The organism is Arthrobacter sp. TJ-263, from assembly GCF_058269155.1.
Map to the genome: position 1 here is coordinate 55,830 of NZ_JBZCNE010000002.1, position 55,571 is coordinate 111,400.

Consider the following 55,571-nt stretch of genomic DNA (forward strand, 5'->3'; position numbering starts at 1 on the left):
CGCATGCACTGTCCTTCGCTCTCGTCGTGGGCCGATCATCCGTCATACCTCTCCTACCATTCTGGGTCCTCGACACGGAGGCCGGCACCGAGGGCCGCAGTGGAATCACCCGGGAGGACGACCCGCGAGCGGAATTCGCGGCCGGGCGGAGGAAACAGGCTGTGGGGCATGGTGATTCCGCCGGTGCGCCCTAGAATGGCCCCATGAACGCGAAGCCGAGCATCACCGACCCCGGCGCGGGCCGTACCGGCTACCCCGGGGAGGATGCCGACACCGATGCGGCCATCGAGGCCCTGGAACAGCAGCTGAGCATGCTGTGGCGGCGCGCCCGTTCGAACTCCTACAAGGTGGCGCGTCGGGTGCATCCCGACATGGAACCCGCGGCGTACGGGCTGCTGGTGATCCTGCAGCGTGAGGGCTCCATGCGTCTCACCGACATCGCTGCAAGCGTGGGAGTGGGCAAGCCCTCCGTCAGCCGGCAGATCGCGATGCTGGAGCAGCTGGGCTTGGTCCGGAAGGAAGCCGACCCGCTCGACGGCCGGGCGCAGTCGATCTCGCTGACGGACGCCGGCACCCGGCAGCTCGTGGCTGCGCAGACGGCCCGCAAGCAGGCCTTCCACCAGCTCATGGAGGACTGGGACGTGGAGGACCTCACGCGCCTGGGCACGCTCATCGCCCAGCTCAACAACACCTACACCCGGGACAACTGGTAGCGGACAACAGGAAGGCCCGCCCCTCGGTCGTGTCGGGGACGGGCCTTCCTTGACGTGGGGTGACTAGCGGTTCGTGGCCGCGAGCCCCCGACGGAAGTCGTCGTTCAGTTCGTCCGTGAGGTCGTCCCCGAATTCGCGGGAGAACTCCTGGGGGATGGTGTCCGGGATGGATACGCCTTCTGCTTCTGCCAGGCGGTCACTGACTTCCCGCAGCATCGAGGAGAGCGGCACCTCGAGTGCACTGCAGATTGATGAGAGGAGTTCGGACGATGCTTCCTTCTGTCCACGCTCGACCTCGCTGAGGTATCCGAGGGAAACCCTCGCACTGTGCGACACCTCGCGCAGGGTACGGCCTTGGCGCTGGCGGACGTCGCGCAGGACGTCGCCGATCTCGTGGCGGAGAACCACCAGCTTGCGCTCCTTGGGCCTGCGTTGTGCATCATCCGCCAACCCCACATCACGCCAACGGACCACGCCGTTTACGGATACGGGCTGCTTTACCATCTGTATCGCCTTGCTCCCTCATAATGCGGCGGCGCCCGATGGACGTCCGCCCCGTGATGATGACCTGCCCGTTCTGCTAGAGCTTGAGTCGCCAACCCTATCAATGGCCGGCAGTGTTTATAACTACCCCCGGCGATTGTTTGTTCCCCCGAGGAGCGCCTCGCGGAGCTCGACGAGCACCGCGTCACGGGAAGCGGTCCTGATCGCGTCGCGGTCCCCGACGAAGTGGTGCTCGAACGTCTCCGTGCCCGAGGAGGTGGAAATCGCCGTGAATACGGTCCCCACCGGCTTCCCCTCGTGCGGGGAGGGCCCCGCGACGCCGGTCGTTGCGACGCCGATGTCCGAGGAGAACGCCGCCCTGGCGCCGTCGGCCATCGCCGCGGCGACGCGCGGATCCACGGCGCCGGCGCTCGAAAGAAGTTCGGCGTCGACGTTCAACAGGTTCTGCTTGACAGAGATCTGGTAGGCAATTACTCCGCCCTGCAGGACCGCGGAGGCGCCCGGGACGTCGGCCAGCGTGGCGGCGACCAGGCCAGCCGTCAGGGATTCGGCCGTGGCCACCGTGAGACCCCGCCGCGTGGCGAGGTCGACGACGTCGGCGGCCGGTCCCGCGCCGGTCACGAGCGGGCTGCGGCCCGGAGCCGGATCGCCTGGACCACGTAGTCGACGCCGGTCACCACCGTGATCACGACGGCGGCCGCCATGACCGCGGCAGCGGGCCACCAGGCCCAGTCGCCGGCGATGGACTGCAGCGGGATGAGGAACAGCAGGATGGCGACGGTCTGGACGACCGTCTTCAGCTTTCCCCCGCGCGAGGCCGGCATGACCCCGTACCGGATCACGGCGAACCGCAGGAGCGTGATCCCGATCTCGCGGACCAGGATCACGATCGTGACCCACCACCAGAGCTCGCCCAGGACGGACAGCATCACGAGGGCGGAGCCGATGAGCAGCTTGTCCGCGATCGGGTCCGCGATCTTGCCGAAATCCGTGATGAGGCCCCGGCTGCGGGCCAGGTCGCCGTCGAGCTTGTCGGTGTAGATCGCGACCGCGAAGACGAGGACGGCGAGCCAGCGGAACAGCCCGTCGCGGCCGTCGTCGAGCAGGAGGAACCAGACGAAGAACGGCACCATCAGGATGCGCACGACGGTGAGGACGTTCGCGATGTTCAGGACCGGCACGGCCGGGCTCGGGGAGCTAGTCACTCTCTCAGGCTACCTGCCGGTGAGGCTCCAGGCGTCGGTGTTCTCGCCGTCGTCGCCGTCGTCGGAGCCCCCCGACGCGTCGGCGCCGTCGTAGTAGTCGACCGCCTGCGCCCGCGAGGCGAGATCGTCCGCGACGAGGTCGATCGGCGCCTGGGGCTGCGGCTGGGACGACGCCGGCGCGGACGGCTCGTCACCGCGCATGGCGGCGAGCACGGGGGCGAGATCGTCGGGCTTGACCAGCACGTCACGGGCCTTCGACCCCTCGGACGGTCCGACCACCCCGCGCGATTCGAGCAGGTCCATGAGTCGTCCGGCCTTCGCGAACCCGACGCGGAGCTTGCGCTGCAGCATCGAGGTGGACCCGAACTGGGTCGTGACCACGAGTTCTGTCGCCTGGAGCAGGACCTCGAGGTCGTCCCCGATGTCGTCGTCGATCTGCTTCTTCGGCGCGTCGACCGCGACGTCCTCGCGATAGACGGCCTGCAGCTGCCCCTTCACGTGCTCCACGACGCGGTGGATCTCCGACTCGGTGACCCAGGCACCCTGCACGCGCATGGGCTTGGACGCACCCATGGGCAGGAACAGCGCGTCGCCCTGCCCGATGAGCTTCTCGGCGCCCGGCTGGTCCAGCACCACGCGGGAATCGGTGACCGAGGATGTCGCGAAGGCCATGCGGGACGGCACGTTGGCCTTGATCAGGCCGGTGACGACGTCGACCGACGGCCGCTGCGTGGCGAGGACGAGGTGGATACCGGCGGCGCGCGCCAGCTGGGTGATGCGGACGATCGAGTCCTCGACGTCGCGCGGGGCGACCATCATCAGGTCGGCGAGCTCGTCCACGATGACCAGCAGGTACGGGTAGGGGCGGACGACGCGCTTGGAGCCCTCGGGCGGGACGACCTTCCCGTTCCGGACGGCCTTGTTGAAGTCGTCGATGTGCTTGTAGCCGTAGTTCGCCAGGTCGTCGTAGCGGGTGTCCATCTCGCGCACCACCCACTGCAGCGCCTCGGCGGCCTTCTTGGGGCTCGTGATGATGGGTGTGATGAGGTGGGGTACGCCCTCGTACGCGGTGAGCTCCACGCGCTTGGGGTCCACCATGACCATGCGCACCTCGTCCGGCGTGGAGCGCATGAGGATCGAGGTGATCATGGAGTTCACGAACGAGGACTTGCCCGCACCCGTGGCACCGGCCACCAGCAGGTGGGGCATCTTCGCGAGGTTGGCGACGACGAACCCGCCCTCGACGTCCTTGCCCACACCCATCACCATGGGGTGGTCCGTCTTGCGGGCGTTGCCGGAGCGCAGCACGTCGCCGAGGGAGACCGTCTCGCGGTCCGTGTTCGGGATCTCGATACCGATGGCCGACTTGCCGGGGATGGGCGAGAGGATGCGCACGTCCGAGCTGGCGACGGCGTAGGAGATGTTCTTCGAGAGCGCGGTCACCCGCTCCACCTTGGTGCCCGGGGCCAGTTCGATCTCGTAGCGCGTGACGGTCGGGCCGCGCGAGAACCCGGTCACCTTCGCGTCCACGTTGAACTGGTCCATGGTGTGGGTCAGGGCGGCGACGACGGCGTCGTTGGCTTCCGAGCGCTCCTTGGGCGGGGTACCGGCAGGCAGGTAGTCCGACGGCGGCAGGGTGTACGCGACGTCGCCGGCGAGCTGCAGCTGCTCGGTGCGCTGCGGGATGGGGGTGGGCGGGACCTGCGGCTGCACCGGCGTCGACGGGACGATCAGCGCCTTCGCGGCGGGGACGACGTCGATGGCCTCCGTCGCACCCTCCGGCTCACGCCCGGGCGCAGGCTCCGGCGTGCCGATCCCCTGCGACCGCTTGAGTTCCTCGGCGGCCAGTTCCTGCCGTGTGGGTCGCCGGACGCCGGGCGGGACGGCGGCCTCGGCCTCGCGGGCGCGGCGCTCCTCGTCCTCGATGACGGCGCGCTCGAACGCCTCGTCGCCGACGTAGCCGTCACCGTCGTCGTGCTGGTCGTGGTCGTTGCCGGACGCCTCGGGCTTGTCCTTGCCGAACAGGCGCTTGCGGCGCTTCGGCTCGGGCTTCGCCGTGGCGCCGTGGGTCTCGTAGAGGTAGCTCTGGTCGTGGCCGTCGTCGCGCCGCGCCTCGGCGCCGTTCGGGTCCTGGCCCATCAGGTGCTCGTACAGGGTGCGCAGGCGGTCGGGGATGTGGCGGAAGGGCGTGGCCGTGACGATCAGCAGGCCGAGGAAGATCGCCGCCGCGAGCAGGATGCCCACGGGCCAGGCCGTGAGGACGCTGCTGAGCGGGCCCGCGACGAGGAACCCGGCGACGCCGCCCGCGCGCCAGAGGGCGTCGAGCCCGTCGGAGAGGCCGGGCCTGCCGCCGACGAGGTGGGCGATGCCGGAGCCGGCGAAGAGGAGGACGAGCTGGCCGATGGCGATGCGGTTGTTGGCCCGGTGCCGCTCCGGGTAGCGGAACAGACGGATGGCGCCGATGCCGAGCATAAAGGGGACGAGCAGGGCCATCCAGCCGAAGGTGCCGCCGGCGGCCGCGTGCACGATGTCGGCGGCGATGCCGTGGAGGGCCCACCACTCGACGGCGGCGACGGCCAGGGCCAGCAGGAGGAGGAAGAAGCCGGAACCGTCCCGGCGGAGCTCACGGTCCGGGTTGACGTCGTGGCCGAAGGTGCGGACACCGGAACCGACGACGCGCGCGGTACCCATCCACACCGCCCGGACGGCCCTCAGCGGCAGGGCGAGGTGGTCCTCGTCCCGCGGCTCGGGTGTCACCGGGACCTGGCGGGTCCTGGCCGGAGCGCGGCCTGCCCCCTTGGCCGGCGGCTTCGCGGGCCCCTTGGTCCGGGAGGGTGCCGTGACGGCGGACGCTCCCTTGCTGCGGGTCTGGTGCTGGCCCCGCGGGGCAGGGGACGTTCGAGTGGCCATGGTCCTCACGGTACCGGACCACTGCCCCCATCCGTCGAATTCCCGCGCGCCGACGAGGCCTTCGGGGACCGCCGCGCTCAGGCTTCCAGGACCACCGGGATGATCATCGGGCGCCGTCGGTACCCCCGGTTGACCCAGGTTCCGACGATGCGCCGGACGACCTGCTGCAACTGGTAGGTGGTGTGGTCCGGCGTGTTCGTCACGGCCTCTTCGAGGGCCCGTGCGATCTTCGGCTTGATCTCGTCGAACACGGCGTCGTCCTCGGCGAACCCGCGGGCATGGATGTCCGGGCCGGACACGATCGTCCCGGTGGTGCGGTTGACCACGGTGATGATCGAGATGAAGCCCTCCTCGCCGAGGGTCCGCCGGTCCTTGAGGTCGGCGTCGGTGATCTCCCCGACGCTGGAGCCGTCCACATAGACGTAGCCGCACTCGACGGCTCCCACCACGCGTGCCCTGCCGTCCACGAGGTCGACGACCGAGCCGTCCTCGGTGAGCAGGACGTTCGACGCGGGGACGCCCGTCTGCTGCGCGAGCTTCCCGTTGGCGATGAGGTGCCGGATCTCGCCGTGCACCGGCATGACGTTCCTGGGTCTCAGGATGTTGTAGCAGTAGAGGAGCTCCCCGGCCGCGGCGTGACCGGACACGTGCACCTTGGCGTTGCCCTTGTGGATCACGTCGGCGCCGAGCTTCAGGAGCCCGTTGATCACGCGGTATACGGCGTTCTCGTTGCCGGGGATGAGCGAGGACGCCAGGATCACGGTGTCGCCCTTGCCCACGGTGATGCGGTGGTCGCCGCTGGCCATGCGGGACAGCGCCGCCATGGGTTCGCCCTGGGAGCCGGTGGACATGAGGACCACGCGGTCGTCCGGGAGGTCGTCGACGTTCTTGGTGTCCACGAGAATGCCGTCCGGCACCTTCAGGTACCCGAGTCTCGCGGCGATCGCCATGTTGCGCACCATCGAGCGGCCCGCGAAGCACACGAAGCGGCCATGGGCGTGGGCGGCGTCGAGCACCTGCTGGACGCGGTGCACGTGGGAGGAGAAGGAGGCGACGATGATGCGCTTCCGGACCTGTCCGAAGAGGCTCTCGAGGACCGGACCGATCTCCCGTTCGGCCGTCGTGAAGCCCGGGACGTCGGCGTTCGTGGAGTCGACCATGAGGAGGTCCACGCCCTCCTCGCCGAGGCGCGCGAAAGCCCGCAGGTCGGTGATACGCCCGTCGAGCGGCAACTGGTCCATCTTGAAGTCGCCCGTGTGCAGGACGTTGCCGGCCTCGGTCCGGATGAACACCGCGAGGGCATCCGGGATCGAGTGGTTGACGGCGACGAACTCGCACTCGAACGGCCCGAGCTGCTCGATCTGCCCCTCGGACACGGTGAGGGTGTAGGGGCGGATCCGGTGTTCCTGCAGCTTCGCCTCGACGAGAGCGAGGGTCAGCTGCGAGCCGACGAGGGGGATGTCGGCCTTGAGGCGCAGGAGGTAGGGCACCGCCCCGATGTGGTCCTCGTGGCCGTGCGTGAGCACCAGGCCGACGACGTCGTCGAGCCGGTCCTCGATGGAGGAGAAGTCGGGGAGGATCAGGTCCACGCCGGGCTGGGTCTCCTCGGGGAAGAGCACGCCGCAGTCGACGATCAGCAGCTTGCCGCTGATCTCGAACACCGCCATGTTGCGCCCGATCTCGCCCAGCCCGCCGAGCGGCACGATCCTCAGCGTGCCCGGCTCCAGCGCCGGGGGCAGGCTTCGCTGGGCAGGGACGACGCCGGCCGCGTCGCTCATGCCCGGGCGACCCGGCGCGTCCCCGGGGACCCGATGTCCCATCCGGCCTCGGCCAGGTCGGCGAGGACCGGCTCCAGCTCGGCACCGTCCGGTTCGACGAGGGGCAGGCGGACGACGGCGTTCGTGAGCACCCCCTGCAGGCGCAGGATCTGCTTCGCGGAGACCGCGCCCGGGATGTGGGTCATCACGGCGCGCACCACGGGGTCGAGGCCGAAGTGGATGCGGCGGGCCTCGTCGAGATCGCCCGCCGCCGCGGCGTCGACCAGCGCACGGAAGGCGACGGTGGCGACCTGCGCGCTGACGCTGACGACCCCGACGGCGCCCGCGGCCATCCACGGCAGGGTGAGGCCGTCGTCGCCCGCGTACACGTCCAGGTCGGTGGCGGCGAGCACCCGCGTCACGGCGGCGAAGTCCGCCTTCGCGTCCTTCAGGGCGCCGATCTTCGGGTTCTCCGCCAGCCGGAGCATCGTCTCGGTGGTGATGGGGATGGCGGACCGGCCCGGGATGTCGTAGATCATGATCGGCAGGTCGCTCGCCTCGGACACCGCCGTGAAGTGGGCGAGCACGCCGGACTGGGTGGGCTTGTTGTAGTAGGGCGTCACCACGAGCTGCGCGTGGGCCCCGGCGCGCTCGGCACGGCGTGCCATCTCCACCGAGTGCGAGGTGTGGTTGGTGCCCGTGCCGGCGATGACCCGGGCGCGGTCCCCCACGGTCTCGACGACGACGCGGTAGAGGTCCTCCTTCTCGGAGTCCTCGAGCGTCGAGGTCTCCCCCGTCGTGCCCGAGACGACGAGGCCGTCACAGCCGTCGTCGACGAGCTTCGCGGCGAGGGCGGCGGTGGCATCGAAGTCGACGCCGCCGTCGTCGGTGAACGGCGTGACCATCGCGGCCACGAGCGAACCGAACGGGAGGATGCGGGAGGGGGTTTCAGCCATGGGTAAAACGTTACCCGGTCGGGCGGGACCCGGTGGGACCGGGCACGCAGTCCGGGCCGCCGCGCCGGGGACGCGGGAGGTGCCTGTGGGACCATGGCTGGATGCACACGACGTCCGCGCCCCGCCGCCTGACCGGGATCGACGCGGCGCGCGGCGTGGCCCTCTTCGGCATGATGAGCACGCACATCCTGCCCCTCTACGCCCCGGGCACCACGGACGCCACGTGGACGGCCCTGGTGTTCTCCGGCCGTGCGTCCGGCCTGTTCGCAGTCGTCGCCGGCATCGGCCTGGCCCTCCTGACGGGGGGGCGCTCCCCCCACCGCGACCGGACGCTCTCCGCCGACCGCACGGGCATCGCGGTCCGCGCCCTCGTGATCGCCCTGATCGGGCTCGTCCTCGGCGGCGTCGAGACGAACATCGCCATCATCCTCGTCCACTACGGGCTGCTGTTCCTCCTCGCCCTGCCGTTCGTGGGGCTGCGGCTGAGGGCCCTGGCGGCGTGGACGGCCGGCTGGCTGCTGCTCGCCCCCGTGGCCGCCTACCTGCTGCGACCCCTGGTCACCGCGGCCGTGGACCCGCCCTCCGTCGGGGGCAACCCCGTCTTCGAGCACTTCCTCGCACCGGCGACGCTCGCCGCGGACCTCTTCCTGACCGGCTACTACCCGGTGCTGCAATGGCTCGGCTTCATCCTCGTGGGCCTCGTGATCGGACGACTGGACCTGTCGCGGTTCGGCGTGCAGCTGGGACTCCTCGGCGCGGGCGTGCTCGCCGCGGTCGGGGCCCGGCTGCTGAGCACCCAGCTCCTCGGGCCCGGCGGCGGTCTCGCCGCCCTCCTGGCGACCCCGGACGGCAGCCGCTACCCGCTGGAGGCGATGCTCGACGTCGGGCTCGCGAGCATCGACCAGTCGGGCTCGTGGTGGTGGCTCGCGGTCAGCGCACCCCACTCGGGGACCACGCTCGACCTCGTGCACGTGGCGGGATCCGCTGCCGCGGTCGTCGCGGCCTGCCTCCTGCTCACGCGCCGGTTCCCGCAGGCGCTCCTGCCGCTCTCGGCGCCGGGGGCGATGACCCTGACCCTGTACGCCCTCCACATCTGCGTCATGAGCTGGGCGGACAAGCTGACCCCGCTGCCGGAACCCCTGCTGCTCTTCTGGCTGCAGGTCGCCGCCGCGGTCGCGATCGGCATCCTGTTCCAGCGCCTGCGCTCCCGCGGACCCCTGGAACTGCTCGCCTCCGGTGCGGCCAACGCGGCGCGGGACGGACGTGCCGACGCCCGGCACTGACGCCCTCGGCGCGCGCGCCGGTCCCCTGCTAGAGCGCGGCGCCGGCCCCGTGCTGCCGGTACAGCTTCGCGGCGTCGCGCATCGCGCGGCGGGCGCGCCTGCGGTCGCCCGCGGCGTCATAGGCGCAGGAGAGCCTGAACCAGCTCCGCCAGTTCCCGGGATCCGCTTCCACCTCGGCCTGGAAGGCGGGGAAGGCGGCGTCGGCTGCGGACCGCACGATCCGCCCGGCGGGTGTCCTCGGGAGGTCGTCGACGGGCAGACCACCCTCGGCATCGAGCCGGCGCGCCATCTGCTCCGTCCGGGCGCCGAAGAGCAGTTCCCGGATCAGGGCCCACGCGCCGATGCACGGCAGCAGGAGGTACCCGACGCCCAGGGCCTTGGCCACGGGCTCGGGGTCGCCGAGGAGCAGGAAGCTGCGCTGGAAGGCGACCACGAGCCAGAACACGAGGAGCGCCGTGACGAGCAGCACGCCGACCTTGACCTTGTGCTGCCGGTAGAACCCGAGCACCGGGTTCGGGGGCGGGGTCATGACCCCGCCCCCCCGGTCTGCAGGTCCAGATAGCCGTCCAGTCCCACGGTCAACCCGGGGTACCGGGCCACCGAGCGGATCCCGAGGAGGACGCCGGGCATGAACGAGGCGCGGTCGAAGGAGTCATGGCGGATGGTCAGCTGCTCTCCCGCGCTCCCGAACAGGACCTCCTGGTGGGCCGTCAGTCCGCGGAGCCGCACGGAGTGCACGGGGACGCCGTCCACACTCGCGCCGCGCGCGCCGTCGAGCTGGTCCCGCGTGGCGTCCGGGGCGGCGGGCACGCCCGCGCCGGCCCGCGCCGCGGCCACGAGCTGGGCGGTGCGCACGGCCGTGCCGGAGGGGGCGTCGACCTTGTCCGGGTGGTGGAGCTCCACGATCTCGACGGAGTCGAAGTAGCGGGCCGCGGCGGCGGCGAACGCCGTGGCGAGCACTGACCCGAGCGCGAAGTTCGGTGCGATCAGGACGCCCGTGGACGGGGTGGCGGCCAGGAGGGCCTTCAGGCCGTCCAGGCGGTCCGCGGTCCAGCCCGTGGTCCCGACGACGGCGTGCATGCCGTGTTCGACGGCGAAGCCGACATTCCTGGCGGTCGCGTCGGGGACGGTGAGGTCGACGACGACGCGGGCACCGGCGGAGACGAGCGAGTCGAGCGGGTCGCTGCTGCCGAGGGCGGCGACGAGCTCGAGGTCGTCCGCCGCCTCGACCGCGCGGACTGCCTCGGACCCCATGCGTCCCCTGGCACCCAGTACGGCCACCGGCAGTAGTTCAGTCATGCCCTCAAGCCTACTGTTCCGCGCCTGCCCCGACCCATTCCACGCTGCCGTCCGCGAAGAACTGTTCCTTCCAGATGGGAACGCGCTCCTTCACGAGGTCCACGAGGTCCGAGCAGGCCCGGAACGCCTCGCCGCGGTGCGCGGCCCCGACCGCGGCGACGAGCGCCTGATCCCCGATCGCGAGGGGTCCCACGCGGTGCGCCACCCAGATCCGGATGCCGTCGTGCCGTGCGGCGATCTCCTCGGCGACCTCCCGGATGACGCGGTCGGCGCTCGGGTGCGCCGAGTAGCTCAGCGAGCTCACCTCGCGGCCGCCGTCGTGGTCCCTCACCACGCCGCTGAAGCCGACCACGGCCCCGCAGTACGGGGAGTCGACGCCGGCGTGCGCCTCCTCGGGAGTGATGGGGGTGTCGGCGACGGCGGCGTGCACGACTTCACCGGTGGTCATTGTGGCCCTCCTGCTGGGAGCAGATGTGGTCGATGAGCGGGGAGAGGACGGCGAGGCCGTCGTGGACTCCCCCGGGCGATCCGGGCAGGTTGATGACGAAGGTGGAGCCCGCGGTGCCCGCCAGCCCGCGGCTGAGGACCGCCGTGGGGACGGCGTCCGCGCCGGCGCGGCGGATGGCCTCCATGATGCCGGGCAGGCTGCGCGTCAGGTACGGCGCGGTCTGTTCGGGCGTGACGTCGTCGGGACTGAGCCCCGTCCCCCCGCTCGTGATGAGCACCGACGGGCGGGCCTCGAGGGCGGCACCGATCGCGGCGCCGACGGCGTCACCGTCGGGAACCACGACGGCGTCGGCGACGGCGTAGCCGTGGTCGTAGAGCCAGTGGGCGATGGCAGGGCCGCACTCGTCCTCGTAGGTGCCGGCGGCGGCGCGGGTGGAGGCGATGACGACGGCGGCGGTGCGCAGGGGTGTCATACGGCCCAGTCACCGCTCTTGCCGCCGGACTTCGAGAGCACGCGCGTGCCGGTGATCACCGCGTGCTTGTCCACGGCCTTGATCATGTCGTAGAGGGTCAGTGCGGCGACGGACGCGCCCGTCAGGGCCTCCATCTCCACGCCGGTGAGCGAGGTGGTCTTCGCGAGCACCACGACCCGCACGCGGCCGCCGTCGGGCTCGAAGTCGACGGTCACCTTCGACAGCGGCAGCGGGTGGCACAGGGGGATCAGCGTGGAGGTCTGCTTGGTCGCCATGATGCCGGCGACGCGGGCGACGGCGAGGGCGTCACCCTTCGGCAGGCCGCCGTCGGTGATGAGTGCGACGACGTCGGGCGTCGTCTCGAGGGTCGCCTCGGCGACCGCCTGGCGGACGGTCGCCTGTTTGCCGGAGACGTCGACCATGTGGGCGGTGCCGTCGGAGCGGACGTGGGAGAGCCCCTCGGTGGGGGGTGGAGTGCTCATGATGGGGTCCTTTCTGCGGAGTCCATTCCACCAGATCCGGCCCGATCCTCCGCGCCCGGGTCCCCGGTTGCCAGGGGGGCCGCCGGTATGGGACCGATGAGCGTGACGTCGACGCGGTCGCCCCGGGCGAGCGAGGCGACGCCCTCGGGCAGGTGGACGAGGCAGTTGGCGGCGGCCAGGGCGTGCAGCAGATGGGACTCGGGGCCGCCCACGAGCGTCACCCTCCCGTCCCGGTACACGCCACGGCGTACCTGGTGCTTGGCGGGAGGACTGTCGACGCCCTCGGCGAGGACCGCCCCCAGCACGGGGCGGGGCGCCGGGACCCCGGTCAGCCGGTGGAGGGCCGGCCGCAGGAACATCTCGAAGGAGACGATCGCGCTCACCGGGTTGCCGGGGAAGCCGAGGAACGGGACGCCGGAGAGGGTGCCGTGCGCCTGGGGTCCGCCCGGCTGCAGGGCCACCGAGGAGAACTCGACGCTGCTGTCCGCCAGCGCCTGCTTCACCACCTCGTAGGCGCCCTGGCTGATGCCTCCGCTGCTGAGGACGAGGTCGGTGCTGTCCGCCGTGATGCCCGCGAGGGCCTCGCGGAGCACGGCCGGATCGTCCCCGAGCAGGCGGTGGCGGGTGACCTCGGCGCCCGCCTCCCGCAGCGCCGCCTCGAGGAGGGTCGTGTTGGCGTCGTAGATCCGTCCCGGAGCGAGGTCCGAGCCGGGCTCGGCCACCTCGTCGCCGGTGGACAGGAGCAGCACGCGGAAGCGCGGGGCCACACGGACCTCGCCGACCCCGCAGGCGGCGAGGAGCCCGAGCTGGGCGGCGCCGAGCAGCGTGCCCGCCGGCAGTGCGAGCCCGCCCTCCGCGATGTCGCTGCCGGCCCGCCGCACGAACAGTCCGGCGTCGATCCCGCCGGGGAGTCGCACGGTCGCGGTCCCGTCCGCCCGCTCCGCGGCCGAGTGGAACCGGGCGGGCTCTGCCCGTTCGATGGGCACGACGGCGGCGGCGCCCGCCGGCAGCATGGCGCCGGTCATGATCGGGGCCGCCGTTCCCGGCTCGAGCGGCGGCGGCGCGATGCCCGCCGGGATGGGCTCCGCCACCGTCAGCGTGGCCGTGCCCGCGAGGTCGGCGGCGTGGACGGCGTACCCGTCCATCTGCGAGTTGTCGAACGGCGGCAGGCTCACCGGCGCGGGCACGTCCTCCACCAGTGCCCGGCCGAGGGCGTCGCGGAGCGCGAGCACCTCCGCGGCCGCTCGGGAGTACCCGCTGCCTGCGTTCAGGAGTCCGGCCACGGCGGCCTGGTGTTCGGCGACGGTTCGTCTCATGGCTGCCTTCCGCGCGCTGGTGCCGGGACCGCCCGGCGGGCGTGGCCTAGGTCACGGAGAACGTTACCGTGTGCAGCCCTTCGGCGCCGTCGGGGGCCGGGGGCACCGTGTCCACGGACTGCGCCGCGCCCTCCCGGTCCACCGCCCGCGCCTGGAGGGTGTGCGATCCGGCCTGCAGCCGGAGGGTGGCGCGGTACTGGCACCAGGTGTCGTCGGAGATCGGCGTCGCGAGCGTGGCACGCTGCCAGGGCCCGCCGTCGACCCTCACCTCGACGGCCCCGACTCCCCTGTGCTGCGCCCAGGCCACCCCGCCGACGACGACGTCCCCGGCGGGGACGCTCGCGTTCGGGCGCGGGACGTCGATCCGGGAGGACGTCTTGACGGGGCCGCGCTCGGACCAGCCTCGGGTGGACCAGTACGCGGTGTCGTCGGCGAAGCGGGTCACCTTGAGCTCGGTCACCCACTTCGTGGCGGACACGAAGCCGTACAGACCCGGGACCACGAGCCGGACCGGGAAGCCGTGTTCCACGGGCAGCGGCTCCCCGTTCATGCCGACGGCGAGCAGCGAGTCCCGGGCGTCGGTCAGCGCTTCGAGGGGCGTGCCGGCCGTGAAGCCGTCCACGCTCCGCGACAGCACCATGTCGGCCTCGGGCCGCACGCCGGCTCGGGCGAGGAGCTCGCGCACGGGCCAGCCGAGCCAGCGGGCGTTGCCCGTCAGGTCCCCGCCGACGGTGTTGGACACGCAGGCCAGGGTCACGTGGCGTTCGATCAGGGGCAGGGCGAGCAGTTCGTCGAACGTGATCTCGAGCTCGCGGTCCACGAGTCCCGTGACCTTCAGGGACCATCCGGCGGCGTCGACGACGGGCACCACGAGTGCGGTGTCGATCCGGTAGAAGTCAGCGGTCGGCGTCACGAGCTCGCTGATGCCCTCGATGCCGAGGTCCGCACCCTCGGGGACGAAGGAGCCCTCCGGCGGCGGCGCCCCGGTGGGCGCGGGCAGCGTGATGGACGAGCGCTGCTGCGTCACGGCGGTCTGGGAGGAGCGCACCCCGGTGGCTGCCGCGCCGGTGGCGGCGGCGACGACGGCGGTGCCGCCGGCCCCCTGGAGGAACCGGCGGCGCGCCGGGAGCGAGACCTCCCCGCCGTCGTCGGCCGTCCTGGACCACGTGCCCAACGCCCGGATGAGCGCGGCCAGGACGAGGATCGCGACGAGTGCCGCCACCGCGGGAGCCACGAGGGAGACGGTGGAGGACTGCGGCCGTGAGGCCACGGCGAGCGCGCCCGCTATCCCGAAGCCGACGACGACGGCCCGGCCCGCGAAGGCCCGCCGGTACTCGAGCGTGCCGGCGGCGAGGGCGATCCCGACGATGACCGCGGCGATCGTCGCCAGGAGGACGGCCTTGTCCGCCGTGCCGAACCAGGCGATCGCCCAGTCCTTGACGGCCGGGGGGACGACGTCGATGACGGCGGACCCCACGGCGCTGACCGGGGTGACGGAGGGGCTCAGTGCGGCTGCCGCCAGCTCACCGGCGATCACCCCCAGCCCCACCGCCAGCGCGCCCGAGACGGCGGCCCACGCCGGGCGTCGTATGCTCACGGGGGAATTCCTGCCTTTCCGTCATGTCCCGACCGCTCCGCCGTCCGGCCGGTCGGGTCCGTTCCTTACACGACCACGGGGGGAGGGAGGTTCCCCGCGTTCTACAGGGTCGTGACGCCGGGTGGAAGCCTCGCCCGTCCGGGCGCCCCCGGGTAGGGTCCGGGCCGATGGAGGGCGTAACCTCGAGTGCATGGGAATCCAACTAGGAATGCCCCGCGTCGCCCGCGGGGGCACGATCGAAGGCCTCCTGGACACCCACGGGAGGCAGGCGACGGACATGCGCCTGTCGCTGACGGACAAGTGCAACCTGCGGTGTACCTACTGCATGCCCGCCGAGGGACTGAACTGGCTGCAGAAGGACCAGGTGCTGTCCCGGCAGGAGATCGTCCGGCTGGTGCGCATCGGCGTGGACCTGCTCGGCATCCGTGAGCTGCGACTGACGGGCGGGGAACCGCTGGTCCGGGCCGACCTGCTCGACATCATCCGGGACATCCGCGCGCATCACGCCGACCTGCCGATCTCGATGACGACCAACGCCCTGGGCCTGGAGCGCCGTGCCGTGCAGCTGAAGGACGCCGGGCTCACGCGGATCAACGTGTCCATGGACTCCCTGCACCCGGAGACCTTCGCCCAGCTGACCCGCCGGCCCTTCCTGGACCGCGTGCTCCGGGGCATCGAAGCGGCCGCCGACGCCGGACTCGGCCTCGTGAAGATCAACGCCGTGCTGATGCGCGGCATCAACGACCACGAGGCGCCCGATCTCGTGGAGTGGGCGGTGTCCCGCGGGTTCGAACTGCGCTTCATCGAGCAGATGCCCCTCGACGCCGACCACGGCTGGACGAAGGAGGGCATGGTGACCGCCGCGGAGATGCGCGCGCTGGTCGAGACCCGCTTCGTCCTCACCCCGGACCCCCGGAGACGCGACGGCGCGCCCGCCGAGCGGTGGGAGGTCCGGGCGAGGACCGCCCCCGACGTCGTCCTCGGGACCGTCGGCATCATCGCGTCGGTCACCGAACCGTTCTGCGCCGATTGCCGACGGACGCGCGTGACGGCCGAGGGCAAGATCATGAGTTGCCTCTTCTCCCGCGAGGAGACGGACCTGCGCGGCCTCCTGCGCTCGGACGCTGACGACGAGGCCGTGGCCCAGCGCTGGCGCGACGCCATGTGGCTCAAGCCGCGGGCGCACGGCATGAGCCACACGGGGCTCGGTGCCGAGGACTTCGTCCAGCCCGACCGGTCGATGAGCGCCATCGGTGGCTGAGGTGCTGGTGAGGTATTTCGGGGCGGCGAAGGCCGCCACCGGTGTCGGTGAGGAACGGCTGCCCGGCGGACGCACGTTGGCAGCCGTGCTCGACGAGTTGCGCGCACGCCCGGCCTCCCCGGGCGCCCCGTCCCTGGTGACGGTCCTCGGGCGCAGCAGCTTCCTGCTGAACGAGGTCGCGCTGCGGGACACCTCGACCGTCCTCGCGGACGACGACGTGCTGGACGTCCTGCCGCCCTTCGCCGGCGGCTAGGAGGCAGCGGAGCCCTCGACCTGCACCCGGTCGACGCCGTCGGCCGCGGCGCCTGCCGCCGCGCCTGCCGGGACTGCCGCCTCCGGCAGCAGGCGTCGATCCTCGTGCTGCCGGTCGATGGTGACGCGGTACCAGTAGATGGCCTTGTGACCGACGGTCAGGTCCACCGGATGCCCCTGGTGGTGGCTCATGCCGCAGGTCTCCTCGCCCCAGACCTCGACGTGGACGACCCGCTCGTGACAAGGGAGACCGCGGTCCTCGACCGCCTTCCGCGCGTAGCGCATCAGCACCAGACCTTCGAGGTAGCCGGCACCCGCGGCTCGCAGGAAGCTGACCGTCTCGTACCGCGGGTAGGTCGTCATGGCGGGGGCCGTTCCTACTTCGCGCGAAGCTCCGAGGGGAAGTGCTTCCATTCCCGGCGGAAGCGGGATTCCGCACGAAGGGCTGCGACCTGTTCCAGGGCATGCAGCCGACCGTAGGTGAATCCGTTCTCACCCTGCTTGAACGCAGCGGCACCGAGGCGGCGCAGCAGGTCCCGGGTCACGACGCTGTCCTGATGCTCGCCGAGGATCTTCTGGATCCCCACGGCCGCCTCCTCGATGCGGGCGACCTTCTTCCGGCCGAGCGGGGCCGCGGCCTCGGTCGCGTACCGTAGCCGCTTGCCCTCCTTGCGCGCCTCATGGAGGGCTGGGTGGTCTCCGACGCCCGCGGGGTGCTGCCTGGCCTCGTCGACTGCCGAGCGCAGGCGCCGGATGTCCCGGTTCAGGAGATCCGGGATCACCTGAGCGGCCGGCTCGGCGGCCCGGGCCGTCAGTGCCGGGGCTGCCAGCACGGATTCGAGGGTGTCGAGCAGCAGGAAGTAGCGGCGCCCGCGCAGCGCCTTGAGGGCCCGGGCGTGGGCCTTCCGGTAACCGTCCCCGAGCTCCAGGTCGACCCTGCGCCGGACCGGGCCCAGCACCAGTTCCGGCGGTTCGTCGGCCAGCATCTCCCTGAGCCGTGCGTGCATGACCTCGGCGTCCCGCGCCTTGCCGAGCACGCCGGCGAGCCACTTCAGTTCCTCACGCAGGAGCCGTACGGCGTCGGCGTCCTCCAGCAGGGAGCGGTACGTGCCCAGGACCGACCGCACGCGCCGGGTGGCGACCCGCATCCGGTGGACCGCGTCGGGTGCGTCCTGCCGCACCTGGGGGTCCTGCTCCTCGAGCGCGGCCATCTGCTCGTGGAGGTAGGCGAGCAGGATGTCCCCGGCCGGACCGCCCGGTGTCGGTGTGGGTCGCGTGTCGGCGACGGTGCGGAGCAGGGAGCCGAGGGTCCGCTCCAGTTTGGAGCTGTGGGCGGCGGGGCGCGCACCGGCGTCCGCGACCCGGGTCTGCACGGCATCGAGCAGGTCGATCGACCCGTCGACGAGCTCGATCTCCCATTCACGCCAGTGCAGGCCGGTGGGTTCGGGCCCCAGCGCCTCGGCCTGCACACGGTCGTCCATGAGGTCGGCCAGGATCCTGCCTCCCTCGTCGCGGAGGTGGTGCACGATGCGCTGCGTCGTCAGCCGGGCGACCGGCACCAGCGCCCCGCTCCTGACGTGCACCCGGATCAGGTCCAGCAGTGCCTCGGGGACGCCGTCGGCCTTCCTGCCCAACGGCTCATGGTGTTCGTGCCGTTCGTCGGGACCCGCCGGGATCTTGAGGTGCCACCCGGCGTCCTCACCCCCTGATCGTCGTCGCAGCGTGATGCGCCGGGAGGCCAGCCTGAAGTCCTCGGTATCGAAGTACTCGGCCTCGAGCCGATGCTCGACCGGCTGGTCCACCGTCCCGATCCCGGGAAGGTCGTGCAGCGAAGGAACCCCGGCGTCGTCGTCGACGTCGAATTTCCGCTCAATCTCAACCACGGCATCAGGACGCATAGGGCACTGTATATCGGGACACCGGCCCGCGTCAGCAACCCGCGGGCGGCCCCGTCACCGCGACGCCGTCAGGGTGCGTGGGGGCAACCGGTGAGCCAGGGCAGGGCATTGGCCCGGTGCCGGAAGTACCGGGTCGGATAGGGCGGATCATGGACCTCGGCGAAGAACGCCGCGAGGGCCCTGTCCACCGCCGTCGGTCCTACGATCGCCATCGCCGCGATGTTGAGCTCCCCGGCGAACCGGCGGAGGGCGGTCCGGCTGAGGGTCACCATGCCGTTGAGCTCGACCAGCATCGGCGGACACACGTTCCTGCTGATCACATCGGCCCGCTCGACGAGGGCGATCGCATCCGCCTCGCCGACACTCATGCCGGCAAGCCATTCGACCCACAGGACCCCGTCACGCATCGTCGCCGTGAAGGCCTCGGCCGCCAGCTGTTCCTCGTCGATCATCGCTCCCTCTCCATCAGATTGCTCGGCATCCGGTCGCAGACCACGCCCGGGCCGCTACACGAGGCGGGACGACGGATCGGGAAGATGACTCGTCAGCCATGCCAGCGCCGCGTCCTCGTCCGTGAAGAACCGGACCTCGTGCACCGATTGCTGCACGGATGCGGCGTTGACCCGGTCCACGGGGGTGACCCCCAGCATCGCAGCAGCCAGGACCATGATCTCGGAACCGTAGGCTGCCCTCGCACCGGCGTTGATGATCTTGATGTGGCGCATGTCCACCAGGATCGCGTACGGGACATGACCCACCAGCTCCAGGCTCTGCTTGAGGACGTCCCTGGCGTCGGCTTCCTGGACCTCGGTTCCCGGCACCCAGGTCAGGCGGAGCAGGGCAGGACGGAGCAGGCTGAGGGTCGCCCTGCCCTCGGCCGCGGAAACCTTGACCGCCCGGCCATAACCGGACGCCGGCACCGTGTCCGCACCCGGCAGCACCGCCTGCTCGGTCCGTCGATCGTCGATACCCACCAGCTCCCAGCCACAATGGTCGTCAGCTCCCCATCCTACGAACCAGCGGGTCCCATGACGTACCGGGCACCCGCAACTTATCCGCAGATTGTCCGCATGGGAGCGAGAGCTGCACAACGGGGAGCCCCTCCGGGGCCGACCCGGCGCGGGGAACGGCCGGCAGCCCGTCGTCGTGCTCCGTAGCGTTCCACCCTCTTACCGGCTCGGGCGAGGGCGAAGACGAGCGAGCTCGGCATCGGCGGTCCTTCTCGCCGTGCTTCGGGACACATGTCCTACCGGACGACGATGACGTTGCCTCGGGCGTGGTGGAGGACGGCGTGGACCGTGGACCCGAGGCGGGCACCGAGCGTGTTGGTGCCCTTCGCGCCCAGGACGACGCAGACGGCCCGATGCGCCTGGTGGATGATGACCCCGGGGACGGACGGTTCCGCGAAGGAGTCCTCGATGACGGTGAGGTCCGTATCCGCAGGCAGGAGATTCAGGGCCTGCTGGATGACGGGGTCGTGCTCCGGGTCGGGCTGCCGCGTCCGGGCGTGCCGCGTGTAGGGCCGGACGTGGAGGACGCGGAGCGGCGCGTGCAGGGTCGTCGCGAGGACCGCTGCCTCGGTGACGGCGCGATCGCTCTCCGGTGATCCGTCGACCGCGACCAGGACGTCGCCCTTGCCGGGCTGATCCTCGCGGATGACCGCGATGGGGCAGGAGGAGGACGCGGCGAGGTGGAGGCTGACCGAGCCGATGACCAAGCCTGCGAACCCGCCGAGCCCGCGGGTGCCGGTGACGAGGAGGGCAGCGTCGGCGGAGAGCCGGGTGAGTACTTCTGAGGGAAAGCCGGTGATGAGCCGCACGCTGACCTCGAGGTCCGGTTCCGCCTGCTTCGCGAGATCGAGGCCTTCGGCGCTGGTGCGCTCGGCGGCCCGCTGGAGGCCGCTGTCCTTGATGTCGCCGACCGGGCCGAGGTCCTGGGTGAAGAACGGCCAGACCCAGCAGTGCACGACGACGAGAGGCAGTCCGGAGACAGCCGCGTGGTGGGCCGCCCACAGCACCGCCCGGCGGGAGCCATCCGAGCCGTCATACCCGACAAGGACAGGCTTGACCGGCGCTTCGGCCGGGCTCACGCTGATGCACCGACGATTAGCAGTGACTGAAGGGGGCGATAGGGCGGCAGTGTTGCATGCATGGTGAGTCCTTGTCCGAGCAGAGGTCCTGCCTGAGCATGACCCACTCCGGCCCAGATCGGTAGGACTGTCCGCCTCCCGGACCGATGACAGGCCCCACCCTTCGCAGGGTAGGGCCTGTCGGGTCCGGGTGTTCAGCTGGTTACGGCCGTCCGCTCAGCGGGTGACCACCACGTGCTCGTTGGGCACGCAGTGCGTCATGGTCAGTCCCTCGACGTCGCGGGGGCCGTTGCTGCCGAGGTTCTTCAATCGCATCAGCTCGTCCTCGGACAGGGTCTGGCTCGCGAGGGGCGGCAGGTCCTTGACCTCGTCGACGCCGATGCCCAGGCCCTCACCGACACGTGCTCCGAGCTCGTCATCGACGAGGTAGAAGTGCCAGACCATGCGCTCCTGCACCGCGCGTGCCGCCTGCCCGATGAGCGTGACGAAGTTGCCGACGAGGTCGTCCTTCTCCCACTGCTCGAGCAGCTGGTACCGCTGGCCCGCCTGCAGGTAGTCGTTGGTGAGCGGGATGCGCTTGCGCGTCAGCCGCCCCTGGATCTCCGGGCCCTGGTCGTCGTGCGTGGGGTACTGCCCCTCACGCAGGCCACCGGTGATGGAGGGCTCGTAGTTGACGTGGGGGTTCTGCCCGGGCGCCCGGTCCGTCCCGTAGGACATCTGGCCACCGCCCTGGTTGGTGTGGACCGAGGCGTTCTTCGCCGAGTTGACGGGGAGCTGGAGGTAGTTCGGGCCGACGCGGTAGCGCTGGGCGTCGCTGTAGCTGAAGGTGCGCCCCACGAGCATCTTGTCGTCCGAGAAGTCGAGGCCGTCCACCAGGACGCCGGTCCCGAAGGAGAGCTGCTCGTTCTCGTTGTGGTGGTCCGTGACGTTCCGGTTCAGCGTCATGGTGCCGATGAGTTTCGGCTCGAAGTCCTGTTCCGGCCAGGTCTTCGTGTCGTCGAGGGGATCGAAATCGAGCTCCGGGTGGTCGCCGTCGTCCATCAGCTGCACGTACAGGTCCCACTTCGGGTAGTCGCCGCGCTCGATCGCCTCGTACAGGTCCTTCGACGCGTGGCCGAGGTCCGTCGCCTGGATGTTGGCGGCGTCCTCCTCGGTCAGGCTCTTCACGCCCTGGCGCGGCTGCCAGATGTACTTCACGAGCTTGGTGGCACCATCGGCATCGACCCACTTGTAGGTGTTGACGCCGAATCCCTGCATGTGGCGGTAATCAGCCGGTATGCCGCGCGGGCTGAAGAGGTTCACGAGCATGTGCATGGCCTCGGGGGTCTGCGACATGAAGTCGAAGATGCGGGCCGGTTCCTGCCTGAACGTGATGGGGTCCGGCTTCAGGGAATGGATGACGTCGGGGAACTTGATGGCATCGCGGATGAAGAACACCGCGAGGTTGTTGCCCACGAGGTCCCAGTTGCCGTCCTCCGTGTAGAACTTCACCGCGAAGCCGCGGGGATCCCGGGCCGCCTCGGACGAATCCCGGCCGCCGATGACGGAGGAGAAGCGGATGGCGACATCGGTCTTCTTGCCCGGTTCCGAGAACAGCTTCGCACGGGTGTAGGTGGCGATCGGCTCGTCACCGCACTTCCCGGTGGCCTCGAAATCGCCGTACGCCACGAACCCGCGGGCGTGGACCACGCGCTCGGGGATGCGCTCGCGGTCGAAATGGCTGATCTTCTCGAGGAACTGGTAGTTCTCCAGGGTGGCCGGGCCGCGGGCACCGACGGTCCGGGAATTCTGGTTGTCGTACACCTGGTGGCCCTGGCGGTTGGTCAGGACGGGCCGGTCGTCCCCTTCGGCGGGCGGCTGGCTGGCGACATCAGTCATGCGGTGCTCCTCACGGTGGACTCTCAACAACGGTTGTTTTGAGTAGTTCAAAACAAACGGTACAGTGGTAACCATGCCGACTGCATCCACTTCCGTCCCCGACATCGATGTGCTAAAGCACACGATCCGGGCGTCGGGGCTGAAGGTGACGGCGCCCCGGGTCGCGGTGCTGCGCACCCTGCAGCACCTCCCGCACTCGAGCGCCGAACGCGTGTTCGACCGCGTGAAGGACGAGTTGTCCGGGACGTCCCCGCAGGCGGTATATGGAATCCTGGCGGCCTTCACGGGAGCCGGCATCGTCCGTCGATTCGATCCTCCGGGTTCCCCCGCCCTGTTCGAATGCAGGGTCGGGGACAACCATCACCACCTCGTCTGCGTGGCGTGCGGGACCATCAGGGACGTGGATTGCGTGATCGGGGAAGCGCCCTGCCTGGAGCCGTCCGACGATTCCGGGTTCACCGTCTTCGCCGCCGAAGTGACGTTCAACGGCTTGTGTGAGCAATGCCGCGCCGCCGCCTCGGCCACCGACGACCCGTAGCCGGGAAACACCCACCAACCACCGGCCGATCATCGGTCCGGTGACCCACCGTACGGGCACCCACCCACCAGCCTGGTGCGGTCATGCCCGAAATCGACCGAGAAGGAAGAACCCTTGACCCTCATCGCCCCCACCACCCGCCCCGATGTCCGCCCCGCCTCCCCCGGCAGGCTGCCGGCGTCCCCGCTCGGCGGGAGCTACACCACGACGAGCCGCACGACACCCAGGAGCTTCCGGGCGCCCGGCACCTACGTCACGTCGAACGGGCCCGCACCCGCCACCTTCGGCAGCTATGTCACCACCGAGGTCCGACGCCCGGTGTCCGGCGGCTCGTACACCTACGTCGGCTAGCAGGGCCGCGGCATCGACCGACAGTACGACGTCGGTGAGGGCCGGTGCCGGAGCGTCCGCTCCGGCACCGGCCCTCGGCGTCTCAGGTGAAGACGTGGAGGAAGCGGAGAAACACGGAGGCGGCGACGGCGATCCAGGTCAGGACGATGATCGGTGCCACCCAGGCCGCCAGGCTGCGCGTCAGGCCGGCGGGGGCGGGAATGATGCCGTGGACCAGGTTGCGGACGGTGGTGAGGATGACCAGGGGAACCATCGCCGACCACACGACCATGCAGTAGAGGCAGAGGATGTGGATGTCGAACAGGGCCTGGCTCCACAGCCAGGCCGCGAACACCGCACCGAGGGTGACGCCCACCTGCAGGCCCACCCAGTACCAGCGGCTGAACCGCGCCCCGGCGAGCAGGGCCATGCCGGTCGTGATGACGACGGTGAAGCCCACGAGCCCGATGAACGGGTTGGGGAAGCCGAAGAGCTCGGACTGCCAGGTCTCCATGACCTGCCCGCAGGACACCCACGGGTTGATGTCGCAGCTGGTCACGTGGTCGGGGTTCCGGTAGAGCTCGAGCTTCTCGAGGATCAGGATCCCGGCGGCGGCCCACCCGATGACACCGGTGGCGACGAGCATGGCCCCGAACGGGACCCTGCGCGCGAACCCGGGCACGGACACGTCATCCTGCCCACTTCCCGGGGATGATGTGACGTCGCTGGTGGTGTGAGCCATGATGCTCAGTCCGCGATGGCGGTCTCGATGAGGCTGCGGAATTCCTCGAGCGTGGCCGGCTGGATCTTCCGTCCCTCGAGGAAGAACGTCGGGGTCCCCTCGACGTTCAGCGCCATGCCGTCGTTCTTGTCGGCGTTCACGCGCTCCATGGTCGCCGGGTCGGCGATCGCTGCGTCGTAGGCCGCCATGTCCAGGCCGAGATCCTCCGCGAAGCCCCGGAACACCGGCGACCTGTCCTCGGAGGTGTGGCTCCACTCGGGCTGTGTCTCGTACATGCGCGCGTGCATCTCCTTGAACCTGCCCTGCTGGGCGGCGGCCTCGACGGCCGCGGCCGCGGTCTCGGAGTTCGGGTGGCCGGGCAGTGGGAAGTATCGGGAGACCACCGTCAGGTTCTCCCCGTACTCCTCGGAGAGGTCCTCCACCACGGGGTATGCGGCCAGGCAGGATTCGCATTCGAAGTCGAGGAACTCGACCAGCACGGCCTTCTCGTCCGGCGCCTGGGACAGGCGGTGGCTGTCCTCACGCACGACCTCCGCAGCGGTCGTACCGGCCGTCGGGCTGTCGTCCGCGCCCAGCGCGTTGAAGAGGAGCACCAGGCCGACGACGACGGCGGCGGCTGCCAACAGGCCGATCGCGATCCGGTTCGGCAGGCTCAGGCCCTTCGTCGTGTCGGGCGTCGCGCTGGGAGCGGGGGCGGGGGTCGGCACGGTGGGTGTCTCCTGGTCATGGAACGGCGTCGTCGCGCAGGTGCTTCGGACGGTTCGGCGGTCATTGCTCCTGCGCATCTTCAACAGTACCCGGCATCATGTACTGACCCGGGGCGCCGGGAAGAGCCGGCTACTCCCTCACGGAGGACGGGCCCAGGCGGTGAAGGACCCCCTGCTGACCTAGCGGAAGGACAGCGCGAGGCCGAGCATGGCCAGGGCGAGGAGGGGGAACAGCCAGTCGGTCACCTGGACCATGAGCCGCGCCCCCGTCCCGGTGCCGTCCGCCGTCCCGGAGAGCGGATCGGTGACGTCGTCGGCGCTCCCCGGGCGGGATGACCGGACGGTGTTCGTGATCGACAGGGCCACCATGACCAGGGCGCTGCCGACCACCCAGGGCAGCGGATCCATGGACAGCCAGGCCTCGGCCTGGTTCGTGGGGGTCACGACCGCCGAGAGGATCCCCGCCACAGCACAGGCAGCGGCAAGGGCCACGCAGACCCGGATGCGACGGACGACGGCGTCGAGGTAGAACGGCAGGAGAGCGACAAGCACGACCGGCGTGGCGAGGAAGGCCGCCTGCGCCGGGGACACCAGCAGCAGCTCCGACCGCGTCCAGGACACGACCGCCTGGTTGAAGAGCAGGAAGGCCAGGAGCCCCAGGAGCGACGGCCGCAGTGCGGTGCGGATCCAGTCGTGCTTCGGTGCGGCCGGGAGCTCGAGCGCGGCTGCGTAGTCCCGGGCGGGCCCGAACGCCTCCTCGGCCCGCTGGCCGGTGTCGCCGAGGAGTTCCCGGACGCTTGCGACGGTGTCACCGATGGCGCTCCCGTGCACCTGGCGCAGGCGGAGTTCCATGACGAGCTGATCGAACCACTTCTTGTCGCTGGTCTCCTGCGTCATGCCGGGGTCTCCTTCGTGAGCCGCTCGGGGTCGAGGTAACCGGTACTGGTGTCGGCGAAACGCCGCCAGTCAGCACACAGACGGGTGAGTTCGGCGCGTCCCTGATCCGTCAGTGCGAAGTACTTGCGGCCGGGGCCTCCGTCGCCGGCGCGCCATTCCGTGGTCACCAGCCCGGCGGTCTCGTAGCGGGACAGGAGCGGGTACAGCGTCCCGCCCTTGATGGTGCCGAACCCGTGACGCTCGAGCTCGCTGATGATGGCGTAGCCGTAGGACGGTCCCGCGGACAGGGCGCGAAGGGCCAGGAGACCCAGCGTGGCTCGCAGCCAGTCGCTCGGCCAGTCCACGCTGCCCGGGGTCGGGCGATCGGCACTCGGGACATCCATGACTAGATTGTCTATCTAAGTAGTTAGCCTGTAAAGAGGGCATCGTGCGGTCCGTGATCGTGGACCGCACCTCCAGGAAGGGAAGCAGCATGCCCGGCCTGCGCTGATCCGTTCTGCGGCGGGGCCCCGGCATCTACCCGGCGAGGTCGGCTTCCGAGTCGAAAGGCCCGACGACGACCGTGGTGCGCGGCGCCGCGGCGAGTTCCCGGGCCAGCGCCTGGACGTCCTCGGCGGTGACGGACCGGATGCGCTGGAGGGAGGTGTCCATGTCGACGAACTCGCCCGAGACGAGCTCGGACCGGCCGAGCCGCGACATGCGGGAGCTGCTGTCCTCGAGGGCCATGACCAGTCCGCCGGAGAGCTGCCCGACGGCCTTGCGGAGCTCCTCGGCGTCGATGCCGTCGGCGGCGAGCCGGTCCAGTTCGGCGCCGAGCAGATCGATGACCTGGGCGGTCTTGGCCGGCGAGCACCCCGCGTACATGCCGAAGTAGCCCGCGTCCGCGTAGGCCGCCGAGAACGAGTAGGTGGAGTAGACGAGGCCGCGCTTCTCGCGGATCTCCTGGAACAGCCGCGAGGACATGCCGCCCCCGAGGACGGCATTCAGGACGCTCATCGCGAACCTGCGCTCGTCGGTCGCCGTGAGGGAAGGACATCCGATCAGGATGTTCGACTGTTCGACGGCGCGCCGGATCACGTGGACGCCCGTCGCCCCCCTGACCGGCACTTCGGTGGTCCGGCGGCGCGGGACGGGCAGGGCACCCTCGTCGAGGGTCCACCCGGCGGACACGAGCGCTTCCTGCACGAGACGGCAGACGACGTCGTGGTCCAACCCGCCCGCGGCGGTGACGACGAGCTCGGCGGGCGTGTAGTAGCGGCGGTAGTGGGCGAGGACGGACTCGCGCGGCACCGCGCGGATCGCCTCGGGGGTTCCGCCGATCGGCCGGCCGAGGGGGTGCTCCCCCAGCACCAGCTCGACGAACCGCTCGTGCGCCACGTCCGCGGGATCGTCGCTGTCCATCGCGATCTCCTCGAGGATGACGTCGCGCTCCTGCTCGAGTTCCTCGGGGTCGAGCACGGCGGAGGTGACCATGTCCGCGATGACGTCGATGGCCATCGGCAGGTCCGAGTCGAGGACCCGCGCGTAGTAGCAGGTGTTCTCCTTCGCGGTGGCGGCATTGGATTCGCCGCCCACCTCGTCGAAGGCGGACGCGATGTCCATGGCGCTGCGACGCGTGGTCCCCTTGAACAGCAGGTGCTCGAGGAAGTGGGTGGAGCCGTGCTGGCCGTCGGCCTCGTCGCGGGACCCGACGCCCACCCAGAAGCCGATGGTCGCGGAGCGCTGGCCCGGCATCGCCTCGGTGAGCACGCGCACGCCGCCGGGCAGCACGCTGCGCCGCACCACGTTGCCGCCGGGATCACCGGCCACGAACGTGGGATCGGCACCCTCCGCACCGGTGTGGGTGGTGGGCAGCAGGGGAAGGGACACTACGGAGGACAGGGACATCCTGGTCTTTCTGGTCTGTCGACTGGGCAGGGAACGGCAGACGGCCCCGGCGCTGATCGAATCGATCGGCGTCGGGGCCGTACGGTGCTCAGGACGAGCGGGGCAACAGGTCAGTCGTCGCCCTCGGTGGCCTCGGGCAGCTCGATGCCGGCGTCCTCGGAGAGATCCTCCGCGACGACGGGCGAGAGCGAGAGCTTTCCGCGGTCGTCGACCTTGGTGATCTCGACCTGGATCTTCTGGCCCACGGAGACGATCTCGTCGACGTTGTCGACGCGCTTCCCACCGGCGAGCTTGCGGAGCTCGGAGATGTGCAGCAGGCCGTCCTTGCCGGGGGTGAGCGAGACGAAGGCGCCGAAGGTCGTGGTCTTGACCACCGTGCCCAGGTAGCGCTCACCGATCTCGGGGACCTGCGGGTTGGCGATGGCGTTGACGGCGGCGCGGGCGGCTTCCGCCGACTCGCCGTTCGTCGCGCCGATCAGCACGGTGCCGTCGTCCTCGATCGAGATGTCCGCTCCGGTGTCCTCCTGGATCTGGTTGATCATCTTGCCCTTGGGGCCGATGACCTCGCCGATCTTGTCCACGGGGATCTTCACCGAGATGATCCGGGGTGCGAACTCGGAGAGCTCGTCCGGGGTGTCGATCGCGGCCTGCAGCACGCCCAGGATGTGCAGGCGCGCCTCGCGGGCCTGCTTCAGGGCGGCGGCGAGCACGGACGCGGGGATGCCGTCGAGCTTCGTGTCCAGCTGGATGGCCGTGACGAACTCCGACGTTCCGGCGACCTTGAAGTCCATGTCGCCGAAGGCGTCCTCGGCACCGAGGATGTCCGTCAGCGCCGCGTAGCGGGTCTGGCCGTCGACGACGTCGGACACGAGGCCCATGGCGATGCCGGCGACCGGCGCGCGGAGGGGGACACCGGCGTTGAGCAGCGACAGCGTGGAGGCGCAGACCGAGCCCATCGACGTCGAGCCGTTGGAGCTCAGCGCCTCGGAGACCTGGCGGATCGCGTACGGGAACTCCTCGCGGGTGGGCAGGACGGGCACGAGGGCGCGCTCCGCCAGTGCTCCGTGGCCGATCTCGCGGCGCTTCGGCGAACCGACGCGGCCGGTCTCACCGGTGGAGTAGGGCGGGAAGTTGTAGTTGTGCATGTAGCGCTTGCGCGTGACGGGCGACAGCGAGTCGATCTGCTGCTCCATCTTGAGCATGTTCAGCGTGGTGACACCCAGGATCTGGGTCTCGCCGCGCTCGAAGATGGCGGAGCCGTGCACGCGCGGCAGGACCTCGACCTCGGCGGTGAGCTTGCGGATGTCGCTCAGGCCACGGCCGTCGATGCGGACCTGGTCCTTGAGGATGCGCTGGCGGACGACGGCCTTGGTCAGCGAGCGGAAGGCTGCGGAGAGCTCCTTCTCGCGTCCCTCGAACTGGGCGCCGAGGGCGTCCATGAGCTCGCCCTTGAGGGCGTCGGAGGCGCTTTCGCGCTCCTGCTTGTCGGCGATCTGGAAGACCTGCCCGAGCTTCTCGGCTCCGGCGGACTCGACGGCGGCGTAGACGTCGTCCTGGTAGTCGAGGAACACGGGGAACTCGACGGTCGGCTTCGCGGCGCGGGCCGCGAGGTCGGCCTGCGCCTCGCACAGCGCGCGGATGAACGGCTTGGCGGCCTCGAGGCCGTCAGCGACGATCTCCTCGGTGGGGGCGGTGGCGCCGTTCTCCTTGATGAGGGTCCACGAGTTGTCGGTGGCCTCGGCCTCGACCATCATGATGGCGACGTCGTCACCGGCGATGCGCCCGGCGACCACCATGTCGAAGACCGAGTTCTCGAGCTCGGAGTGCTTCGGGAAGGCGATCCACTGGTCGGAGCCGCTGCCGTCGGAGACGAGGGCGACGCGGACGCCACCGATCGGTCCCGAGAAGGGCAGGCCGGAGAGCTGCGTGGACATCGACGCCGCGTTGATGGCGACGACGTCGTAGCGGACGTCCGGGTTGATCGCGAGGATGGTCACGACGACCTGGACCTCGTTGCGCAGTCCCTTGACGAAGGCGGGGCGCAGCGGGCGGTCCATGAGGCGGCAGGCCAGGATGGCTTCGGTCGACGGGCGGCCTTCGCGACGGAAGAACGAGCCCGGGATGCGGCCCGCGGCGTACATGCGCTCTTCGACGTCGACGGTCAGCGGGAAGAAGTCGAAGCCTTCGCGCGGGTGCTTCCCGGCCGTCGTGGCCGAGAGCAGCGCGGTGTCCTCGTCGATGTAGACCATGGCGGAGCCGGCGGCCTGCTGGGCGACACGCCCGGTCTCGAACCGGACGAGGCGTGTTCCGAAGCGACCGTTGTCGATCACTGCTTCGGCGAACTGAATTTCGGGACCCTCCAAGAGAGTCACCTCCGTTTCCTGGTAGGCGGAGGCAATCGGCACCCGACGTGGCCCGTCCCTCATGGACGGCCCACAGCACCCGGTCTTCGATCGAGATCCACGGAACTGCCGGTCCGGCGTTCCGGAGACCACTACCGAGGACCGCGAATGCGTGGTGCCGGTTGACTCCTGTTATGCGTGGGGTACTTCGATGCTGTGTCCAGCAAGAAGGCGGCTCCCCCTCCCGGGGAGAGGGTGCCGCCTTCCGATGCTACTTATCGACGCAGACCCAGGCGCTCGATGAGCGACCGGTAGCGCGTGATGTCGGTGTCCCGCAGGTAGTCCAGCAGGCGACGGCGACGACCGACGAGAAGAAGCAGGCCACGACGCGTGTGGTGGTCGTGCTTGTGCATCTTCAGGTGCTCGGTCAGGTCGAGGATACGGCGGGAAAGCATCGCGATCTGCACCTCGGGTGAACCGGTGTCACCTTCGGCCAGAGCGTATTCCTTGATGATTTCCTGCTTGATGGCGGCGTCAAGGGCCACGAGTAACTCCTAGAGTTGTACCGTGAACATGTGCTGAGCATCGCTTGCACGACGACACAGAAAAATCCAGCCACCACGGACTGCAGCCGGATCTTCCCCAAGTCTAGCGTCTGGGCTGATGTTCTGTCGAAAGCAGGCCGCGCGCGCGGTCGACGTCGAGCCTCATCTGCTCGATCAGCGCCTCGGGCCCCGTGTAGGTCACCTGCCCGCGCAGCCGCTCGACGAATTCGACGACCACGGACTGCCCGTACAGGTCGAAATCCTGCACACGTTCCGGCGGACGGTTGATGACGTGCGCCTCGACCTGGCGGTCCACGCCGTCGAACGTGGGATTGGATCCGACGGAGATGGCGGCGGGCCAGCGCGTCCCCGCCTGGTCGATGAGCCAGCCAGCGTAGATGCCGTCGGCGGGGATGAACCCCTGCGCGGACGGGGCCAGGTTCGCCGTCGGGTAACCGAGTTCCCTGCCCCGGGCCGCCCCGTGCACCACTTCGCCGCGCATGCGGTGGAGCCGTCCGAGGACGCGCGCCGCGGTCCCCACGTCACCGGCCACCAGCGCCTCACGGACCCAGGTCGACGAGCAGCGACGGTCGCCGTCGGCGTCCGTGGCATCCGCCGGATAGCTGGCACCGAAGTCGTCGATGGTGATGACCTCGAAGCCGAGGGTGCGGCCGAGCTCACGCATCGTGTCGAGATCCCCGCTGTTGCCCCTGCCGAACCGGACATCGTGGCCGATGACCACGGCCTTGGCCCTGAGCGCCCGCACGAACACGCGCTCCACGAATTCCTCCGGCGAATTGGAGGCGAGGTCGAGCGTGTAGTGCATCATCAGCAGGGCGTCGATGCCGGTCTCGGCGAGGGTCTCGACGCGGTCGTCGAGCCCCATGATCAGTTCCGGCGCGGAGTCGGGACGGTGGACCTGTGCGGGATGCGGGTCGAAGGACACGACGACGGCCGCAGCGGATCGTTGCCGCGCCGCTTCGACGACCTGCTGCAGGACGCGCTGATGCCCCCGGTGCACGCCGTCGAAGTTGCCGAGCGTCAGGACGGAGGGCCCGAAGTCCTCGGGCACGCTGTCCAGGTCTCTCCAGTAGTACACGCATCTCCTTCGCGATTCGGCCGGACCCCCGGGACCGCGGTGTGGTCCGGCGGGTCGATCGCCGATCCCATTATGGCCGACGGCCCCGTCCCGCACGGCATCGCGCACCCGCTCCCGGGGTGCGGTCCCCGCTAGGCGCGCTGGGAGAACTCCTTGCGGAGCTCGCTGGTCTTCGCGATGTACTTGTGCCAGACGAGCAGGGCCGCCGGGAAGGCCAGTTCGATGACCATGAGGATGATCAGGAGGTAGTTGGGGGTGCCGGAGAACGCCCACGACAGGACGCGTCCGATACCGCCGACGAACACCATGAGGCACACCAGCCAGAGCATGTTGGCCCACTGGAACTTGATGGCGATGGTGATGAAGGCCGCGCCGACACCCACCATCATGGCCGAGTAGAACCGGAACTGGCTTTCGAGGGTGGGGTTGACGGGGGTGCCCTCGGTGTCCGGCAGGCCGGCCGTGCCGAGGATCAGGTAGTAGACGCCGAAGGCGGCGAGGGCCAGTCCCACCAGGACGACGACGGTGCGGAATACGTTCCAGTCGCCACCCGTGGACGCTGCCTTGCCTGCCTTCTTCCCCTTGGCCGGGGCCCCGGACGTGGGGGTGCCTGCCCTGGTGCCCGCCGCCGGCCCGGAGGCCGATGTCCCGGTGCCCGAGGTCCCGCTACCGGTCGCGGGGGTCGCGGCGCGCGACGAGGAGGGGGCCGATCCGGCGCCGTCGCGCCCGTTGGCGTCGGACCCCGCGGGCCGCCCGCCGGGCGCGGAGGAGTTGTCGTGCTCGGGGGTGTTGCTGGTCATGTCGGCTCCCTGGAGGCAGGCTGGATGGTGCTCTTCCGCCATACTCTCACGGTGCGGCGTGCGCCCAGGGGCGGATGCGACGGAATCCCCCGGACCACGTGTTCGGCTACGATCTGCCGTCGCGCGGGGTCCGGCCCGGCTGGTTCCTGCGCAGCCAGAGAAGGCCCAGGACCGGCAGGATGAGCGGGACGAACCCGTAACCGCGGCCGAAGGCCGACCACACCGTCTCGCTCGGGAACGCCTGTGCGTCGAAGACGCTGAGGAGCCCCACCGCGACGACGCCCACGAGTTCCGTGGTCACGGCGATGACGGATATCCGGTACGCCCGGGCGCCGGGCCGTGCGAGGGAAACGGTGGCGACGATGTACACCACGGCTGCGACCGCCGAGAGCAGGTACGCGAGCGGGGCTTCACCGAACTTCGTCGCGATCTGGAACCCGGCCCTGGCGGTCGCCGCGAGGGCGAACACGCCGTACACGGCGATCAGGAGCCGCCCGGGCCCGCTCGCGCGGCCGGCGCCGTCCGGAGCGGTCGCGGCGGATGCTGCCCCGTTCCCCTGCCTGCTCCTCTGCCTGGTCACAGTCCAGCCACCCCGTCCCAGATCTGCTCCATGCGGAAGAGCATGACGAAGACCGTCAGCCCCGCCGCGGCCAGCACGAAATTGCTCCAGCGGGTCTTCTCGAGGATGGCCCACCAGAACGCCCCGACGGGCACGAGGAGCGCGGTGAGGAGGTAGCCCCAGAACTCCCAGGCTTCCCCGAGGACCGGCTCCCCCGCGAGCTGCCGGATCACGGCTCCGACGGCGTAGGCGAGGAGGAAGAGTTCCACGGCGGCGATCGAGAGGATGGTGATGTCGTTGGGCGGCCGGCGCAGCACACCGGCCCCGAGGCAGAGTGCCGCGGAGACGGCGCACACGATCACGCCGACGAGGAGGAAGGGATCCACGCCTACTCCTTGCCGCCCGGAGCGAAGACCAGGACGGTCCGGGCCGCTCCCCCGCGGTTCTCGAGCAACGCAACGAGCGTGCCGTCCGGCGCGAAAGCCGCGACCGTTTCGTCCGGGTCCGTGTTCGGTGCCACCTTCCGGCCGTGGGACACGTCGGCGGTCTCGGTGTCCGAGAGTTCCCTGACCGGGAACAGGGCCCGCCCGGCGTCGTCGAGCGGGAGGACCTCCAGCTCCTCGGCCAGCTGCTCCAGGGTGCGTGCCTGCCCGATGGTGTACGGGCCCACCTGGGTCCGTCGGAGGGCCGTGAGGTGGCCGCCCACCCCGAGCGCCGCACCCAGGTCCCGGGCGAGGGCACGGATGTAGGTCCCGGAGCTGCACTCGACGGTGACGTCGACGTCCTGGAGGCGGCCGTTGCTCGCGCGGCGGATCGCGTGGATGTCGAAGCGGTGGATGGTCACCGGACGCGCGGGGAGGTCGACCTGCTCGCCGGAGCGGACCCGTGCGTACGATCGCTCGCCCTTGACCTTGATGGCGCTCACGCTGCTCGGGACCTGCTGGATCTCGCCCGTGAGCGCGGCGACGGCGGTGCGGATCTCCTCCTCCGTCACCGCTGCGGCGATACTCCCGCCGGTGACCTCGCCCTCGGCGTCGTCGGTGAGGGTGGACTGTCCCAGCCGGATGGTGGCGGTATACGTCTTGGTGGTGCCCACGATGAAGGTCAGGAGCCGGGTGGCGCGGTTGATCCCGACGACGAGGACCCCGGTGGCCATCGGATCGAGGGTGCCGGCATGGCCGACCTTCCGCGTCCCGGCGAGTCGGCGCAGGCGCCCGACGACGTCATGACTGGTCCAGCCCTGCGGCTTGTCCACGATGATCAGCCCTGAGTGGACCTGCCCGGCATTCACGCCTCCCAGTATATGGTCCGTATCGGGACCCCCTGTGCGCGATAGCATCCTCCGTATGCCCTCCCCTCCAGCCCACGTGGTGAACGTCCCGGTCAACCAGATCCGCGAGATCACGCAGGCGGCCTGGGCCACACCCGACGCCATCGTGCTCAGCATCGGCGAGCCGGCCTTCCCGGTGGCACGGCACGTCCTCGAGGCGGGGATGGCCGCGCTGGACAGGGACGACACCAACTACACCCCCAACGCCGGGATCGCGCCGGCCAGGGCTGCCTTCGCCGGACGGTTCGCGCAAACGTCGGGGGTCGACGACGATCCGTCGCGCGTCTTCGTCGTCGCCGGCGCGCAGCAGGGACTGCACCTGGCGCTGAGCACGCTGATCGGGGCAGGGGACGAGGTGCTCCTCCCGGATCCGGGATATCCCACGTTCACCATGACCGTCGGCCTGCTCGGCGGCGTGCCGGTGCCCTACCCCCTGGTGCCCGAGCACGATTTCCAGCCGCGGATCGAGGACCTGCGGGGACTCGTCACCGGACGGACGAAGGTCCTCCTGCTGAATTCCCCCTCGAATCCGCTGGGCTCGGTGTTCGACCACGAACTCACGCGCGAGCTCGTGCGGTTCGCGCACGAACAGGATCTGTGGGTCGTGTCCGACGAATGCTACGAGGCCTTCACCTACGACGTCCCCCACGTCAGCCCGGCACGCTTCGACGCCGGCGGGCCGGAGGCGGTACCGGAGGCCCGAGAGCCACGCGTCATCACGTCGCTGACGCTGTCCAAGACCTACGGCCTCACGGGCCTGCGGATCGGGGCGCTCGTCACTCCGCCGGGCATGGAGCCGCTGCTCAGCAACATCATGGAGGCCACGGTGTCCTGCGTCTCCGCGGCGTCGCAGTATGCCGCCGTGGCCGCCCTCACCGGGCCCCAGGACTACGTGTCCACGGCGCTGCGGCACTACCGTGCCAACCGGGACGCGGCGACCGCGGTCCTCGACGGTCTGGGCATCGGCTATCTGGACGCCCGCGGCGCCTTCTACCTGTGGGCCGACCTCTCGCACGCGAGCGGCGGTGACGTCCGTGCCTGGACGCGCTCGTTCCTCGCGGACCACGGGGTGGCGTTCGCCCCCGGCACGGCCTTCGGCGCCCGCGGCGAGGGATGGGTGAGGATCGCCCTCTGCGGCCGGACGGAGGAGCTCGTGGAAGGACTCTCCCGGCTCCCCTCCCCGCCGCGGACCTGACCGGCTCCGGGGACGCGAAAGGCAGCCGCCCCGTGGGGTCGGCTGCCTTGTGCGTCGTAATCCAGGACGGGTCAGGGACTAGCGCGCTGCCTCGTCGTCCTCCGACGTGCGGTACGGATCGGCGTCACCCGCGAAGTTGGCGCCCTGCGCGATCGCCGCCACTTCGGCGTCGCGCTCGCGCGCCTTCTGCAGGAGTTCCTCGAGGTGGCTGGCGTTGACCGGCACCTCGTCGGGGACGAACTCGAGGGTCGGCGTGAGGCGTGCCGTGATGTTCTTGCCGACCTCGGACCGCAGGACGCCGCGGGCGGACTCGAGCGCCATCCGCGTGGCCTGCTGCTCCTCCGCGTCGCCGAGCACGGTGTAGTACAGGGTCGCGTGCTGGAGGTCGTTCGTGACGCGGGAGTCCGTGATGGTCACGGCTTCCAGCCGGGGGTCCTTCACGCGGCGCCGCAGCGCCTCGGCGACGATGACTTTGATGCGCTGCGCGAGCCGCGCGGCGCGGGCCGGATCTGCCATTGCTGTTACTCCTACTGAAGCTGGTCTGAAGAGGAATCCGCGAGGGGTTCCGGCGGTCCGACGGGTCGGGCGCCCTGGAGGACCAGGGCGCCCGACCTGCCTACCTGCTAGGCGCGGGGCTTCTCCCGCATCTCGAAGGTCTCGATGGTGTCGCCTTCCTTGACATCGTTGAACGAACCGAGGCCGATACCGCACTCGAAGTCCGTACGGACCTCCGTGGCGTCGTCCTTGAAGCGCTTGAGCGAATCCACGGAGAGGTTGTCTCCGATGACCTTGCCGTCGCGCAGGACACGGGCCCTGGTGTTGCGTCGGATGATGCCCGAACGGACGATCGAACCGGCGATGTTGCCGAACTTCGAGGAGCGGAACACCTCGCGGACCTCTGCGGTACCGAGCTGCACCTCCTCGTACTCCGGCTTGAGCATGCCCTTGAGGGCCAGCTCGATGTCGTCGATCGCGGCGTAGATGACCGAGTAGAAGCGCATGTCGACGCCTTCACGCTCGGCGAGGTCCGCCACGCGCTCCGCCGGCTTCACGTTGAAGCCGATGATGATCGCGTTGTCGACAGTGGCCAGGTTGACGTCGTTCTGCGTGATGGCACCGACGCCACGGTGGATGACGCGCAGCTGCACGCCTTCCCCTACGTCGATCTTGAGCAGCGAGTCCTCCAGGGCCTCGACGGCACCCGACACGTCACCCTTGAGGATGAGGTTGAGGGTGTCGACCTTGCCCTCGGCGACCGCCTGGTCGAAGTCCTCGAGGCTGATGCGCTTGCGGCGCTTCGCGAGGGCCGCGTTCCGGTCCGCCGCTTCACGCTTCTCGGCGATCTGGCGGCCGGTGCGCTCGTCGTCGGTGACGAAGAACGTGTCACCTGCACGGGGCACGTTGGACAGGCCCAGGACCTGGACAGGACGCGAGGGTCCCGCCGTCGTGACGACGTCGCCGTTCTCGTCGAACATCGCCCGCACACGACCGTGGGCCGTGCCGGCGACGATGGTGTCACCGACGTGCAGCGTTCCGGACTGGACGAGGACGGTGGCAACCGCACCGCGGCCCTTGTCCAGGTTCGCCTCGATCGCGATACCGCGGGCGTCCTTGTTCGGGTTGGCCCGCATGTCCAGCGCGGCGTCGGCGGTGAGCAGGACGGCCTCGAGGAGTTCGTCGATACCCATGCCCTGCAGCGCCGAGACGTGCACGAACATGGTGTCGCCGCCGTACTCCTCGGGAACGAGGCCGTACTCGGTGAGCTGGCCCTTCACCTTGTCCGGGTTCGCGCCTTCCTTGTCCATCTTGTTCACGGCCACGACGATCGGCACGTTGGCCGCCTGTGCGTGGTTCAGCGCCTCGACCGTCTGCGGCATGACGCCGTCGTCGGCCGCGACGACGAGCACCGCGATGTCCGTGACCTTCGCACCACGGGCACGCATGGCGGTGAACGCCTCGTGGCCGGGGGTGTCGATGAAGGTGATGGCGCGGGTCGCGTCCTCGTGGACGTGCTGGATCTGGTAGGCACCGATGTGCTGGGTGATGCCACCGTGCTCGCCCTCGACGACCTTGGTGTTGCGGACGGCGTCGAGCAGTCGCGTCTTACCGTGGTCGACGTGGCCCATGACCGTGACGACCGGCGGACGTGCCTCGAGCTGCTCGTCGCCCTCGGCTTCCAGCTCCGCATCGAAGTCGATGTCGAAGCTGCTGAGGAGCTCGCGCTCCTCGTCCTCGGGCGAGACGACCTGGATCAGGTAGCCCAGCTCGGTGCCGAGCACCTGGAAGGTGTCCTCGTCGAGGGACTGCGTCGCCGTCGCCATCTCACCGAGGTGGAACAGCACGGTGACCAGTGCGGCGGGGTTCGCCTCGATCTTGTCGGCGAAGTCCGTGATGGACGAACCGCGGCGCAGGCGGACGATGGTGTTGCCGTCTCCACGGGGTACGCTCACGCCACCCAGCGAAGGAGCCGACATCTGCTCCAGTTCCTGCCGCTTTGCACGCTTCGACTTGCGCTGCTTGCCGCGACCGGCGCCACCCTTGCCGAAGGCGCCGGCCGTGCCGCCGCGTCCGCGGCCGCCCTTGCCGAAGCCGCCGCCGGCGGGTGCCCCACTCGGGCTGTTGGGTGCTCCACCGGGTCCGCGGCGCGGACCGGCTCCGGCACCGGGGGCTCCACGGCCGGGGGCGGCGGGACGCTCGGTGCGGTTCGGCATCATGCCGGGAGTGGGACGCGAGCCCGGGGCTCCTGCGGGTCGGGGTGCACCCGGACGCGGAGCGCCGGGACGCGGTCCACCGGCACCGGCGGCCGGACGGGGTCCACCCGCACCGGCTGCCGGACGGGGTCCACCGGCGCCGGCGGCGGGACGCTGCTGTGCATCGTCACGACGACCGGGGCGGGGCATGCCCTGCGACGGGGCGAACGGGTTGTTGCCCGGACGCGGGGGACGATCCGACCCGCGCTCGGCACCACGATCGGTGTCGCCGCGGCGCGAGCCCATGCCCTGTGAGGGCGCGAACGGGTTGTTGCCGGGACGGGGTGCGCCGCCGGGACGGGCACCCGACGGGCGCGTCGTCCCCGCCGACGGTGCGGCGGGAGGGGTTGCCGGACGGGGCGCGGGACGGGTGCCCTCGCTCGAGTCCTCGGCCCGGGGGGTCTGCTGCGCCGACGCGGATGCGTCCTGCGCTGCCGGTGCAGGGGTGCTCGGTGCGGCCGGAGCCGGGGCTTCCGGTGCTGCCGGAGCGGGAACGGAGCCGTTGGAGAACGGCGACGCCTGGGGTGCAGCCGGCGCGGCCGGGGCCGGGGCGGGCGGTGCTGCGGGCTCAGCCGGTGCGGGCGTCTCGGGAGCCGCCTGGGCGGCACCGGGCTTCGGACCCGGCGAAGGCGCCGAGGGTCGCGTCGGTGCGGGGGCTGCCGCGGCCTGGGAGGCGCCGGCATTCGGGAAGGCGCCGCGAAGCTTCTTCACGACGGGGGCTTCAATGGTGGATGACGCGGAACGGACGAATTCGCCCAGTTCCTGCAGTTTTGCAACTGCGTCCTTCGAGGTTATACCGAGCTCTTTCGCGAGCTCGTGTACGCGGACCTTGGCCACATTTCTCCTGTCTCGGTCCGCACCGAGTCAGGCACGAACCGTCTATTTCCTACTGCTGATCCCAGTCGCAAGCGCGTCTGGCAGATCGAATGCCGAGCGCAACGGATTGATCATCGTTGCGCACTCATCGCTGGGTGCTCATCGGGTTTCCATGAGGGTACTGACCCGCTTTCAGGGAGGACGGTGGGTACGGGGCGTCCGTCTCGACGCTCCAGGTATGCGTGGAAGGACGCTGCGAACTGGGCAGTGTCCACCGGCCCGCGGAAGGCCCTGTTGAAGGCTTTCCGCTTGACCGCTGTTTCCATGCATGCCGGGTCGGGGTGCAGCCAAGCACCCCGTCCGGATAGCCGGCGCCGCTCATCGATGACGGCAGTAATCTGGCCGTCGATCGGTCGTGCAACAACCCGCATCACGTGTGACTGGCGGTCCCGCCGGCGGCATCCCACGCAGGTGCGTATCGGATGTGCGTCCATCGGTCGGTGCCCGGAATCGTTGCGGCGTACAGCCACTTCCGGGCGCGACTGGGCAGCAGTCCCTTCCATTCTACCCCTTCCGATGCCGCTGCCCGACCCGCCGGCCTAGGCCTTCGCCGACGCGGCCTGCTGCGCGGCGTCGGACACGATGTCGATCCGCCAGCCCGTGAGCTTGGCGGCGAGGCGGGCGTTCTGGCCTTCCTTGCCGATCGCCAGGGAGAGCTGGTAGTCCGGGACGACGACGCGCGCCGAGCGGGTGGCTTCGTCGGTGATCGTCACGGAGGTCACGCGCGACGGCGAGAGTGAACTCGCGATGAAGGCGGCGGCGTCGTCGTTGTAGTCCACGATGTCGATCTTCTCGTCGTTCAGCTCGTTCATGACCGCACGGACGCGGCTGCCCATCTCGCCGATGCAGGCCCCCTTGGCGTTGACGCCCGGGATGTTCGCCTTCACCGCGATCTTGGTGCGGTGCCCGGCTTCGCGGGCGAGGGCGACGATCTCGACCGTCCTGTCGGCGATCTCGGGCACCTCCAGCTCGAAGAGCTTGCGCACGAGGCCGGGGTGCGAGCGGGACAGGGTGATGGAGGGTCCCTTCATGCCGCGGTGCACGTCGACCACGAACGCGCGCAACCGGGTTCCGTGCAGGTACTTCTCCCCCGGCACCTGCTCCGGCGGAGGCAGGACCGCCTCCACCGAGCCGAGGTTGACCTGGATCATGTGCGGGTTGGTGCCCTGCTGGATCATCCCGGCGACGAGTTCGCCTTCCTTGCCGCGGAACTCCCCGAGGATGTTGTCGTCCTCGGCATCCCGCAGGCGCTGGAGGATGACCTGGCGTGCGGTGCTCGCCGCGATGCGTCCGAAGCCGGTGGGCGTGTCGTCGAACTCGCCGACGGGGGCGCCGTCCTCGTCCTTCTCCGTCGCCCAGATGGTGACGTGCCCGGTCCGGCGGTCGAGCTCGGCGCGGGCGGTCTCGTGGGAGCCGGGCGAGCGGTGGTACGCGATGAGCAGTGCCTGCTCGATCGTGGGAACCAGCTTGTCGAGGGGGATCTCGCGCTCGTGCTCGAGGAGTCTCAGCGCGCTCATATCAATATCCATGTGGGTCTCCTTACGCGTGGTGCACGGCGCCGGAGATCTCCGGATCGGCCCCATCGCTGTCATCGTGGTGTTCATCCTCGAGATGCGCGAATTCGACCTGCACGGTCCCCTTGCGGATCTTGGAAAACTCGAGGGCGAGCGGCTCGCCCTGCTTGGGCTTCATGCCCTTCTTGACCGGCAGTTGCGGGATCAGCCGGATCCCGGTGTCGGACACCTCCTGCAGGCGGCCGAGGATCACGTCGCCGGTCACGGGCTTCACCTCGACCATGCGCCCCACATTGCGGCGCCAGTGCCGCGGTTCGGTGAGGGGACGGGAGACCCCGGGGGACGACACTTCGAGGTTGTACGGACGATCGTCGTCCTCCAGGCTGTCCATCGCCGTGGAGAGGTCCGTGGAGATGGCGGAGATCACATCGAAACCGACGCTCCCCGTGCTCTCCTCGGGCAGGTCCACGACGACGTGGACCGTGCGATGGGACCCTGCGACCTTGACCTCGACGTCCTCCAGGTACAGGTTGTGCTGGTCGACCACCGGCTTCAGTCTGGTCCTGAGGCGCTGCGCTTCGGCCTGCAGTTCGACCTCTGAGGCCGACCTGCTGGTCGAGGCATGATTTTCGTTCCCGGACCGGACCGCCATGGCTGCCTCCCACTCGATGATGTTGTGCTCCAAGAGTACCGACATTCCGCGGCACCGGCGGTATCGGCGGCCGAAACGGGGAGCGCCATGACATCATCGGGAACTGTGATGAAGCGGGCGGAGACGGACAGGCAGCAGGGCGGCGGAGGACGCCGCGGATCCCGCGCCGGACGCCTGGCGCGGCGCTCCCTGGGCCTCGTCGGTCTCTTCGCCGTGATGCTCCTCGTGGTCGGCGTCGGGCTGGGCGTCCGGTCCCCGGAGCCGCAGGAGCGCGTCCACTCCGTCTCCGAACAGGCGCAGCTCGACGCCGAGTACCGCTACCGTGCCGCCGCCGACCGGGCGCGCAGGGCGGCTGCGGACCCCCGACTGCCCCCGGGGACCACGGCGGAACTGGCCGCGGTCGCCGTCGACCTCGACGAGCAGGCGGACGCCGTCGCCCTCCCGCGCTCCTCCGGTCCGACGACGGAGGACGGTTCCTTGCCCCACGCCACCCCGCATCCGGACGGTCAGTCGGACCGCCCGGGTCCCGCGACGGCCCCGGCAGCGGGCACCGATGGCTCGGCCGACGCCGCGCCTGCCGATGCGCCCGCCGTGCTGACGGCCCTGCGCGACAGCGCACTCCGGAGCCTTCGGGACGCAGCCCTCGCGGACCCCGGTCCCGGCCGCGTGCTCGCGGCCGCCGGCGTGAACCAATGGCGGCACGCCCTGCAGCTCGGCCACACCCTGGGGATGGACCCAGGACTGCCCGCGGCCGGCTCGCTGTCCCCGGTCGACCTCGCCACCGGCACCGGCCCGTTCGCGGCCCTGGCCGCACCGACAGGACCGGCCGGCGCCGCACCCACCGGGTCCGCCGTCCCCACCGCTCCTGTTCCCACCGCTCCTGTTCCCACGACTCCTGTTCCCACGGCTCCTGTTCCCACGACTCCCGCCGAGTGCGCCGGGACCCCGCTCGGCCCCGACGCCGACCGCCAGGCCCTCCTCAATGCGAGGACCGCGGAGGATCAGGCGCGGTACGCGTACGAGGTCGCTGCAGCACTGATCCCGGAGCCCGCGCGGGCCCTGGACGCGGCGTCCACCCACCGGGAGGCAGCGGATGCCGCGGCCGACCGCCTCGCCGCCCTGTGCGTGCCCACGGACCCGACGCCGGCCGGCTATGCGATCGGGCCGGACTTCCGCGACGATCCCGTCGCCGCGATGCAGGCGATCGAGCAGGACCACACCGAGCTGTACGCGGGCCTCATCGCGACGGTCGGTCCCGAAGCCCGGGCCTGGGCCGTCACCTCGTTCAGCGCTGCCGCCCAGCGCAGCCTCGACGCCGGCGCGCCGCTGGAAGCCCTCCCCGGCCTGGCCGGCAGCGCTCCGGCACCGGACGCCGCCCCCGCGCAGACTCCCGAGAAGGTTCCCGTGCGGGCGACGGAGCAGCCCGGTGGGTAGCGACGCCGGGGCCGGGACGAGCGGGCGGTCGTCGGCCGCCGGCCGGCTCGCGGACCTCCCGGACCTCCCGCCGGCCCTGGTCCACTCCGCGAGGACGATCGAGGGCGGTGCCCGATGGACCCGCTCGTGGCACGGTCTCCTCGCGGAGAAACTCGACGCCTGGAACCTGGACCTCGACCTCCGTCCGGGACAGGCCGCCTGGGCGGGCCGGTGCGCCGTCGTCGTGCCGGTGCTGCAACGCACCGGTGGTGCGCCCGACGCCGTGCTCAAACTGAGCATCCCCCACGACGAGGCCCTGCCCGAGCCCGATGCGCTGACGCTGTGGGACGGGACGGGCGCGGTCCGCCTGCTGGCGTCGTCGCGCCCCGACTACGCGCTGCTGCTGCAGCGCCTCGACGGGGACCACTCGCTGCGGGACGTGCCGCTCGACGAGACCCCCGCGCCGTGGGGGGCGGTGCTGCGGCAGCTGTGCGTCCGGCCCGACGGCGGTGCGTCCTGGGCGGTCTTCCCCCACCTGGCGTCGGAGGCCGAGCAGTGGACGGACACGCTGCCCGCGCAGTGGGACGACCTCGGCGAGCCGTTCCCCCGCTGGCTCATGGAGGCCGCGCTGGAGGTCTGCCAGTCGCGCGGAGTCCTCGGCCGGCGGTCGGAGCGCGACGTCCTCGTGCACTCGGACCTGCACTACGACAATCTCCTGCCGTCCTCGCCGGACCGCCTCGGGGACTTCGTCGCGATCGATCCGAAGCCCGTGCTGGGTGACGCGGAGTACGCGGTGGCCCCCATGCTGTGGAACAGGCTCACCGAACTCGATCCTGCCGACCCCGCCGGCCACCTGCAGGCGCACTGCCGGGCGCTGGCGGCGGCCGCGGGCCTCGATGCCGAGCTGGCCCGGGGGTGGACCGTGGTCCGCGAGGTCCGCAACGCGCTGTCCTACCTGGCGCACGGACACGAAGGCGACGCCGACCGGTCGCTGTGGGTGGCGAGCTCGGTGCTCGGCCGGACGCTGGACGGACTGCCGCCCGTCGGAGCGCTGCCGTCCCTCTGACGGGCCCGGCCGGGCGTCAGCCTCCGGCGACCAGCGGGCGGAGGTTCTCGACCCAGACGTCGTAGCCGAGCTTGACGATCAGGGCACCGACGACCAGGAGGAACACGATCCTGATGAACCGGCTGCCCTGGCTGATCGCCATGCGGGACCCGGTGTAGCCGCCGGCCATGTTGGCGACGCCGAGCAGCAGCCCGAGGCCCCACAGGAGGGACCCGTTGGGCAGGAAGAACAGAAGGGCTCCGAAGTTGGTCGCCATGTTCACGATCTTGGCCTTGGCGCTGGCACCGAGGAAGTTGTAGCCCAGCAGCGTGACCATCGCGATGATCAGGAAGGACCCGGTGCCGGGGCCGATCAGCCCGTCGTAGAAGCCGATGACGAGGCCGATGGCGCACGCCGTCCCGTAGTGCCGGGCGCCCTCGTACCGCAGCCTGGTGAGCGTCCCGACGGAGGGCTTCAGGGCGGTGAACACCGCGACGCCGACGAGCGCCACCACGATGATCGGCTTGAAGACCGACGAGGGCAGCGACGACGCGAGGACGGCCCCGCCGAAGCTGCCGAGCAGCGCGACCCCCGCCATCGGCAGCGCCGTCCGCAGGTCCGGGTGGGCGCGCCGGTAGTAGGTGACGGCGCTCGTCGTCGTCCCGAAGATGGACCCCATCTTGTTGGTGGCCAGGGCCTCCACGGGCGCGATGCCGGGCACGAGGAGCAGTGCCGGGAGCTGCAGCAGGCCGCCCCCGCCGACGACGGCGTCCACCCAGCCGGCGGCGAACCCGGCGACGAGCACCAGCAGGATCGTGGCGAGGTGCAGCTCCTCGAGTCCCGAACCCCCCAAGGTCAGTGCGCGGTGAGTTCGCGCAGCAGCGCGGCGGCCTGGTCGACGGCCACGTTCTGCGCCTCGCCCGTGCGCCGGTCCTTGACCTCGAGCACGCCGTCCGCGAGCCCGCGCCCGACGACCACGATGGTGGGCACGCCGATGAGCTCGGCGTCGCCGAACTTCACCCCAGGGGAGACCTTGGGACGGTCGTCGTACAGCACGGTCAGGCCGGAGGACTCGAGCTCGGCCACGAGCTTCTCGGCGGCCTCGAACACCTCGGTCCCCTTGCCCGTGGCGACGATGTGCACGTCGGCGGGCGCGACGTTGCGGGGCCAGATGATGCCGCGGTCGTCATGGTTCGCTTCGGCGAGGGCGGCGAGGGCGCGTGTCACGCCGACGCCGTAGGAGCCCATGGTGACCGTGGCGAGCTTGCCGTTGCGGTCGAGGACCTTCAGGCCCAGCGCGTCGGCGTACTTCCGCCCGAGCTGGAAGATGTGGCCCATCTCGATGCCGCGGGCCGCGACCAGGGGCCCGGAGCCGTCGGGTGCCTCGTCGCCCTCGCGCACCTCGACGGCCTCGACGACGCCGTCCCAGGTGAAGTCGCGGCCGGCGACCAGGCCGAACACGTGCTTCCCGTGCTCGTTGGCGCCGGTGATCCACGGGGTGCCGCTGACCACGCGGGGGTCCACGAGGTACCGCAGGCCCGTGGTGGACCCGGCACCGAGGACGGCGGCGTCCGGCGTCAGGCCCGGGCCGATGTAGCCCTTCACGAGGCCCGGCTGCTTCCTGAGGTCCTCGTCGGTGGCGGCCTCGACGGCCACCTCCCCGCCGGTCTCCAGGTGGCCCGCGATGTTCGCCTCGATGCGCTTGAGGTCCACGGTGCGGTCGCCGGGCACGCCGACGACGACGATCTCGCGCTCCCCGGTGGGCAGGACGGCGGCGAGCACGACGTTCTTCAGGGTGTCGGCGGCCGTCCAGGGCCGGTCCCCGCGGGGGACCACGGTGTTCGCACCGGCCACCAGCGTGTCGATGGTCGGCGTGTCGGGGGTGTCCCGCACCTCGGCCGCAGGAGCGTCGGAGTAGTCCACGGCGTCCGGGACCACGGTCGTGACGGCCTCCACGTTCGCGGTGTAGCCGCCCGCCGAGCGGACGAAGGTGTCCTCGCCGATGGGCGTCGGGTGCAGGAACTCCTCGCTCTTCGATCCGCCCATCGCTCCGGCGGTCGCCGTCACGGGGATCACCTCGAGGCCCAGCCGCTCGAAGATCCGCAGGTAGGCCGCCCGGTGCAGCTGGTAGCTGGCCTCGAGGCCCTCGTCGTCGATGTCGAAGGAGTAGGAGTCCTTCATGATGAACTCGCGGCCCCGGAGGAGCCCGGCCCGTGGGCGTGCCTCGTCGCGGTACTTGGTCTGGATCTGGAACAGGTTCAGCGGCAGGTCCTTGTACGAGCTGTACAGGTCCTTCACGAGCAGCGTGAACATCTCCTCGTGCGTCGGCGCCAGGAGGTAGTCCGCGCCCTTGCGGTCCTGGAGCCGGAACAGGCCCTCGCCGTACTCCGTCCAGCGGTTCGTCGCCTCGTAGGGCTCCTTGGGCAGCAGCGCCGGGAAGTGGACCTCCTGGGCGCCCATGGCCTCCATCTCCTCACGGATGATGCCCTCCACGCGTGCGAGGACCTTCAGGCCCAGGGGCAGCCAGCTGTAGATGCCCGGGGCAGCGCGCCGGATGTAGCCGGCCCGGACCAGCAGGCGGTGGCTGGCGACTTCGGCGTCGGCTGGATCTTCACGCAGGGTGCGCAGGAAAAGGGTGGAGAGTCGTAAGACCACGCGGGTGTCCGTTCGTATTCATCGAGCACTGCTGAATCGAGCACTGCCATTCACTCCCCCGCCGTCCGGCGGGAAACAACAGGTACCAATCTAGCCGGTCCGCCTGCCCCGCCGCCGTCACCTGCGCGGAGGACCCGCCCTCAGAAGAGGATCGTCGCGAAGGTGTCCACCTGCTCGAATCCCACGCGCTTGTACGCCGCGATGGCGCGCGCGTTGTAGGAGTTCACGTAGAGGCTCACGGTGGGTGCCAGGGAGCGGGCGGCGACGACGACGCCGGCCATGTAGGCGGCGCTGAGTCCCCTGCCCCGGTGATCGGGGTTCACCCAGACTCCCTGCACCTGGACCGCCTGCGAGGACACGGTGCCGAGCTCGGCCTTGAAGATCACGGTGCCGTCGTCGTCGAACGCCGCGAGCGAATGCCGGCGGCCGATCAGCGAGGCGACCCGCCGGCGGTAGTGGTCGGACCCTCCGATGAACGGCGAGTAGCCCACTTCCTCCTCGAACATCGCGGCGCAGGCGGGCAGGAGGCGGTCGAGCTCATCAGGGCGCGTGAAGCGCAGATCGGGAGCGGGGCTGATGAGGGGGTCCGTGTCGATGGCCATGAGGGGCTGGGTGGGCCGGACGTCGAACGGCTCGGCGCTGTAGTCCTCGAGGGTGGACCACAGGTCCATGACACCCTCGGACAGGCCGAAGATCGAGGAGAAGGTGCGCCCCGACCGGCCGAGGTGGTCACCGAAGATGGCACCGGTCTCGTCCGTCACGCCCACCGGGACGAGGTTGACGCCGGCCCAGCAGGCGGCGCGGAGCTCGTGGTGGCGGAACATACCGATGACCTCGCCGCCGGCGAACGACGGCGCGGCGCTGCCTGTGACTTCGAGGTGCGAGGCGACGAAGACGTTGGCCACGGGATCCGCGTTGACGAGGGTCCAGAGGTCCGGGGTGTCCTCCTCGCCGAGCACCCGGAAGGACCACGGCCCTTCCGGGTCGGGCTGGGGCCTAGCTAACGGTAACCATGGGGCCACCCTGGCCAGCAGTTTCGCCATCAGCCTCCCCCATCTCCTCCGCGAGCCGCATGGCTTCCTCGATCAGCGTCTCTACGATCTGGTCCTCGGGCACGGTCTTGATGACCTCGCCCCGGACGAAGATCTGTCCCTTGCCGTTACCGGAGGCGACACCGAGATCGGCCTCGCGGGCTTCACCGGGTCCGTTGACGACACAGCCCATCACGGCCACGCGCAGCGGGACCTCCATGCCTTCGAGGCCGGCGGTCACTTCCTCGGCGAGGGTGTAGACGTCGACCTGCGCCCGGCCGCACGAGGGGCAGGACACGATCTCGAGCTTGCGGGGGCGCAGGTTGAGGGACTGCAGGATCTGGTTGCCCACCTTGATCTCCTCGACCGGCGGCGCGGAGAGGGACACGCGGATGGTGTCGCCGATGCCCTTGGACAGGAGCGCGCCGAACGCGGTGGCGGACTTGATGGTGCCCTGGAAGGCGGGCCCGGCCTCGGTCACGCCGAGGTGCAGGGGCCAGTCGCCGCGCTCGGCCAGGAGCTCGTAGGCCCGGACCATGATCACGGGGTCGTTGTGCTTCACGGAGATCTTGAAGTCGTGGAAGTCGTGCTCCTCGAACAGGGACGCCTCCCAGACGGCGGATTCGACGAGCGCTTCCGGGGTGGCCTTCCCGTACTTCTCCATGAGGCGCGGATCGAGCGACCCGGCGTTCACGCCGATGCGGATCGAGGTCCCGGCGGCCTTCGCGGCGTCGGCGATCTGCTTGACCTGGTCGTCGAACTTGCGGATGTTGCCCGGGTTGACGCGGACGGCCGCGCAACCGGCGTCGATCGCGGCGAACACGTACTTCGGCTGGAAGTGGATGTCCGCGATCACCGGGATCTGCGACTTCTTCGCGATGATCGGCAGCGCCGCGGCGTCGTCCGCCGAGGGGCAGGCGACCCGGACGATGTCGCAGCCGGTGGCCGTCAGTTCGGCGATCTGCTGGAGCGTCGCGTTGATGTCGGTGGTCGGCGTCGTCGTCATGGACTGGATGCTGATCGGGGAATCGGATCCCACGCCCACCGAGCCGACCTTGATCTGGCGGGTCTTGCGCCGGGGAGCGAGGACGGGCGGCGGTGCTGCTGGCATTCCTAGGTTGACCGAGGTCAAAACATCCTCCATGCTGGCGGCCCTGGCCGCACGTGTGACGACATACTTGATTTCATTATCCACCCGGCGTGGCGCTGCGTCGTCCTGCCGGGACACAGGTCACACGAGGTCCCGGAAGGCTCCGATCACGGGGTTCCAGGCGGTGGTCTTGACGGCGGAGATCGCCCCGGCCTGTGCGAACGGGTCCTCGCTCACGAGCTGGTTGAGGTCCGCCTCGGTCTCGGAGGCGAAGAGCAGGAGCGCCCCGGTGCCGTCGGCGAAGGGACCCGAGGCGAGGACGCGGCCGTCGCCGACGAGTCCTTCGAGCCACTGGCGGTGTGCCGGCCGGTGCTCGGCACGGAGGTGGTCATGGTCGGGGTTGTACACGTACTCGACGGCGTAGATACTCATGGGTTTCACCCTACGTGACTCCCAGCAGGTAGACCTTGACGATCGTCGCGACGCCGGCGGCCCACAGCAGGGAGGTCAGCGTGCCGATGATGAACCGTTCCGCCGCGGCAGGGGTCTCCTTCAGCTCGGCGTAGCGTCCGAGGGCCTTGACCGCCACGACATAGGCGATGGCGACGGGCTCGCCGCCGAGGATCGCGAGGGTGACGGAGAGTCGCTCGAGCACGCCGATGACCAGTCCGCCGCGGAGCACGCCCGGGGGCAGCGCGTCGATCGGAGCCTGGGGCGGGTGGGCCGGGGGCTCCGGGAGTTCGAGCTGCGGCTGGTCCGCGGGCTCGGGGAGTTCCCGGCGCCGTTCCGCGGTGTCCACCGATCGCGCCAGGCGCAGCACGAGCATAGTGACGGGCGAGCCCAGGCCTCCCGCTGCGACGAGGGCCACCGCGATCCACAGTGCGTCCACCGATGCCTCCCGAACCGTCGTCGACCGTGTCGCTCACCGTCGTCCGTCATGTCTACCGCACGCCACCCCCTGCGGAGCCAGGACTCAACCTGGCCGGTCGGTCCAGGCCAGGAGGCGTGCGGCCGCGTGGCGGACCGCGCGTTCCTCGTGCCAGGCCGCGCGGGCGGCCGCCTTGCTCACGGCCTGCGGACTGATGCCGAGGCTCCGCGCGACGACGGTCTGGGTACCGCGCTCGCCGGGCTGCAGCAGATCGAGGATGCGCCACTCCGCCTCGGACCGCGCGATGACGTGCCGGCCGAGCAGCGCGAGCACGCCCTCGGCCTCCGCTGCCACGTCGGTTCGGCCGTCCGGCCCCTCGACGGCCAGCGGCGCGCGGTCACCGGTCTTCTTGGCGCGGTCCACGGCCTTCCGGGCGGCGACGAACGCGGAGCCGCGGCCCTCCCGTGGAGAGGACGGGAACGGCTCCTCGACCCCGCCGACGCCGATCCCCACGTACCAGCCCCCCGCGCGCAGGCAGAGCAGCACGGCGTCGACGACGTCGGCCGGATCGGCCAGGACGCCCTGCGCCTCGTCCCCCACCGAGCGCTCCCAGGGGAGCACGGCCCGGAAGGGCTGCAGCAGGTCCAGCAACTTGGGGATCCGGTCCGGGGAGGTGCGGCTTGCGGCCTGATCGATCGTGAGGACGAACATTCTTCAACCGTATGGGGTTGAATTTCAATTTACAACCGATCAGCCGAAGAGATCGACCGGCTTCACGATGTCGGCGTAGATCAGCAGGACGCCCATGCCCATGAGCAGGATCGCGACGGCGTAGGTGAGGGGTAGCAGCTTCGCCATGTCGAACGGTCCCGGATCCGGGCGCTTGAACAGGCGGGCGATGCCGCGGCGGAGCCCCTCCCACAGGGCCCCTGCCACGTGGCCGCCGTCGAGCGGCAGGAGCGGGATCAGGTTGAACACGAACAGGGCGAGGTTCACGCCCGCGACGAGTCCGATGAGGGTCGCGGCGCGGGAGGCCACGGGGACCTCCTCCATCGCGGAGATCTCCCCTGCGATCCGGCCGACGCCGACCACGCTGATGGGCCCCTCGGGGTCGCGGGGGGCGTCCGAGAACGCCGCCTGGCCCACCTCGACCACGCGCTGCGGCAGGTTCAGCACCACGCCGGCCACGCGCGTCAGGGAGTCGCCGACGGCGGGCAGCACCTCGGTGGCCGGCTGGGGCACGAGCTCCTGCGTGGAGCCGACGCCGATGAAGCCGACCTCCTGGGTCAGCGCGGTGCCGTCGTCGTCGACCGCCGGCGTGCCGTCCTCCGCCGCAACGGGCCGTTCCGTCAGCAGCGGCGTGATCCTGGAGTCGATGGTCTCGCCGTCGCGGACGTAGGAGATGGCGACCTCGCGCCCGGCGGCGTCCCTGATCCAGCCCGACAGCTCGTCCCAGTCGGTGACCTCCCGGCCGTCGAAGGCGACGACGCGGTCGCCGGGTTCCAGGCCCGCCTCGAACGCCGGTGCGGCGGGGTCGTCCGGTCCGCAGTCGGTCTGGCCCGTGGCTGCCTGCTGGCTGGCGGGCACGACGCAGCGGTACACCTCGGAGACCGTGGTGGTGGCCTGGGCGGCGCCGAAGCCCATGATGAGGACCGCGAAGAGCACGGTCCCGATCAGGAGGTTCATGAGCGGCCCGCCGAGCATGATGATGATGCGCTTCCAGATGGGCAGCTTGTAGAACACGCGGTCCTCGTCGCCGGGCTGGAGCTGCTCGGCAGCGGCGCGCCGCGCGTCGTCGGACAGTTGCTGGAAGACGCCGGTGCTGGACTGGCGGACGGCGCCGGCCTCCGTCGTCGCGGGCGGGAACATGCCCACCATGGCGACGTAGCCACCGGCCGGGATCGCCTTGAGCCCGTACTCGGTCTCGCCGCGGCGCCTCGACCAGAGGGTGGGGCCGAACCCGACCATGTACTGGGTGACGCGGACCCGGAAGAGTTTCGCGGGCACCAGGTGGCCCACCTCGTGCAGCGCGATCGACGCGGCGATGCCGACGACGACGACGAGCACTCCGATGATGAACAGCAGAACAGTCACAGCGTTTCCTTCTGGCCTTGCATATCCCCTGCACCGTCCGGCAGGGACGACTCCTCGAGCCCACAACGGGCGCGGGCGCTCCGGCGTGCCCAGCGCTCCGCCGTCAGCACGGCGTCCAGGGTGAGCTCGCCACCGGCAGTGCCCGGGTCGTGGGCACGCTGCTCGTCGACGACCGCGGAGACCGTGTCCACGATGTCAGTGAAACCTATGACCCCCCTGTGAAAGGCATCCACGGCCTCCTCGTTCGCGGCGTTGAAGACGGCCATGCGGGTGCCGCCCTCGGCTGCTGCCCGCTTGGCCAGGGCGACGGCCGGGAAGGCGTCGTCGTCGAGCGGCTCGAAGGTCCACTCCTCGGGGCGGCTCCAGTCGCAGGCCCTCGCCGCCCCGGGTACGCGGAACGGCCAGCCCATGCCCAGGGCGATCGGGAGGCGCATGTCGGGCGGCGAAGCCTGCGCCAGGGTGGACCCGTCGACGAACTGGACCATCGAGTGGATCACGGACTGCGGGTGCACGACGACGTCGATGCGCTCCAGCGGGATGTCGAAGAGGAGATGAGCCTCCACCAGCTCGAGGGCCTTGTTGACCATGGACGCCGAGTTGGTGCTGACCACGCGCCCCATGTCCCAGGTGGGGTGGGCGAGGGCCTGGCTGGGGGTCACGTGCTGCAGCTGCGCGCGGGTCATGCCGCGGAACGGTCCGCCCGACGCCGTGAGGATGAGCCGGTCCACCTCGTCCGCCGTCCCCCCGCGGAGCGCCTGCGCGATCGCCGAGTGTTCGGAGTCGACCGGGACGAGCTGCCCCGGGGCGGCCGCCGCCCGCACCAGGGCTCCCCCGGCGATCAGCGACTCCTTGTTCGCGAGCGCGAGGAGGTGCCCCGCGCCGAGCGCGGCGAGGGTGGGCTCAAGCCCGATCGACCCGGTGATCCCGTTGAGCACGACGTCGGCGTCAGGCCAGGCGGCGACATCCGCTGCGGCGCGGTCGCCGGCGAACAGGTGCGGTGCGTAGCCGGTGACACCGGCGTCGTCGGCAGCGCGGGCGATGGCATGCTCGAGGTCTGCTTCGGTTCCGGACGCGACGCCGACGGCGGCGGCACGGACGGCGACGGCCTGGCGCGCGAGGAGTCCGAGGTTCCGTCCACCCGCCGTGAGACCCGCAACGCTGAAGCGGTCCGGGGCGGCGGCGATGACGTCGAGCGCCTGGGTGCCGATCGAGCCGGTCGAACCGAGGATGGTGACGCGCCGGTGCCCGCGGGTGGGGTTGCTGAAATCCATGGCCCCAGTATCCCGCAGACTGCCGACGCTGACCGTCCAGGCTGCGCGGTGGTGGTCGTTCGGGGTGTACGGCAGTCGACCTCTTCACTCCGCGGTCAGGCATTCAAGTCCAAGAATCAGCGCTTTTCCGGGCCCGCGATGGCCCCTTATTTTGTCCGTGCGAGGTGATTGGCTGGAGCCATGACCACCGGATCGGCGCTGCTGACCCTCGAGGACGCGTACAGCGAGGCGCTCGAGGGCTGGCCCGTGGATGCGTTCGAGGAGTTCCTCGGTTCTGACGGGGAGTTCAACGACGACGGGGTCGACGAGCATGCCCGCGCGCGCATTGAGAATGCATCGCCGTACGGCCTCGTCGGCCACCTGGATGGCGCGGCGCGCGGTGCGATCAATCCCTCCAGTCTCGCCGCCATCCTCGATTTGGTGCGGGCTGCGGACCGGCTCACGTCATGGGCGGCCGCGCAGCGGGCCCGCTTGGTCGCCCGGGTCCACACCTTCAGCAATCCCGACCATCATTCCTGGTCGGGCTCTGCCTCGTCCCTGGCCTTCACCGAGACGGTCGCCGAGACCGCAGCGCTGCTCACGATGTCCGAAGGGTCCGCCGCACGGCTCGTCTCGGAGTCGCTGGCGTTGACCGGTGACCTGACGACCACATTGGCGGCCCTGGAGAAGGGCACGATCTGCCCCGGGCGCGCGTCGATCATCGTGGAGCAGTCCCGCACCCTCCCCGACGAGGCCGTGCCCGCGTTCGAGACAGAAATCCTGAAGGTCGCAGGCAGCCTGAACCGGCCGAAACTCACCGCACGGTGTCGTCGGCTGAGGGAGAAGCTCCACCCCGAGACGCTGACCGTGCGCCGGGTGAGAGCGGCGGCCGACCGGTGCGTCGCGTTCGAGCCGGACCGCGACGGCATGGCGTGGTTCAGTGCCTATCTGCCGGCCGAACAGGCCCTGGCGCTCCACACGTCGGTGGACGCGGTTGCCCGGACGCTCCGCAGTGGCGATGACCCGCGGACGTTACCGCAGCTGCGGGCCGACGTCCTGGCCGACATGCTGCTCGGCGCCGGCCGGCCCGCCGTGATGCCGTCCACCAACGGCAGCTGCCGTTGCGGAGGCAGCGAAGGGCGCGGCGCCGCGGGCAGCAATGTCGGCCAGCGCGGCGCCGCGGGCAGCAATGTCGGCCAGCGCGGCGCCGCGGGCAGCAGCGCCGGCCAGGGCGTGCGTCCTTCCACGGCGAAGATCGTGGTCACCGTCCCGGTGTTCTCGCTGATGGGGCTCACCGAGGAACCGGCCGAGCTCGAGGGCTACGGCCCGATCCCGGCCGACGCGGCCCGCCATCTGGCTGCCGACGCCACGTCGTGGATGCGCCTGCTCACCCATCCGTACACGGGTGCCGTGCTCGGTCTGGACCGGACCCGGTACCGCCCGAGCGAGGACCTGCGGACCTGGGTGCAGCTCCGGGAGAAGACCTGCAGCTTCTACGGGTGTTCCCGTCCCGCGAGCCGGTGCGATCTCGATCATCTGGTGTCCTGGGCCGACGACGGATCCACCAGTGCGGACAATCTCTACCCCGCCTGCAAGCGGCACCACATGATGAAGCATCGGACGGACTGGACGCCGATGCCCAATCCCGGCGGCGGCCTGAGCTGGTTGTCACCGGGTGGTCGGACCTATACGACGCCGCCCGAACCGCCGCCGGGCGACCCGCACTCGTCGGCGACCGCCCGGATACTGCACGAGCTCGAGACAGCGATGCGCACTGGGCGGGTGCCAGACGCGGAAGCCCTGCCACCCTTCTGACAGTCGGGCGGACGGCGGCACCACGGCAGGTCTGGCGAGCGCAGCGCCGTCCGATCACCTGTCGCCGCATCGATGATGCGGGCGATGGCTCGGTCCACGCGGGCCCCGGGCCGTCCAGCCCCGGCGGACGACGATCACCGCGGAGCACGACCCGCGCCGCAGCATGTGCGGCAGAAACGGTCAGCTGCCCGACGCCCTGCCCAGGACACTCCGGGCGTGGCGAAGGATCGGTTCGTCCACCATGCGCCCCCCGAAGGTGAAGACCCCTCGCTCGTTCTCGGCCGCAGCGAGCAGCTCGCGGGCCCAGGCCACGTCGGCCTCGGCAGGGGCGAAGGCTGCCCGGACCACCGCGACCTGGCCGGGGTGGATGCAGGCCTTCGCCGCGAAACCCGAGGCGACGGCGTCGTCGGTCTCGGCCGCGAGGCCCTCGAGATCGGCGATGTCCACGTACACGGCATCGATGGCTTTCCGGTCCGCGGCCCCGGCGGCGAGCAGCACCTGCGAGCGCGCGTGGAGGGCCACTGCACGGTAGGCACCGTCCGGATACCGGCTCGATGTCCCGCCGAGCGAGGCCACGAGATCCTCGGCGCCCCACATGAGAGCGACGACGCCCTCGGCGCGGGCGATCTCCACCGCGTTCACGACTCCCCGCGCGGTCTCGCACAGTGCGATGACGTCCACCGCGCCGAGCGCCCCTCGGACGGCGGCGACGTCGTCGGGCGATTCCGTCTTCGCGAGCATGACCGTGCGGTAGGGCGTGCGGCGGACGGCGTCGCAGTCGAGTGCGAAATCAGGTGTGCCGACGGCGTTCACACGCACCACGGTGCGTTCGGGGTCGAGGGCGGACGCGACGAGCGCCTCCCGAGCGGCGTCCTTCGCCGTCGGCGCGACAGCGTCCTCGAGGTCGAGGATGACGGTGTCGGAGCGGTCTGCTGCCTTCCCGTAGCGTTCCGGGCGGTCCGCCGGGCAGAACAGCAGGGCCGGGCCCAGTGCAATGGGGATGACGGTGGCGCTCATGCCAGGCCGTCCCGGGGCGCCGTCGAGGACCACATGAGCACGCTGCGGGTCGCCGTCGCCACGACGTCCGCGTGCTGGTTCCGCCCGGTGTGGGCCATGGTGACGATGCCCTGCCCCGGTCGGGACGACGACGGACGCACGCCGGTGATCTCGGTCTCGGTGTACAGGGTGTCCCCGTGGAAGAGCGGCTTCGGGAAGGCGACGTCGGTG

At 70.6% G+C, this 55,571-nt stretch carries 58 protein-coding genes (2 of these 58 cut by a window edge); 10 read left to right on the forward strand and 48 right to left on the reverse strand.

The genetic code is table 11. The annotated features are described in order from the left end of the window. Positions 1-5, reverse strand: the start of a protein-coding gene (locus AC4D2F_RS10890) for a DUF3046 domain-containing protein (RefSeq protein WP_104168980.1). The gene continues 214 nt to the left of window position 1, outside the view; the window shows 5 of its 219 coding nt (coding positions 1-5); it begins with the start codon at positions 3-5; the stop codon falls past the left edge of the window. A gap of 198 nt (positions 6-203) precedes the next feature. Here AC4D2F_RS10890 and AC4D2F_RS10895 point away from each other — a divergent pair, with 198 nt between their 5' ends. After that, positions 204-713: a MarR family winged helix-turn-helix transcriptional regulator gene (locus AC4D2F_RS10895; RefSeq protein WP_052274503.1), complete on the forward strand. Its 510-nt coding sequence runs from the start codon at positions 204-206 to the stop codon at positions 711-713. A 63-nt stretch (positions 714-776) separates the two neighbouring features. Here AC4D2F_RS10895 and AC4D2F_RS10900 read toward each other — a convergent pair whose 3' ends face one another. From AC4D2F_RS10900 to dapA, 6 genes are all read right to left on the reverse strand, one after another. After that, on the reverse strand, positions 777-1,217 hold the full coding sequence (locus AC4D2F_RS10900; protein ID WP_043447546.1) for a helix-turn-helix domain-containing protein: 441 nt from the start codon (positions 1,215-1,217) through the stop codon (positions 777-779). Between the two features lie 123 nt (positions 1,218-1,340). After that, entirely contained in the window at positions 1,341-1,838 is a 498-nt protein-coding gene (locus AC4D2F_RS10905) for a CinA family protein (protein ID WP_104168981.1), read from the reverse strand. Further along, positions 1,835-2,422 carry a CDP-diacylglycerol--glycerol-3-phosphate 3-phosphatidyltransferase gene (pgsA, locus tag AC4D2F_RS10910; RefSeq protein ID WP_043447543.1) on the reverse strand — a complete coding sequence of 196 codons (588 nt, stop codon included), beginning with the start codon at positions 2,420-2,422 and terminating at the stop codon, positions 1,835-1,837. The genes AC4D2F_RS10905 and pgsA overlap by 4 nt, the downstream gene beginning before the upstream one ends. A 9-nt stretch (positions 2,423-2,431) precedes the next feature. Further along, on the reverse strand, positions 2,432-5,332 hold the full coding sequence (locus AC4D2F_RS10915; RefSeq protein WP_490910599.1) for an FtsK/SpoIIIE family DNA translocase: 2,901 nt from the start codon (positions 5,330-5,332) through the stop codon (positions 2,432-2,434). A gap of 77 nt (positions 5,333-5,409) precedes the next feature. After that, positions 5,410-7,110 (reverse strand): ribonuclease J, encoded by a 1,701-nt coding sequence (locus AC4D2F_RS10920; protein ID WP_490910600.1) that lies wholly within the window; start codon positions 7,108-7,110, stop codon positions 5,410-5,412. Further along, positions 7,107-8,045, reverse strand: a complete 939-nt coding sequence (dapA, locus tag AC4D2F_RS10925) for a 4-hydroxy-tetrahydrodipicolinate synthase (protein WP_104168984.1) — start codon at positions 8,043-8,045, stop codon at positions 7,107-7,109. The genes AC4D2F_RS10920 and dapA overlap by 4 nt, the downstream gene beginning before the upstream one ends. Before the next feature lie 101 nt (positions 8,046-8,146). On the opposite strand from dapA, the gene AC4D2F_RS10930 reads away from it, so the two are divergent. Continuing rightward, positions 8,147-9,328 (forward strand): heparan-alpha-glucosaminide N-acetyltransferase domain-containing protein, encoded by a 1,182-nt coding sequence (locus tag AC4D2F_RS10930; protein WP_490910601.1) that lies wholly within the window; start codon positions 8,147-8,149, stop codon positions 9,326-9,328. Positions 9,329-9,356: 28 nt separating this feature from the next. Here the strand turns inward: AC4D2F_RS10930 and AC4D2F_RS10935 are convergent, their stop codons facing one another. Genes AC4D2F_RS10935 through AC4D2F_RS10965 form a run of 7 tightly spaced genes read right to left on the reverse strand, consistent with a single transcriptional unit; the run spans position 9,357 to position 14,942 of the window. Then, entirely contained in the window at positions 9,357-9,857 is a 501-nt protein-coding gene (locus AC4D2F_RS10935; protein WP_490910602.1) for a hypothetical protein, read from the reverse strand. Next, entirely contained in the window at positions 9,854-10,627 is a 774-nt protein-coding gene (gene dapB / locus AC4D2F_RS10940) for a 4-hydroxy-tetrahydrodipicolinate reductase (RefSeq protein WP_104168987.1), read from the reverse strand. The genes AC4D2F_RS10935 and dapB overlap by 4 nt, the downstream gene beginning before the upstream one ends. A gap of 10 nt (positions 10,628-10,637) precedes the next feature. Further along, the gene (locus tag AC4D2F_RS10945; protein WP_490910603.1) at positions 10,638-11,075 is read right to left on the reverse strand and encodes a molybdenum cofactor biosynthesis protein MoaE; all 438 of its coding nucleotides are present in this window, start codon (positions 11,073-11,075) and stop codon (positions 10,638-10,640) included. Beyond that, a complete protein-coding gene (locus AC4D2F_RS10950) occupies positions 11,062-11,547 on the reverse strand; it encodes a MogA/MoaB family molybdenum cofactor biosynthesis protein (RefSeq protein WP_490910604.1) in 486 nt (161 codons plus the stop codon). Before AC4D2F_RS10950 ends, AC4D2F_RS10945 begins: the two co-directional genes overlap by 14 nt. Next, entirely contained in the window at positions 11,544-12,029 is a 486-nt protein-coding gene (gene moaC, locus AC4D2F_RS10955; RefSeq protein ID WP_104168990.1) for a cyclic pyranopterin monophosphate synthase MoaC, read from the reverse strand. Before moaC ends, AC4D2F_RS10950 begins: the two co-directional genes overlap by 4 nt. Further along, complete coding sequence (locus AC4D2F_RS10960; RefSeq protein ID WP_490910605.1) at positions 12,026-13,345, reverse strand: molybdopterin molybdotransferase MoeA; 1,320 nt, start codon at positions 13,343-13,345, stop codon at positions 12,026-12,028. The genes moaC and AC4D2F_RS10960 overlap by 4 nt, the downstream gene beginning before the upstream one ends. Before the next feature lie 46 nt (positions 13,346-13,391). Next, complete coding sequence (locus AC4D2F_RS10965; RefSeq protein ID WP_490910606.1) at positions 13,392-14,942, reverse strand: molybdopterin-dependent oxidoreductase; 1,551 nt, start codon at positions 14,940-14,942, stop codon at positions 13,392-13,394. Positions 14,943-15,132: 190 nt separating this feature from the next. Between AC4D2F_RS10965 and moaA the strand changes: the two genes are divergently transcribed. Both moaA and AC4D2F_RS10975 read left to right on the forward strand, forming a co-directional pair. Further along, positions 15,133-16,203: a GTP 3',8-cyclase MoaA gene (moaA, locus tag AC4D2F_RS10970; protein ID WP_104168993.1), complete on the forward strand. Its 1,071-nt coding sequence runs from the start codon at positions 15,133-15,135 to the stop codon at positions 16,201-16,203. 1 nt (position 16,204) lies between these two features. After that, positions 16,205-16,456, forward strand: coding sequence for a MoaD/ThiS family protein (locus AC4D2F_RS10975; protein WP_104169011.1), 252 nt, complete (start codon positions 16,205-16,207; stop codon positions 16,454-16,456). Here AC4D2F_RS10975 and AC4D2F_RS10980 read toward each other — a convergent pair. The 6 genes from AC4D2F_RS10980 to AC4D2F_RS11005 form a co-directional block, all read right to left on the reverse strand. Further along, a complete protein-coding gene (locus AC4D2F_RS10980; protein WP_490910607.1) occupies positions 16,453-16,818 on the reverse strand; it encodes a hypothetical protein in 366 nt (121 codons plus the stop codon). The genes AC4D2F_RS10975 and AC4D2F_RS10980 overlap by 4 nt on opposite strands. 14 nt (positions 16,819-16,832) lie before the next feature. Next, positions 16,833-18,338, reverse strand: coding sequence for a CYTH and CHAD domain-containing protein (locus tag AC4D2F_RS10985; RefSeq protein WP_490910608.1), 1,506 nt, complete (start codon positions 18,336-18,338; stop codon positions 16,833-16,835). 83 nt (positions 18,339-18,421) lie between these two features. Beyond that, positions 18,422-18,805 (reverse strand): DUF7793 family protein, encoded by a 384-nt coding sequence (locus AC4D2F_RS10990; RefSeq protein ID WP_490910609.1) that lies wholly within the window; start codon positions 18,803-18,805, stop codon positions 18,422-18,424. Between the two features lie 54 nt (positions 18,806-18,859). Next, positions 18,860-19,327: a DUF7793 family protein gene (locus tag AC4D2F_RS10995; RefSeq protein WP_490910610.1), complete on the reverse strand. Its 468-nt coding sequence runs from the start codon at positions 19,325-19,327 to the stop codon at positions 18,860-18,862. Between the two features lie 272 nt (positions 19,328-19,599). After that, positions 19,600-20,442 (reverse strand): universal stress protein, encoded by an 843-nt coding sequence (locus AC4D2F_RS11000; protein ID WP_490910611.1) that lies wholly within the window; start codon positions 20,440-20,442, stop codon positions 19,600-19,602. Positions 20,443-20,658: 216 nt separating this feature from the next. Further along, positions 20,659-22,320, reverse strand: a complete 1,662-nt coding sequence (locus AC4D2F_RS11005; RefSeq protein WP_104168999.1) for a catalase — start codon at positions 22,318-22,320, stop codon at positions 20,659-20,661. A 73-nt stretch (positions 22,321-22,393) separates the two neighbouring features. Between AC4D2F_RS11005 and AC4D2F_RS11010 the strand changes: the two genes are divergently transcribed. Further along, positions 22,394-22,858, forward strand: a complete 465-nt coding sequence (locus AC4D2F_RS11010; protein WP_490910612.1) for a Fur family transcriptional regulator — start codon at positions 22,394-22,396, stop codon at positions 22,856-22,858. Between the two features lie 114 nt (positions 22,859-22,972). Continuing rightward, positions 22,973-23,209 carry a hypothetical protein gene (locus AC4D2F_RS11015; RefSeq protein WP_490910613.1) on the forward strand — a complete coding sequence of 79 codons (237 nt, stop codon included), beginning with the start codon at positions 22,973-22,975 and terminating at the stop codon, positions 23,207-23,209. Between the two features lie 82 nt (positions 23,210-23,291). Here AC4D2F_RS11015 and AC4D2F_RS11020 read toward each other — a convergent pair whose 3' ends face one another. The 12 genes from AC4D2F_RS11020 to truB form a co-directional block, all read right to left on the reverse strand. Then, a complete protein-coding gene (locus AC4D2F_RS11020) occupies positions 23,292-23,930 on the reverse strand; it encodes a vitamin K epoxide reductase family protein (protein ID WP_490910614.1) in 639 nt (212 codons plus the stop codon). 5 nt (positions 23,931-23,935) lie between these two features. After that, positions 23,936-24,637 carry a DsbA family protein gene (locus AC4D2F_RS11025; RefSeq protein WP_490910615.1) on the reverse strand — a complete coding sequence of 234 codons (702 nt, stop codon included), beginning with the start codon at positions 24,635-24,637 and terminating at the stop codon, positions 23,936-23,938. Positions 24,638-24,817: 180 nt separating this feature from the next. Beyond that, positions 24,818-25,534 carry a hypothetical protein gene (locus tag AC4D2F_RS11030; RefSeq protein ID WP_490910616.1) on the reverse strand — a complete coding sequence of 239 codons (717 nt, stop codon included), beginning with the start codon at positions 25,532-25,534 and terminating at the stop codon, positions 24,818-24,820. Next, entirely contained in the window at positions 25,531-25,917 is a 387-nt protein-coding gene (locus AC4D2F_RS11035; RefSeq protein ID WP_104168265.1) for a PadR family transcriptional regulator, read from the reverse strand. Before AC4D2F_RS11035 ends, AC4D2F_RS11030 begins: the two co-directional genes overlap by 4 nt. A gap of 133 nt (positions 25,918-26,050) precedes the next feature. Then, positions 26,051-27,421, reverse strand: a complete 1,371-nt coding sequence (locus tag AC4D2F_RS11040) for a M16 family metallopeptidase (protein WP_490910617.1) — start codon at positions 27,419-27,421, stop codon at positions 26,051-26,053. Positions 27,422-27,531: 110 nt separating this feature from the next. Continuing rightward, the gene (locus tag AC4D2F_RS11045; RefSeq protein ID WP_490911090.1) at positions 27,532-29,784 is read right to left on the reverse strand and encodes a polyribonucleotide nucleotidyltransferase; all 2,253 of its coding nucleotides are present in this window, start codon (positions 29,782-29,784) and stop codon (positions 27,532-27,534) included. A gap of 254 nt (positions 29,785-30,038) precedes the next feature. Next, entirely contained in the window at positions 30,039-30,308 is a 270-nt protein-coding gene (gene rpsO, locus AC4D2F_RS11050) for a 30S ribosomal protein S15 (protein WP_087072138.1), read from the reverse strand. A 103-nt stretch (positions 30,309-30,411) separates the two neighbouring features. Next, the gene (locus tag AC4D2F_RS11055; protein ID WP_104168268.1) at positions 30,412-31,407 is read right to left on the reverse strand and encodes a bifunctional riboflavin kinase/FAD synthetase; all 996 of its coding nucleotides are present in this window, start codon (positions 31,405-31,407) and stop codon (positions 30,412-30,414) included. A gap of 131 nt (positions 31,408-31,538) precedes the next feature. Next, complete coding sequence (locus AC4D2F_RS11060) at positions 31,539-32,207, reverse strand: DUF4345 domain-containing protein (protein WP_490910618.1); 669 nt, start codon at positions 32,205-32,207, stop codon at positions 31,539-31,541. A gap of 106 nt (positions 32,208-32,313) precedes the next feature. Beyond that, the gene (locus AC4D2F_RS11065) at positions 32,314-32,694 is read right to left on the reverse strand and encodes a hypothetical protein (RefSeq protein WP_490911091.1); all 381 of its coding nucleotides are present in this window, start codon (positions 32,692-32,694) and stop codon (positions 32,314-32,316) included. Between the two features lie 89 nt (positions 32,695-32,783). Beyond that, positions 32,784-33,152, reverse strand: a complete 369-nt coding sequence (locus AC4D2F_RS11070; RefSeq protein WP_490910619.1) for a hypothetical protein — start codon at positions 33,150-33,152, stop codon at positions 32,784-32,786. A 2-nt stretch (positions 33,153-33,154) separates the two neighbouring features. Further along, entirely contained in the window at positions 33,155-34,057 is a 903-nt protein-coding gene (gene truB, locus AC4D2F_RS11075; protein WP_490910620.1) for a tRNA pseudouridine(55) synthase TruB, read from the reverse strand. Between the two features lie 55 nt (positions 34,058-34,112). Between truB and AC4D2F_RS11080 the strand changes: the two genes are divergently transcribed. Next, positions 34,113-35,291, forward strand: a complete 1,179-nt coding sequence (locus AC4D2F_RS11080) for a pyridoxal phosphate-dependent aminotransferase (RefSeq protein WP_490910621.1) — start codon at positions 34,113-34,115, stop codon at positions 35,289-35,291. A 78-nt stretch (positions 35,292-35,369) separates the two neighbouring features. Here the strand turns inward: AC4D2F_RS11080 and rbfA are convergent, their stop codons facing one another. From rbfA to rimP, 5 genes are all read right to left on the reverse strand, one after another. Further along, on the reverse strand, positions 35,370-35,807 hold the full coding sequence (rbfA, locus tag AC4D2F_RS11085; RefSeq protein ID WP_104168272.1) for a 30S ribosome-binding factor RbfA: 438 nt from the start codon (positions 35,805-35,807) through the stop codon (positions 35,370-35,372). Positions 35,808-35,914: 107 nt separating this feature from the next. Continuing rightward, positions 35,915-38,878 (reverse strand): translation initiation factor IF-2, encoded by a 2,964-nt coding sequence (gene infB, locus AC4D2F_RS11090; RefSeq protein WP_490910622.1) that lies wholly within the window; start codon positions 38,876-38,878, stop codon positions 35,915-35,917. Positions 38,879-38,988: 110 nt separating this feature from the next. Continuing rightward, positions 38,989-39,420 carry a YlxR family protein gene (locus tag AC4D2F_RS11095; protein ID WP_490910623.1) on the reverse strand — a complete coding sequence of 144 codons (432 nt, stop codon included), beginning with the start codon at positions 39,418-39,420 and terminating at the stop codon, positions 38,989-38,991. A gap of 36 nt (positions 39,421-39,456) precedes the next feature. After that, complete coding sequence (gene nusA / locus AC4D2F_RS11100) at positions 39,457-40,446, reverse strand: transcription termination factor NusA (RefSeq protein ID WP_104168275.1); 990 nt, start codon at positions 40,444-40,446, stop codon at positions 39,457-39,459. A 10-nt stretch (positions 40,447-40,456) separates the two neighbouring features. Next, positions 40,457-41,083 (reverse strand): ribosome maturation factor RimP, encoded by a 627-nt coding sequence (gene rimP / locus AC4D2F_RS11105; RefSeq protein ID WP_104168785.1) that lies wholly within the window; start codon positions 41,081-41,083, stop codon positions 40,457-40,459. An 87-nt stretch (positions 41,084-41,170) separates the two neighbouring features. On the opposite strand from rimP, the gene AC4D2F_RS11110 reads away from it, so the two are divergent. Beyond that, on the forward strand, positions 41,171-42,517 hold the full coding sequence (locus tag AC4D2F_RS11110; RefSeq protein WP_490910624.1) for a DUF4439 domain-containing protein: 1,347 nt from the start codon (positions 41,171-41,173) through the stop codon (positions 42,515-42,517). After that, positions 42,510-43,562, forward strand: coding sequence for an aminoglycoside phosphotransferase family protein (locus AC4D2F_RS11115; protein WP_490910625.1), 1,053 nt, complete (start codon positions 42,510-42,512; stop codon positions 43,560-43,562). Before AC4D2F_RS11110 ends, AC4D2F_RS11115 begins: the two co-directional genes overlap by 8 nt. 16 nt (positions 43,563-43,578) lie before the next feature. Here AC4D2F_RS11115 and AC4D2F_RS11120 read toward each other — a convergent pair whose 3' ends face one another. From AC4D2F_RS11120 to dxr, 9 genes are all read right to left on the reverse strand, one after another. Continuing rightward, complete coding sequence (locus AC4D2F_RS11120; protein ID WP_490910626.1) at positions 43,579-44,394, reverse strand: sulfite exporter TauE/SafE family protein; 816 nt, start codon at positions 44,392-44,394, stop codon at positions 43,579-43,581. Between the two features lie 2 nt (positions 44,395-44,396). Continuing rightward, complete coding sequence (locus tag AC4D2F_RS11125) at positions 44,397-46,196, reverse strand: proline--tRNA ligase (RefSeq protein ID WP_490910627.1); 1,800 nt, start codon at positions 46,194-46,196, stop codon at positions 44,397-44,399. A 140-nt stretch (positions 46,197-46,336) separates the two neighbouring features. Continuing rightward, positions 46,337-47,239: a GNAT family N-acetyltransferase gene (locus tag AC4D2F_RS11130; RefSeq protein ID WP_490910628.1), complete on the reverse strand. Its 903-nt coding sequence runs from the start codon at positions 47,237-47,239 to the stop codon at positions 46,337-46,339. After that, complete coding sequence (ispG, locus tag AC4D2F_RS11135; protein ID WP_247828630.1) at positions 47,193-48,359, reverse strand: flavodoxin-dependent (E)-4-hydroxy-3-methylbut-2-enyl-diphosphate synthase; 1,167 nt, start codon at positions 48,357-48,359, stop codon at positions 47,193-47,195. The genes AC4D2F_RS11130 and ispG overlap by 47 nt, the downstream gene beginning before the upstream one ends. A 99-nt stretch (positions 48,360-48,458) precedes the next feature. Beyond that, complete coding sequence (locus AC4D2F_RS11140) at positions 48,459-48,749, reverse strand: YciI family protein (RefSeq protein WP_104168787.1); 291 nt, start codon at positions 48,747-48,749, stop codon at positions 48,459-48,461. A 10-nt stretch (positions 48,750-48,759) separates the two neighbouring features. Further along, entirely contained in the window at positions 48,760-49,206 is a 447-nt protein-coding gene (locus AC4D2F_RS11145; RefSeq protein WP_490910629.1) for a hypothetical protein, read from the reverse strand. An 84-nt stretch (positions 49,207-49,290) separates the two neighbouring features. Continuing rightward, positions 49,291-49,896, reverse strand: coding sequence for a MarR family transcriptional regulator (locus AC4D2F_RS11150; protein WP_490910630.1), 606 nt, complete (start codon positions 49,894-49,896; stop codon positions 49,291-49,293). 39 nt (positions 49,897-49,935) lie between these two features. Beyond that, positions 49,936-51,279 carry a M50 family metallopeptidase gene (locus AC4D2F_RS11155; RefSeq protein WP_490910631.1) on the reverse strand — a complete coding sequence of 448 codons (1,344 nt, stop codon included), beginning with the start codon at positions 51,277-51,279 and terminating at the stop codon, positions 49,936-49,938. Further along, positions 51,276-52,550 (reverse strand): 1-deoxy-D-xylulose-5-phosphate reductoisomerase, encoded by a 1,275-nt coding sequence (gene dxr / locus AC4D2F_RS11160; RefSeq protein WP_490910632.1) that lies wholly within the window; start codon positions 52,548-52,550, stop codon positions 51,276-51,278. Before dxr ends, AC4D2F_RS11155 begins: the two co-directional genes overlap by 4 nt. Before the next feature lie 180 nt (positions 52,551-52,730). Here dxr and AC4D2F_RS11165 point away from each other — a divergent pair, with 180 nt between their 5' ends. Then, positions 52,731-54,344, forward strand: a complete 1,614-nt coding sequence (locus AC4D2F_RS11165) for an HNH endonuclease signature motif containing protein (protein WP_490910633.1) — start codon at positions 52,731-52,733, stop codon at positions 54,342-54,344. A gap of 180 nt (positions 54,345-54,524) precedes the next feature. Here the strand turns inward: AC4D2F_RS11165 and AC4D2F_RS11170 are convergent, their stop codons facing one another. Both AC4D2F_RS11170 and AC4D2F_RS11175 read right to left on the reverse strand, forming a co-directional pair. Then, on the reverse strand, positions 54,525-55,361 hold the full coding sequence (locus tag AC4D2F_RS11170) for an HpcH/HpaI aldolase/citrate lyase family protein (RefSeq protein WP_490910634.1): 837 nt from the start codon (positions 55,359-55,361) through the stop codon (positions 54,525-54,527). After that, positions 55,358-55,571, reverse strand: partial view of a MaoC family dehydratase gene (locus AC4D2F_RS11175; RefSeq protein ID WP_104168286.1) — the 3' end only. The gene runs 317 nt beyond the window's last position; only the last 214 of its 531 coding nucleotides appear in the window; its start codon lies off the right edge, out of view; its stop codon occupies positions 55,358-55,360. Before AC4D2F_RS11175 ends, AC4D2F_RS11170 begins: the two co-directional genes overlap by 4 nt.

What these genes read in the sequence shown, in the direction of transcription:
- AC4D2F_RS10895 (WP_052274503.1), top strand. Translation starts at nt 204, where the DNA reads ATGAACGCGAAGCCGAGCATCACCGACCCCGGCGCGGGCCGTACCGGC.
- AC4D2F_RS10900 (WP_043447546.1), bottom strand. Translation starts at nt 1,217, where the DNA reads ATGGTAAAGCAGCCCGTATCCGTAAACGGCGTGGTCCGTTGGCGTGAT.
- AC4D2F_RS10915 (WP_490910599.1), bottom strand. Translation starts at nt 5,332, where the DNA reads ATGGCCACTCGAACGTCCCCTGCCCCGCGGGGCCAGCACCAGACCCGC.
- AC4D2F_RS10920 (WP_490910600.1), bottom strand. Translation starts at nt 7,110, where the DNA reads ATGAGCGACGCGGCCGGCGTCGTCCCTGCCCAGCGAAGCCTGCCCCCG.
- dapA (WP_104168984.1), bottom strand. Translation starts at nt 8,045, where the DNA reads ATGGCTGAAACCCCCTCCCGCATCCTCCCGTTCGGTTCGCTCGTGGCC.
- AC4D2F_RS10930 (WP_490910601.1), top strand. Translation starts at nt 8,147, where the DNA reads ATGCACACGACGTCCGCGCCCCGCCGCCTGACCGGGATCGACGCGGCG.
- AC4D2F_RS10935 (WP_490910602.1), bottom strand. Translation starts at nt 9,857, where the DNA reads ATGACCCCGCCCCCGAACCCGGTGCTCGGGTTCTACCGGCAGCACAAG.
- dapB (WP_104168987.1), bottom strand. Translation starts at nt 10,627, where the DNA reads ATGACTGAACTACTGCCGGTGGCCGTACTGGGTGCCAGGGGACGCATG.
- AC4D2F_RS10945 (WP_490910603.1), bottom strand. Translation starts at nt 11,075, where the DNA reads ATGACCACCGGTGAAGTCGTGCACGCCGCCGTCGCCGACACCCCCATC.
- AC4D2F_RS10950 (WP_490910604.1), bottom strand. Translation starts at nt 11,547, where the DNA reads ATGACACCCCTGCGCACCGCCGCCGTCGTCATCGCCTCCACCCGCGCC.
- moaC (WP_104168990.1), bottom strand. Translation starts at nt 12,029, where the DNA reads ATGAGCACTCCACCCCCCACCGAGGGGCTCTCCCACGTCCGCTCCGAC.
- AC4D2F_RS10960 (WP_490910605.1), bottom strand. Translation starts at nt 13,345, where the DNA reads ATGAGACGAACCGTCGCCGAACACCAGGCCGCCGTGGCCGGACTCCTG.
- moaA (WP_104168993.1), top strand. Translation starts at nt 15,133, where the DNA reads ATGGGAATCCAACTAGGAATGCCCCGCGTCGCCCGCGGGGGCACGATC.
- AC4D2F_RS10980 (WP_490910607.1), bottom strand. Translation starts at nt 16,818, where the DNA reads ATGACGACCTACCCGCGGTACGAGACGGTCAGCTTCCTGCGAGCCGCG.
- AC4D2F_RS10990 (WP_490910609.1), bottom strand. Translation starts at nt 18,805, where the DNA reads ATGATCGACGAGGAACAGCTGGCGGCCGAGGCCTTCACGGCGACGATG.
- AC4D2F_RS11005 (WP_104168999.1), bottom strand. Translation starts at nt 22,320, where the DNA reads ATGACTGATGTCGCCAGCCAGCCGCCCGCCGAAGGGGACGACCGGCCC.
- AC4D2F_RS11010 (WP_490910612.1), top strand. Translation starts at nt 22,394, where the DNA reads ATGCCGACTGCATCCACTTCCGTCCCCGACATCGATGTGCTAAAGCAC.
- AC4D2F_RS11020 (WP_490910614.1), bottom strand. Translation starts at nt 23,930, where the DNA reads ATGGCTCACACCACCAGCGACGTCACATCATCCCCGGGAAGTGGGCAG.
- AC4D2F_RS11030 (WP_490910616.1), bottom strand. Translation starts at nt 25,534, where the DNA reads ATGACGCAGGAGACCAGCGACAAGAAGTGGTTCGATCAGCTCGTCATG.
- AC4D2F_RS11035 (WP_104168265.1), bottom strand. Translation starts at nt 25,917, where the DNA reads ATGGATGTCCCGAGTGCCGATCGCCCGACCCCGGGCAGCGTGGACTGG.
- AC4D2F_RS11040 (WP_490910617.1), bottom strand. Translation starts at nt 27,421, where the DNA reads ATGTCCCTGTCCTCCGTAGTGTCCCTTCCCCTGCTGCCCACCACCCAC.
- AC4D2F_RS11060 (WP_490910618.1), bottom strand. Translation starts at nt 32,207, where the DNA reads ATGACCAGCAACACCCCCGAGCACGACAACTCCTCCGCGCCCGGCGGG.
- AC4D2F_RS11080 (WP_490910621.1), top strand. Translation starts at nt 34,113, where the DNA reads ATGCCCTCCCCTCCAGCCCACGTGGTGAACGTCCCGGTCAACCAGATC.
- rbfA (WP_104168272.1), bottom strand. Translation starts at nt 35,807, where the DNA reads ATGGCAGATCCGGCCCGCGCCGCGCGGCTCGCGCAGCGCATCAAAGTC.
- AC4D2F_RS11095 (WP_490910623.1), bottom strand. Translation starts at nt 39,420, where the DNA reads ATGGAAGGGACTGCTGCCCAGTCGCGCCCGGAAGTGGCTGTACGCCGC.
- nusA (WP_104168275.1), bottom strand. Translation starts at nt 40,446, where the DNA reads ATGGATATTGATATGAGCGCGCTGAGACTCCTCGAGCACGAGCGCGAG.
- rimP (WP_104168785.1), bottom strand. Translation starts at nt 41,083, where the DNA reads ATGGCGGTCCGGTCCGGGAACGAAAATCATGCCTCGACCAGCAGGTCG.
- AC4D2F_RS11110 (WP_490910624.1), top strand. Translation starts at nt 41,171, where the DNA reads ATGACATCATCGGGAACTGTGATGAAGCGGGCGGAGACGGACAGGCAG.
- AC4D2F_RS11130 (WP_490910628.1), bottom strand. Translation starts at nt 47,239, where the DNA reads ATGGCGAAACTGCTGGCCAGGGTGGCCCCATGGTTACCGTTAGCTAGG.
- AC4D2F_RS11140 (WP_104168787.1), bottom strand. Translation starts at nt 48,749, where the DNA reads ATGAGTATCTACGCCGTCGAGTACGTGTACAACCCCGACCATGACCAC.
- AC4D2F_RS11150 (WP_490910630.1), bottom strand. Translation starts at nt 49,896, where the DNA reads ATGTTCGTCCTCACGATCGATCAGGCCGCAAGCCGCACCTCCCCGGAC.
- dxr (WP_490910632.1), bottom strand. Translation starts at nt 52,550, where the DNA reads ATGGATTTCAGCAACCCCACCCGCGGGCACCGGCGCGTCACCATCCTC.
- AC4D2F_RS11165 (WP_490910633.1), top strand. Translation starts at nt 52,731, where the DNA reads ATGACCACCGGATCGGCGCTGCTGACCCTCGAGGACGCGTACAGCGAG.
- AC4D2F_RS11170 (WP_490910634.1), bottom strand. Translation starts at nt 55,361, where the DNA reads ATGAGCGCCACCGTCATCCCCATTGCACTGGGCCCGGCCCTGCTGTTC.